At 65.0% G+C, this 57,238-nt stretch carries 50 protein-coding genes, 3 pseudogenes and 1 other annotated feature (1 of these 54 cut by a window edge); of the genes and pseudogenes, 11 read left to right on the top strand and 42 right to left on the bottom strand.

The annotated features are described in order from the left end of the window. Window positions 1–117 precede the first annotated feature (117 nt). Window positions 118–486, bottom strand: a complete 369-nt coding sequence (locus tag QX051_RS16195) for a hypothetical protein (RefSeq protein WP_315739234.1) — start codon at window positions 484–486, stop codon at window positions 118–120. A gap of 235 nt (window positions 487–721) precedes the next feature. Between QX051_RS16195 and QX051_RS16200 the strand changes: the two are divergent. Next, a pseudogene (locus QX051_RS16200) lies at window positions 722–1,016 on the top strand (IS3 family transposase); the annotation flags it as partial. Then, window positions 805–920: a sequence feature (AL1L pseudoknot), on the top strand. (Overlaps the previous pseudogene by 116 nt.) Before the next feature lie 249 nt (window positions 1,017–1,265). On the opposite strand, the pseudogene QX051_RS16205 reads toward QX051_RS16200, so the two are convergent. After that, window positions 1,266–1,440 (bottom strand): annotated as a pseudogene (locus tag QX051_RS16205) (GMP synthase (glutamine-hydrolyzing)); the annotation flags it as partial. Window positions 1,441–1,532: 92 nt separating this feature from the next. Between QX051_RS16205 and QX051_RS16210 the strand changes: the two are divergent. After that, on the top strand, window positions 1,533–1,913 hold the full coding sequence (locus QX051_RS16210; RefSeq protein WP_315776796.1) for an avidin/streptavidin family protein: 381 nt from the start codon (window positions 1,533–1,535) through the stop codon (window positions 1,911–1,913). A gap of 733 nt (window positions 1,914–2,646) precedes the next feature. Here the strand turns inward: QX051_RS16210 and QX051_RS16215 are convergent. The 9 genes from QX051_RS16215 to QX051_RS16255 all read right to left on the bottom strand — a co-directional run bounded on the left by QX051_RS16215 (window position 2,647) and on the right by QX051_RS16255 (window position 14,594). Next, window positions 2,647–4,341 (bottom strand): FAD-dependent oxidoreductase, encoded by a 1,695-nt coding sequence (locus QX051_RS16215; protein WP_315777024.1) that lies wholly within the window; start codon window positions 4,339–4,341, stop codon window positions 2,647–2,649. A gap of 2 nt (window positions 4,342–4,343) precedes the next feature. Beyond that, complete coding sequence (locus tag QX051_RS16220; RefSeq protein WP_315776797.1) at window positions 4,344–5,057, bottom strand: SDR family oxidoreductase; 714 nt, start codon at window positions 5,055–5,057, stop codon at window positions 4,344–4,346. Next, window positions 5,054–6,043, bottom strand: coding sequence for an NAD(P)-dependent oxidoreductase (locus QX051_RS16225; protein WP_315776798.1), 990 nt, complete (start codon window positions 6,041–6,043; stop codon window positions 5,054–5,056). The genes QX051_RS16220 and QX051_RS16225 overlap by 4 nt, the downstream gene beginning before the upstream one ends. A gap of 10 nt (window positions 6,044–6,053) precedes the next feature. Next, window positions 6,054–6,476, bottom strand: coding sequence for a cupin domain-containing protein (locus QX051_RS16230; protein ID WP_315739229.1), 423 nt, complete (start codon window positions 6,474–6,476; stop codon window positions 6,054–6,056). A gap of 70 nt (window positions 6,477–6,546) precedes the next feature. Next, window positions 6,547–9,126: a branched-chain amino acid ABC transporter ATP-binding protein/permease gene (locus QX051_RS16235; protein WP_315739228.1), complete on the bottom strand. Its 2,580-nt coding sequence runs from the start codon at window positions 9,124–9,126 to the stop codon at window positions 6,547–6,549. Continuing rightward, window positions 9,123–9,992: a branched-chain amino acid ABC transporter permease gene (locus tag QX051_RS16240; protein WP_315739227.1), complete on the bottom strand. Its 870-nt coding sequence runs from the start codon at window positions 9,990–9,992 to the stop codon at window positions 9,123–9,125. Before QX051_RS16240 ends, QX051_RS16235 begins: the two co-directional genes overlap by 4 nt. 45 nt (window positions 9,993–10,037) lie before the next feature. Next, the gene (locus tag QX051_RS16245) at window positions 10,038–11,276 is read right to left on the bottom strand and encodes an ABC transporter substrate-binding protein (protein ID WP_315776799.1); all 1,239 of its coding nucleotides are present in this window, start codon (window positions 11,274–11,276) and stop codon (window positions 10,038–10,040) included. A 42-nt stretch (window positions 11,277–11,318) separates the two neighbouring features. Continuing rightward, window positions 11,319–13,109 carry a thiamine pyrophosphate-binding protein gene (locus tag QX051_RS16250; protein WP_315776800.1) on the bottom strand — a complete coding sequence of 597 codons (1,791 nt, stop codon included), beginning with the start codon at window positions 13,107–13,109 and terminating at the stop codon, window positions 11,319–11,321. Window positions 13,110–13,139: 30 nt separating this feature from the next. Further along, on the bottom strand, window positions 13,140–14,594 hold the full coding sequence (locus QX051_RS16255; RefSeq protein ID WP_315776801.1) for an aldehyde dehydrogenase family protein: 1,455 nt from the start codon (window positions 14,592–14,594) through the stop codon (window positions 13,140–13,142). 156 nt (window positions 14,595–14,750) lie between these two features. Between QX051_RS16255 and QX051_RS16260 the strand changes: the two genes are divergently transcribed. Further along, on the top strand, window positions 14,751–15,722 hold the full coding sequence (locus tag QX051_RS16260; protein ID WP_315776802.1) for a LysR substrate-binding domain-containing protein: 972 nt from the start codon (window positions 14,751–14,753) through the stop codon (window positions 15,720–15,722). Window positions 15,723–15,789: 67 nt separating this feature from the next. Here the strand turns inward: QX051_RS16260 and QX051_RS16265 are convergent, their stop codons facing one another. The 9 genes from QX051_RS16265 to QX051_RS16305 form a co-directional block, all read right to left on the bottom strand. After that, window positions 15,790–16,464 carry a GlcG/HbpS family heme-binding protein gene (locus QX051_RS16265; RefSeq protein WP_315776803.1) on the bottom strand — a complete coding sequence of 225 codons (675 nt, stop codon included), beginning with the start codon at window positions 16,462–16,464 and terminating at the stop codon, window positions 15,790–15,792. Continuing rightward, window positions 16,461–17,759: an MFS transporter gene (locus QX051_RS16270; protein ID WP_315776804.1), complete on the bottom strand. Its 1,299-nt coding sequence runs from the start codon at window positions 17,757–17,759 to the stop codon at window positions 16,461–16,463. The genes QX051_RS16265 and QX051_RS16270 overlap by 4 nt, the downstream gene beginning before the upstream one ends. Before the next feature lie 265 nt (window positions 17,760–18,024). Next, entirely contained in the window at window positions 18,025–18,834 is an 810-nt protein-coding gene (locus tag QX051_RS16275) for a transporter substrate-binding domain-containing protein (RefSeq protein ID WP_315776805.1), read from the bottom strand. Window positions 18,835–18,890: 56 nt separating this feature from the next. After that, window positions 18,891–19,889, bottom strand: coding sequence for an MBL fold metallo-hydrolase (locus QX051_RS16280; RefSeq protein WP_315776806.1), 999 nt, complete (start codon window positions 19,887–19,889; stop codon window positions 18,891–18,893). 159 nt (window positions 19,890–20,048) lie between these two features. Then, entirely contained in the window at window positions 20,049–20,210 is a 162-nt protein-coding gene (locus QX051_RS16285; RefSeq protein WP_315776807.1) for a hypothetical protein, read from the bottom strand. A gap of 9 nt (window positions 20,211–20,219) precedes the next feature. Next, window positions 20,220–21,656 (bottom strand): MmgE/PrpD family protein, encoded by a 1,437-nt coding sequence (locus QX051_RS16290; protein ID WP_409998106.1) that lies wholly within the window; start codon window positions 21,654–21,656, stop codon window positions 20,220–20,222. Between the two features lie 17 nt (window positions 21,657–21,673). Further along, complete coding sequence (locus tag QX051_RS16295; RefSeq protein ID WP_315776809.1) at window positions 21,674–23,131, bottom strand: MmgE/PrpD family protein; 1,458 nt, start codon at window positions 23,129–23,131, stop codon at window positions 21,674–21,676. Further along, window positions 23,121–24,152 (bottom strand): PdxA family protein, encoded by a 1,032-nt coding sequence (locus tag QX051_RS16300; protein ID WP_315777025.1) that lies wholly within the window; start codon window positions 24,150–24,152, stop codon window positions 23,121–23,123. The genes QX051_RS16295 and QX051_RS16300 overlap by 11 nt, the downstream gene beginning before the upstream one ends. Window positions 24,153–24,157: 5 nt before the next feature. Next, a complete protein-coding gene (locus tag QX051_RS16305) occupies window positions 24,158–25,468 on the bottom strand; it encodes a cation:dicarboxylate symporter family transporter (protein WP_315776810.1) in 1,311 nt (436 codons plus the stop codon). A gap of 136 nt (window positions 25,469–25,604) precedes the next feature. Here QX051_RS16305 and QX051_RS16310 point away from each other — a divergent pair, with 136 nt between their 5' ends. Both QX051_RS16310 and QX051_RS16315 read left to right on the top strand, forming a co-directional pair. After that, window positions 25,605–26,540, top strand: a complete 936-nt coding sequence (locus QX051_RS16310; RefSeq protein WP_315776811.1) for a LysR family transcriptional regulator — start codon at window positions 25,605–25,607, stop codon at window positions 26,538–26,540. 223 nt (window positions 26,541–26,763) lie between these two features. After that, window positions 26,764–27,398, top strand: a pseudogene (locus tag QX051_RS16315) (NAD(P)/FAD-dependent oxidoreductase); the annotation flags it as partial. A 54-nt stretch (window positions 27,399–27,452) separates the two neighbouring features. On the opposite strand, the gene QX051_RS16320 reads toward QX051_RS16315, so the two are convergent. From QX051_RS16320 to QX051_RS16365, 10 genes are all read right to left on the bottom strand, one after another. After that, the gene (locus QX051_RS16320) at window positions 27,453–28,082 is read right to left on the bottom strand and encodes an urea amidolyase associated protein UAAP2 (protein ID WP_315776813.1); all 630 of its coding nucleotides are present in this window, start codon (window positions 28,080–28,082) and stop codon (window positions 27,453–27,455) included. A gap of 11 nt (window positions 28,083–28,093) precedes the next feature. Beyond that, entirely contained in the window at window positions 28,094–28,903 is an 810-nt protein-coding gene (locus tag QX051_RS16325; RefSeq protein WP_315776814.1) for an urea amidolyase associated protein UAAP1, read from the bottom strand. Next, complete coding sequence (locus tag QX051_RS16330; protein ID WP_315776815.1) at window positions 28,900–29,502, bottom strand: urea carboxylase-associated family protein; 603 nt, start codon at window positions 29,500–29,502, stop codon at window positions 28,900–28,902. The genes QX051_RS16325 and QX051_RS16330 overlap by 4 nt, the downstream gene beginning before the upstream one ends. A gap of 11 nt (window positions 29,503–29,513) precedes the next feature. After that, on the bottom strand, window positions 29,514–29,906 hold the full coding sequence (locus QX051_RS16335) for a RidA family protein (protein ID WP_315776816.1): 393 nt from the start codon (window positions 29,904–29,906) through the stop codon (window positions 29,514–29,516). Between the two features lie 27 nt (window positions 29,907–29,933). Further along, window positions 29,934–30,701 (bottom strand): amino acid ABC transporter ATP-binding protein, encoded by a 768-nt coding sequence (locus tag QX051_RS16340; protein WP_315739207.1) that lies wholly within the window; start codon window positions 30,699–30,701, stop codon window positions 29,934–29,936. A gap of 13 nt (window positions 30,702–30,714) precedes the next feature. Continuing rightward, window positions 30,715–31,371: an amino acid ABC transporter permease gene (locus tag QX051_RS16345; protein WP_315705368.1), complete on the bottom strand. Its 657-nt coding sequence runs from the start codon at window positions 31,369–31,371 to the stop codon at window positions 30,715–30,717. Continuing rightward, complete coding sequence (locus tag QX051_RS16350; RefSeq protein ID WP_315776817.1) at window positions 31,368–32,012, bottom strand: amino acid ABC transporter permease; 645 nt, start codon at window positions 32,010–32,012, stop codon at window positions 31,368–31,370. The genes QX051_RS16345 and QX051_RS16350 overlap by 4 nt, the downstream gene beginning before the upstream one ends. Window positions 32,013–32,150: 138 nt before the next feature. Continuing rightward, complete coding sequence (locus QX051_RS16355; RefSeq protein ID WP_315776818.1) at window positions 32,151–33,005, bottom strand: transporter substrate-binding domain-containing protein; 855 nt, start codon at window positions 33,003–33,005, stop codon at window positions 32,151–32,153. A gap of 24 nt (window positions 33,006–33,029) precedes the next feature. Next, window positions 33,030–33,863 (bottom strand): nitroreductase family protein, encoded by an 834-nt coding sequence (locus QX051_RS16360; RefSeq protein WP_315776819.1) that lies wholly within the window; start codon window positions 33,861–33,863, stop codon window positions 33,030–33,032. 424 nt (window positions 33,864–34,287) lie between these two features. Beyond that, window positions 34,288–34,773 (bottom strand): MarR family winged helix-turn-helix transcriptional regulator, encoded by a 486-nt coding sequence (locus QX051_RS16365; protein ID WP_315776820.1) that lies wholly within the window; start codon window positions 34,771–34,773, stop codon window positions 34,288–34,290. Between the two features lie 174 nt (window positions 34,774–34,947). Between QX051_RS16365 and QX051_RS16370 the strand changes: the two genes are divergently transcribed. Genes QX051_RS16370 through QX051_RS16385 form a run of 4 tightly spaced genes read left to right on the top strand, consistent with a single transcriptional unit; the run spans window position 34,948 to window position 40,628 of the window. Further along, window positions 34,948–36,225 carry an amidohydrolase/deacetylase family metallohydrolase gene (locus QX051_RS16370; protein ID WP_315776821.1) on the top strand — a complete coding sequence of 426 codons (1,278 nt, stop codon included), beginning with the start codon at window positions 34,948–34,950 and terminating at the stop codon, window positions 36,223–36,225. A gap of 1 nt (window position 36,226) precedes the next feature. Beyond that, window positions 36,227–38,605 (top strand): xanthine dehydrogenase family protein molybdopterin-binding subunit, encoded by a 2,379-nt coding sequence (locus QX051_RS16375; protein ID WP_315776822.1) that lies wholly within the window; start codon window positions 36,227–36,229, stop codon window positions 38,603–38,605. Further along, complete coding sequence (locus QX051_RS16380) at window positions 38,602–39,432, top strand: FAD binding domain-containing protein (protein WP_315776823.1); 831 nt, start codon at window positions 38,602–38,604, stop codon at window positions 39,430–39,432. The genes QX051_RS16375 and QX051_RS16380 overlap by 4 nt, the downstream gene beginning before the upstream one ends. Next, window positions 39,429–40,628 carry a 2Fe-2S iron-sulfur cluster-binding protein gene (locus QX051_RS16385; RefSeq protein WP_409998107.1) on the top strand — a complete coding sequence of 400 codons (1,200 nt, stop codon included), beginning with the start codon at window positions 39,429–39,431 and terminating at the stop codon, window positions 40,626–40,628. Before QX051_RS16380 ends, QX051_RS16385 begins: the two co-directional genes overlap by 4 nt. Before the next feature lie 1,359 nt (window positions 40,629–41,987). On the opposite strand, the gene QX051_RS16390 is transcribed toward QX051_RS16385, so the two are convergent. The 4 genes from QX051_RS16390 to QX051_RS16405 form a co-directional block, all read right to left on the bottom strand. Beyond that, the gene (locus tag QX051_RS16390; RefSeq protein ID WP_315776825.1) at window positions 41,988–42,626 is read right to left on the bottom strand and encodes a DsbA family protein; all 639 of its coding nucleotides are present in this window, start codon (window positions 42,624–42,626) and stop codon (window positions 41,988–41,990) included. A gap of 85 nt (window positions 42,627–42,711) precedes the next feature. Then, complete coding sequence (locus QX051_RS16395) at window positions 42,712–43,638, bottom strand: oxidoreductase (protein WP_315776826.1); 927 nt, start codon at window positions 43,636–43,638, stop codon at window positions 42,712–42,714. Between the two features lie 152 nt (window positions 43,639–43,790). Then, complete coding sequence (locus tag QX051_RS16400; RefSeq protein WP_315776828.1) at window positions 43,791–44,435, bottom strand: SDR family oxidoreductase; 645 nt, start codon at window positions 44,433–44,435, stop codon at window positions 43,791–43,793. An 83-nt stretch (window positions 44,436–44,518) separates the two neighbouring features. Then, a complete protein-coding gene (locus QX051_RS16405; protein WP_315776829.1) occupies window positions 44,519–45,139 on the bottom strand; it encodes an FMN-dependent NADH-azoreductase in 621 nt (206 codons plus the stop codon). Window positions 45,140–45,224: 85 nt separating this feature from the next. On the opposite strand from QX051_RS16405, the gene QX051_RS16410 reads away from it, so the two are divergent. After that, on the top strand, window positions 45,225–45,602 hold the full coding sequence (locus tag QX051_RS16410) for a winged helix-turn-helix transcriptional regulator (protein WP_008524933.1): 378 nt from the start codon (window positions 45,225–45,227) through the stop codon (window positions 45,600–45,602). Between the two features lie 315 nt (window positions 45,603–45,917). Here the strand turns inward: QX051_RS16410 and QX051_RS16415 are convergent, their stop codons facing one another. The 7 genes from QX051_RS16415 to QX051_RS16445 form a co-directional block, all read right to left on the bottom strand. Beyond that, window positions 45,918–47,288, bottom strand: a complete 1,371-nt coding sequence (locus QX051_RS16415; RefSeq protein WP_315776830.1) for an FRG domain-containing protein — start codon at window positions 47,286–47,288, stop codon at window positions 45,918–45,920. A 62-nt stretch (window positions 47,289–47,350) separates the two neighbouring features. Beyond that, window positions 47,351–48,955 carry a glutamine-hydrolyzing GMP synthase gene (gene guaA / locus QX051_RS16420; RefSeq protein WP_315776831.1) on the bottom strand — a complete coding sequence of 535 codons (1,605 nt, stop codon included), beginning with the start codon at window positions 48,953–48,955 and terminating at the stop codon, window positions 47,351–47,353. A gap of 473 nt (window positions 48,956–49,428) precedes the next feature. After that, a complete protein-coding gene (locus tag QX051_RS16425; RefSeq protein WP_315776832.1) occupies window positions 49,429–50,730 on the bottom strand; it encodes an RsmB/NOP family class I SAM-dependent RNA methyltransferase in 1,302 nt (433 codons plus the stop codon). Between the two features lie 13 nt (window positions 50,731–50,743). Next, window positions 50,744–51,085, bottom strand: a complete 342-nt coding sequence (locus tag QX051_RS16430) for an MAPEG family protein (protein ID WP_315739188.1) — start codon at window positions 51,083–51,085, stop codon at window positions 50,744–50,746. Between the two features lie 139 nt (window positions 51,086–51,224). Continuing rightward, window positions 51,225–52,247, bottom strand: a complete 1,023-nt coding sequence (locus QX051_RS16435) for an NADP-dependent oxidoreductase (RefSeq protein ID WP_315776833.1) — start codon at window positions 52,245–52,247, stop codon at window positions 51,225–51,227. 208 nt (window positions 52,248–52,455) lie between these two features. Continuing rightward, window positions 52,456–53,943, bottom strand: a complete 1,488-nt coding sequence (gene guaB / locus QX051_RS16440; RefSeq protein WP_315770932.1) for an IMP dehydrogenase — start codon at window positions 53,941–53,943, stop codon at window positions 52,456–52,458. Between the two features lie 279 nt (window positions 53,944–54,222). Next, complete coding sequence (locus QX051_RS16445) at window positions 54,223–54,471, bottom strand: hypothetical protein (RefSeq protein WP_315776834.1); 249 nt, start codon at window positions 54,469–54,471, stop codon at window positions 54,223–54,225. 135 nt (window positions 54,472–54,606) lie between these two features. Between QX051_RS16445 and QX051_RS16450 the strand changes: the two genes are divergently transcribed. Then, complete coding sequence (locus tag QX051_RS16450) at window positions 54,607–56,094, top strand: MDR family MFS transporter (protein ID WP_315770930.1); 1,488 nt, start codon at window positions 54,607–54,609, stop codon at window positions 56,092–56,094. Window positions 56,095–56,108: 14 nt separating this feature from the next. Here QX051_RS16450 and QX051_RS16455 read toward each other — a convergent pair whose 3' ends face one another. Then, on the bottom strand, window positions 56,109–57,238 hold the 3' portion of the coding sequence (locus tag QX051_RS16455) for a sialate O-acetylesterase (RefSeq protein WP_315776835.1). 85 nt of this gene lie beyond the right edge of the window; only the last 1,130 of its 1,215 coding nucleotides appear in the window; its start codon lies off the right edge, out of view; the stop codon is at window positions 56,109–56,111.

Consider the following 57,238-nt stretch of genomic DNA (forward strand, 5'->3'; position numbering starts at 1 on the left):
GGTCATCCTCGAAATGCCTGTCACAGAAATTATCGTGTCTCACTTAAGGGGGGCAGTCCAGCACTGTCACCGTAATCAACCCGGGTTGATCAAGCCCAGATCGCTCGGCTGATCTCGCTAATTCTTGAAGACATCCCCTGTGACGAGGACCAGATCACATCGGAACTCGTCAGAGGTCTTGCCGCCTGCATCTTCAATCCGGTGGTAGCAGGTGTTGTTGCCGAACGGCCTGTTCTCAAATTTACCATTCTTGTCCTGCACGATCTCGGCTCGGATCTTCCCGCCCAGCATGTTGAACAGGACGTGTGCCTTATCGCCTTTGCAGGCAAGAATGATGGCGTCACCGCCGTCTTCCAGGCCCCCGGCGCTCACGGCTTCTTTCAGGCAGTCGTTGATGCTTGCGACGATCAGATCCTTCGATCCGACTTCAGCGGCGGCGGACACACTCGGCAGAGCGAGACAGATGAACATTATGAACTTCTTCATGACGACGGCTCTCCGGGCCGGATTGAACGATTGATCGCCTCACCCTAACCACTTGGGACGATGAGGAATGCCTGCTTTGACAGCCGAGAAACTGGGCGCAAGTCAGGCAGACAACGCAAGAGCTCGTCCAAATCTCGGCGTGCGACATCGGCCGAAGTCCCGTGCCCATTTTTTGGCGCGGCATTGGCAATTTCATTGAGAACCTGCACCCTGATCGCGCCACTGAACCGTTCCGACCGACATGGCCGAGAGGCTGAAGGCCCTGGAACGGGAGAACCGTGAGCTTCGGCAGGCCAATGAGATCCTGCGCAAGGCAAGCGCCTATTTGCGACGGCGGAGCTCGACCGCCGGTCCAAGCCATGATCGCCTTCATCGACGATCACCGTGGGACATATGGGGTCGAGCCGATCTGCAAGGTCTTGCCGATCGCCCCTTCGACCTACCACGCCCATGAGGCCAAGCGGCGCGATCCGACCAAGCTGTCGGCGCGCGCTAAGCAGGACGCCGGGCTGAAGATTGATCTGGTACGAAATCATCGACGGAGACGACACCAATCGTCTGATTGCGGCCTATCCGCGTTATTTTAGGCTGAAGTGGAGCCTATGCTGACGATACGTCTGGTCGTTCTGCTGTCTTTAGCGCGGAGCTACCCCCTTTTTGTTTGAGTGCAGGTCTAGATTGGCGCCAGCTTTGATCAGGCCGCAGCCAACTTCAGTGAGGGCGCGAAATACTTGCGCTTCTCGAGACCCATGATCTCAAGGCTGCCTACGCCCTCACTCCTACCCGATCGTTCCCGGTGGCTTGCTCGTCACGTCATAAACCACCGGGTTCATGCCCTTCACCTCATTGATGATGCGCGTCGCGACGCTACCCAGAAACGTCATGTCGAACGGATAGAAGTCCACGGTCGTGCTATCGGCCGGGGGTCGCTGCGCGTAGGCCAACGCAGTGGTCACACGTTCGGCTGCTGCTCAGCGCTCGATCGGTCTTCCCAAGTGACCCAAGACGTGCCAAGTTAGCATAAAACAACCAGGAGGACACACTCTATGCGCCTTGAGCCAGCACTCTCGCGTTCAATGCCCGCAACAGAACCGCTGAACATCGGCGGCGACTGGAAAAATGAGCTCCGGTCAGAGATGCACCTAGATCAGAATGGGGCAACTCTCACGGGGCACTACAAGAGTTACAAGAACGACGCCGGCCAGATTGCGGCGGAAGGTCCCTTGGTCGGCTGGGTGAGCGGCAAGCTTGTGGCCTTCTCCGTGAATTGGAACGGACTAGACTCGATCACGTCGTGGGTCGGGCAGCATATTGAAGACCAGGACGGGCCGCGGCTCGTGACACTATGGCAGATGACGAAAGCTGTTTCCGACGGCAGCGAATGGGAATCCATCAACGCCGGAGCCGACACATTCTGGCGGGTCTAACGACCCGCTGCCGCCCCCTACTCCCACTCGATTGTCTCTCGTGCTAGATTAAGGCATTGATCTTGAAGGCTTTTGCGCAGGTATCGTTTCAGGACGCTGATCGCGAGACCGACGGTTTGGTTTGATCTTGATTCCACAGGAATATCTTGTGCGCTCATGCCGAGCGCCCGTTCGGCGACTATCGGCTGCTATTGCCTACACGGCAATGAGCAACTTCTAACCTTGGTGCCAGCAGCTCATGAATGAGAGCTGAGCGGGAACGACAATTCAACTCCGAAAGCAGCGCGTCGGCCAGGCGATATCAGGAAAAGGCCGCAGAGGCGCATGATGCTCAAGGCGCCTCGTTACGTGGACGTGCAACCATATCATCTCGAGTTGCCCAAATACGAGCACTGTCCGCTACGCGAGCAGCCCCGACTCGTTCGTCAATTGCAAACTTCCCAAGTTGATCCCGTGTCGCACGCGATATAGCAGCGAGCCGGCGGGGATCCGAAGCGGCGCGACTCCACTAGCGAGCCAGTTACGTGCGTTGGCCGGGCGGCGGGTGGGGAAGGCCACCCCACCCTGGACAACGACAACAGTCCTCCTAACCACTGCCGCGTCCCCACTTCAGGCAACAACCCGTGGCCGACTTTCACAAGCCGCGAAGTGTGACCAAGTCGTTCTCATGCCTCCAGGCTTCGAGAGGTCACATCGAGCCATGCCTGGAGCGAGCTCAAGAGCATGAGAGCCCTCAAACATTCCCGCCGGCGACATTCCTGCCCACGAGCCAGCCGAAGACCAGCGCCGGACCCAACGTGATTCCGGGCCCGGGATAGGCCCCTTCCATGATCGAGGCCATGTCGTTGCCACAGGCGAACAGGCCAGGAATGGATGAGCCATCCGCGCGCAACACCCGCCCGCGCGCATCGGTGACGAGGCCCGCAGACATGCCGAGATCGGCCGGATAAACCGCGACGGCATGGAAAGGCGGCTCCAGGATCGGCGCGACGCAGGGATTGGGATGCTGATCGGCGTCGCCGAGCGCACGCTGATAGATGTTGCCGCCGCGGCCGAAGGCGGGATCCTCGCCGCGCACCGCACCGGCGTTGAACTCCGCGACGGTTGCAGTCAATGCCTGTGCCGGGACGCCGATCGTCTCCGCGAGCGCGTTCAGACTGTCGGCACGCTTGAGATAGCCCGCGGCGACGTCACGCGCGACACTGCGCGTGAACGGCTTGATCTTGCCGAGGCCGTATCTCCACAGGAAGCGGCGATCGCAGATCAGCCAGGCGGGAATGGCCGCAGCGTGATCGAGCTGCGCGCGCACGAACTCGTGGTAGGACACCGCCTCGTTGACGAAGCGGCGGCCGGTGCCATCGACCGCGATCAGGCCGGGCTTGGCGCGGTCGGTGACCGTGTGCGGGAAGACGCCACGGCTGCCGTCGGCCCGTGTGAAGGTCGACGCCGGCACCCAGAACGCGCCCGCTTTCGTCGGCGCCGACAGGCACGCGCCCAGGGCCATGGCCAGCCGCGCACCGCGTGGTGCGGCGCCGGGGTCGACGGTGGCCGACAGCAGGCCGGCGGCCTCAGGCACATAGCAGCGGCGCAGCTCGGCATCATGCGACAGCCCGCCGGTCGCGAGCACCACGCCGCGCCTTGCGGTGATCCAGGAGCGGCCGGAGCGATCGATAATTTCGAGCCTCGAGACCCTGCCCTGCGCGTCGGCCTCAAGCTGCTGGACGGAGGTGCCGGTGCGTATCACGACGCCACGATCGAGCGCCGAGCGCAGCAGCCGCGCCGCCAGCGCGTTGCCGAGATAAAGCGTCGTGCCGCGCCGCGCCGTGAGCCGCTGAAGGCCATAGCGCACGATCAACCTGGCCGCATGCAGGGCCGAGCGCAACGATCGGCTGGCACGGCGCAGATGCGGGATATCCTGGCGGCTGATCATCATGCCGCCGAACAGCATGAACTCCGGCAAGGGATCGCGCAGCAGCGCAAAGGCGTCGCCGAGGCCGCGCGCATCGAATGGCAGCGGCTCCAGCACCCTGCCTCCCGCGGTGGCACCGGGCAGGTCGGGATAATAATCCGGATAGGTCGGCACCGGCTGCAGCCGCAGCGCAGTGCGGACCTCGAGATCGCGCAAGGCTTCGTCGCCGAATGCAAGGAATGTCTCGAGCCGCGTGCGGTCCTGCCCCGGCACGGTCCCCAAATACGTGCGCGCCGCCTCCAGCGTATCCGCCCGCCCCTCCGCGGCCGCCTTGTGATTGGCAGGAATCCAGACCATGCCGCCGGAGATGGCGGTGGTGCCGCCGACGAATTCGGCCTGCTCCAGCAGCAGCACCGAGCAGCCGTCAGCCGCGGCGATGGTTGCCGCCGTCATGCCGCCCGCGCCGGCTCCGACGACGACGACATCGAACGTCTCGCCGGCGTGCAGCGCCGCCGTCATGCTCACACCATGCCGCCATTGGGCTGCACGATCTGGCCCTGGATCCAGGAGGCCTCGCCGGAGGCCAGGAAGCGCACCACCTCCGCAATCTCGCCCGGCTTGCCGATGCGATTGAACGGGCTCAACGCCGCCATGCGCTGCTTGGCCTCCTCGGTCTTGCCGGCATTGAAAAGATCGGTGTCGACGGGACCGGGCGCCACCGCATTGACGCGAACCCCGCGCGCCGAGAGCTCCTTCGCCATCGACCGCACCAGGCTCTCGACCGCTGCCTTGGTCGCCGCATAGGGCCCGGTGCCCGGCACCGCGTGGCGGACCAGCGATGTCGTGATCGCGACGATGGCGCCGCCGTCGCGCACGCGCCGCGCTGCCTCCGCCAGCACGTTGAAGGCACCCAGGACGTTGACCTCCATCAGCAGCCGAAAGTCCTCCGGCCTGAAGCTCGCGAGCGGGCCTGCCGGCACGTTGATGCCGGCGTTGGCAATGACGGCCTGCGGCGCAGCACCGAGGTCGGCGGCAACTTGAGCGAAGACCTGCGCGACCGACGCGGCATCGCGAATGTCGACCTTGTATTGTCTGCCGGGCCCTCCGTCCGACGGGTGGTGGGTGGCGTAGGTCGAGGCCACCTGCCAGCCGGCGACGGCAAAAGCCCGCGCGCAGGCGGCGCCGATGCCGCGGGAGCCGCCGAAGATGAGAACGATCGGAGAAGAAGTGGTCATTTTCGATTCCTTGATGGAGATGGTGTCTTCGCCATCGCGGCCCGCGTCGCTTCGATCGTCGCCTCGATGCCTTTTTGCAGATCGTAGCGCGGCTGGTAGCCGAGCTCCGCTTTGGCGCGGCCGATATCGAGCGCGCCCTTGACGGCGCTCAGCACGCGGCCGCCATGATGATAGGGACCGGTGTCGCCGACCGTGATTCTCGCACCGGGAATGGCGCGATTGACGGCGTCGGCCGTGTCGCGCAGCGTCGGTGCCACACCGGTCGCAACATTATAGGCGTCGAAGCTGTGATGCGGCTTGTCGAGCGCGAGCAGCAAGCCAGCCACGGTATCGTCGATATAAACCTGATCAACCGCGAGATTGCCGCCGTCCTCCTGATGGAATGGCTCGCCGCGCAATGCGGCTTCGATGAAGGTGCGGGGCATGCGCAGGCGCGGCAGATGCGGTCCGTAGACCCAGCAGGTCCGCACATTGATGCATTCGAGACCGTGATCGCGCGAATAGACGCGACCATAGTGCTCGGCTGCGAGCTTGGTCACGCCGTAGACGCTGGCCGGCTTCTGCGGGTGCTCCTCGTCGATCACGGCGGATTGGAAGTCGCCATAGGTCTCCTCGGTCGAGATCTGCACGACGCGCCTGACGCCGGAGAGCCGCATCGCCTCGAACAGGTTGATCGCGCCCTCGACATTGACCCGCAGCGCCTTCAACGGAATGTCAGCGGCCTGAACCACACCGACCACCGCAGCGGCATGAATGACTGCATCGGGACGGAATGTCTGGAACGCTCGCAGCACTTCATGCCATTCGCCGAGATCGATCGCAGCGTTGACGAGTAGCTGTTGTTGCGAGGCGAGTGCGGCCATGGCCGGCGAGACCACCAGGTCGATGGCGACGACGCGATCGCCGCGCGCGAGCAGCGCCTGCGCGATGGCCGCGCCGAGCCAGCCGCAGGCGCCGGTGACCAGAATGGTCTTGCTCGTGGTCATGCCCGGCCCCTCACCGCGGCGCCGGCTCCTCGTCGGTCGGCGGGCTGGTGATCACGAGGAACAGCAGCGGGTCGTTGCCGGTGCAGTGGAATTCGTGCACCACGCCCGGCGGAATGTAGGTGACGTCGTTGGCACGGACCAGCCGGCGCTCGCCATCGAGGATCAGGATGCCCTCGCCCGACAGCACGTGATAGATCTGCTCCTGCACCTTGTGGGAATGGCTCTCGACATGCGCGCCGGGTTCGTAGGAGGAGATGCGATAGTCGAAGAAGCGGCTGCCTGTGGTATCCGGTGTCACGATCGCCTTGGACAGCGCCTGATTGTAGTGGCCTGGATACTGGGTCCAGAAGATCTCAGCGAGATTGCGCGTCACCGCCTTCTTCTCTGTCGCCGCATTCGCGTAGGCGTTCGGTCCGGGAACGACGATGGTCATGTCTCATCTCCTCAGGAAGGTTCAGATTGGGCCGGCCAGCAGATGCCGATGGTCACGAACTCGCAGCTGCTCATGACCCGTTTGCCGCGCGTTGCACTGCATCAGCGGTCTGAGTGATGCCAAGCAAACGCCCTTGCAGCTCGTGATCGGCCGCTAGCGCGGCAGCATCGCCGACATGGGCCACGCGCCCATTCACCAGCACATAGGCGCGGTCCGCCATCGCCAGCACGCTCTCGGCATGATGCTCCACGATGACGAGGCTCGCGCGCGACCTCAATTTGGACACGGCGTCGCGGACCTCCTGCACCACGGCGGGCGCCAAGCCCTCGAACGGCTCGTCGAGCAGAATCAACCGGCTCGGCACCATCAACGCGCGCGCGATCGCCACCATCTGCCGCTCGCCGCCGGAGAGATTTTCGGCACGCGCCTTGTGCAGGATGCGCAGCTTCGGGAACAGATCGAACACGTCGTCGAGCGACGCGCCGCCGGCGCGGCTCGCGAGCTTGAGATTCTCCTGCACGGTCAGGTTCGGAAACAGCCGGCGTCCTTCCGGCACCAGCGAGATGCCAAGCCGGTTGATCTCGTCCGGCCGTAGCCGGTTGAGCTGCCTGCCGTCGAACGTGATGCGACCGCCGCTCGCCGGCACCGTGCCTGTGATGGCCCGCAGCGCGGTGGTCTTGCCGACGCCGTTGCGCCCTAGCAGCGCCACCACTTCGCCAGGCCGCACGGCCAGGTCGAGCCCGTCGAGCACGGTGCCACCGCCGTAGCCGGCGCGCACGCCCTCGAGCCTGAGCAGCGGCTCGGCGGCGGCGCTGCCGGGAAGCGGCGTCACATTGGTCGCCCGCGACGGAGCCGCCGCGACTTGGCCATGGGCTGTGCCGAGATAGGCCGTGACAACTTCGGGATGGGCCGCCACCTCCGCCGGCTCGCCGTCGGCGATCAGCCGCCCCTGATGCAACACCGTGATGCGGTCGGACATGGCCAGCACGCGGTCGATGTCATGCTCGATCAGCAGCACGGCGTGGGACTTCGCCAGCCGCATGATCAACTCGCCTACGATCTTGCGGTCCGACTCCGCCAGACCAGCCAGCGGCTCGTCGAGCAGAAGGAGCTTGGCATCGATCGCGAGCGACACCGCGATCTCCAAGAGCCGCTTCTCACCATGCGCCAGCGCGGAGCAAAGCTCGGCGGCTCGATCGGCGAGGCCTACGGCATCGAGCAGCGACCACACCTTCGCGTTTGCAGCCGCATCGTCATAGGCATCGCGCCAAAGACCCGTCCATTGCCGGTTGGCAGCCTGCACCGCGATACGCACGTTCTCGAACGCGGTGAGGTTGGGAAAGACGCTCAGGATCTGGAACGAGCGGGCGATGCCGAGCCGCGCGCGCTTGTACGGCGACAGCTGATCGATGGGCATGCCCTCGAACAGGATGGTGCCGGCGTTGGCCCGGAGCACACCGGTCAGCAGATTGAACAACGTGGTCTTGCCGGCGCCGTTGGGGCCGATCAGGCTGTGCAGTCCGGTCCGGCTCATCTCGAAGGACACGTCGTTCTGGGTCACGATCGAGCCGAAATGCTTGGACAGGTTGCGGATCGCAAGAATTGGCACCTCTGAGGCCGTCGCCGCAGCCTGGCGTGCACGATCCGGCGCGTAAGGAACGATGTCGCGCGGCCGCGATGGAATGACATTGCGCGTCAGGGTCCAGCGGCTGCGGCCGGCGATGCGCTGGAAGATGCCGTGAATGCCCTCATCTGACAGCAGCGCGAAGGCGATGATGATGGGGGCGAAGACCAGCCACCAATTCTCCGTGATGGCGCTGAGCCGGTCCTCCAAAACGATGAAGACGATGGCGCCCCACAACGGCCCCAGGAAATGATGTACGCCGCCCAGCGCCGCCATCAGCACCGGATCGCCGGCATGCTCCCAGTTCAGATTGTTGGCGTAGACGCCCTGCAGCAGCAGCGCCATCAAACCTCCGGCGACGCCGATGCCGCCGCCGGCAATGACGAGCGCAATCAGCTTGGTGCGGTAGGTGTCGAAACCCAGGCTTGCGACCCGCTGCTCATTGTCGCGCAACGCCTGCATCAGTCGGCCGAACGGCGCATGCGCCAGCCGCCACATCATCCACAACGACCCGATCACCACGACGAGCGTGAACCCGTGGAAGGCAAGCGCGGAGCGAAACAGCGGACGCGCGACGTTCTGCAGGCCGTTCTCGCCTCCGGTCACCGAGGTCCATTTGAACGCAATCTCGAACGCGATCTGGGAGCACGCCAGCGTCAGCAGCGAAAAGTAGAGTCCGCGCCGGCGAAGGATGATGGCGCCGACGATCAGCGCCAGCAGCAGCGAAAATGCCACCGCGATCGCCAGGCCGGTGATTTCATTGGCGGCCGGCATGAAGCCCAGGCCGATTGCCAGCGCATAGCTCGCGCAGCCGAAGAAAAACGAGGCGCCGAACGGCACCAGGCCGAGATAGCCGATCAGGAAGTTTACCTCCGCGCCGTAGAGCGTGTAGATCGCGATCTGGGTCACGCGATGGATCGGCATGCCCACAGCGAGCGCGATGCCGGAGGCGAGCGCCAGTATCGCGACCGCCACGAGCACCGGGTGACTTGCGAGCCGCTGCAGCACGGGCTTGGCCGTCGTCATTCGAAACGCTCCCAGCGCTCGCCGAATAGTCCGCGCGGCCGCAGCAGCATGATCGCGAACATCAAGGCATACATCGATGCGGCGGCCGCCTCTGGCCAGAACTGAATGGTCAGCGAGGTGACGATTCCAACCGCGAGTCCGGCGACCACTGCGCCCCGAAAGGAGCCGAGCCCTCCGATGGCCACGATCACGAACGCTGGCATCACCGCATTGGCAGCCATTGACGGCGACACCGTCCACAGCGGCGCGGCCAGCACCCCAGCGATCGCCGCCAGCATGCAGCCGAGCCCGAACACCGCGGTGAGCACCCGCGGCAGATTGATGCCGAGCAACTCCACCATCTCCGGGTCCCGGCTGCCGGCACGCAGGATCCGGCCATAGGGTGTGAACGCCAGGAAGCCCCATAGGCCGAGCAAGGTCGCGGTTGTCGCGCCGAGCACGGCCACGCGATATTTGGTGATCAGGAGAGGACCAACTTCAACGATCCCTGCAAAGGCCGGCGGCGGATTGAACGGCTTGCCGTCGGCGCCCCATGCATAGCGGATCACCGCTTCGATCAGCAGCGCCAGCGCAAAGGTCACGATCAGGCTGAGCAACGGCTCCTTGCCGTAGAGGCGGCGGATGATCGTCACCTCCACAGCCATGCCGATCAGCCCGACCACCGGCGGCGCCAGGATCACGGCGCTCCAGCCAAATAGCTGGAACAGCTGCCAGGCCACGTAGGCCCCCAGCGCGAAGAAGGCGCCATGCGCGAAATTGATGACGCCGAGCAGGCCGAAGGTGATCGACAGACCTACGGCGATCAGCACGTAGATGAAGCCGAGCACGAGTCCATTGGCCGCCTGGGAGACGAGAGTGTCGAGCATCGTTCGAGCCTGTCGGTGCGCTGCAGGAACCGGGGTCGCCCCGCCTCACAGCGACGGCAGGCTGCAGCCGATATCCTCCTTGGTACCGAACGCCTTCGCCGTCTCCTCGGCGGTCGCCGAGGTGTTCTTCAGCACGTCGAAATAGTCGAACTTGTCGGTGATCTGCTTCTTGATCTGGACGATGACGGCCGGGCGCACCAGCTGGTGATCCCAGTCGCGGAAGAAGAAAGGAAACTCGCCTTCGGTGTTCTTCCACTGCTCGAGATGCGCCACGAGCTGAGCGGCCTCGGTCGATTTCGCCGCCTCGATCGATTCCAACAGCGCCCGCATGCCGATCCAGCCCGACCAGGTCTTGTCCGATGGCGGCTGATTGTACTTCTTCTTGAAATCCTCGATCAGCTTCTGCTCGGCGGCGGTATTCTTCGGATTGTTGTAGTACCACGGCTTGATGTAGATGCCGGTCGAGGCCTGCGGCCCGACGTCCCAGAAGTCGGTGTCCGTGACGGCGACCGCCGCATAGGGGATCTTGTCCTTCATCCCCATCTCGTTCCACTGCTTCAGGAAGTTGGAGAAGTCGCCGCCCACCAGGCCGCCGACGATCACGTCCGGCTTGGCCTGGCGGATCTTGAGGATGTAGGAGCTGTAGTCCGCGGTGTTGATCGGCACCTCGTCGACCCCGACCTCGGTGGCGCCGACCTGCTTCAGCATCGCGCGCGAGGCGCGCAGGATGTCCTGGCCGAAGGCATATGACGCCGTGATGAAATAGACCTTCTTGCCGATGCTGGAAACGTAGGGCATCAGGCCGGCCATCTGAACCGGCACGGTCGCCTGGGTGCGGAACGTGTACTTGCTGCAGCTCTTGCCGGTGATCTCGCTGGCCGCGGCGCCGGTCAGGATCAGCGGCACCTTCTCGCGATTGGCAACGCTCATCATGGCGAGCGCCGAGGACGAGTAGTTTCCGCCGACCACGGCGACCACCTTGCTCTCGTCGACAAGCCGCTGCATGTTCTGCTGCGACACCTGGGGATTGGGCTCGTCGAGCCAGACCAGCTCGATCGGGCGGCCCAGCACCTTGCCGCCGGCCTGCTCGACCGCAAGCGCGCTGCCGCGTTGCAGGTACTCACCGATCGAGGCGCCCGGCCCCTGCTTGGCATAGATCATGCCGATGCGGACGGGCCCATCGGACTGGGCTCGCGCGGGACCGCCGACGCCGAGCACGGATGCGGCAACCACGCCGGCCGACGCGCGCATGAAAGATCGCCGGTTCAGATCACGCTTCAACATGGTGCTCCTCCCTCTCGATGTTGTTATCTTTGTTTTGTATCGTCAGTCGCGTTTGTAAGGCTTGCCGAACACCGGCTCCTTGAATGGGATCGGCGGCAGCTCCCAGGTGCCCGTCGATGGCGGGCGCACCTCGGCGTCGACATGCAGATCGATCACGCAGGGGCGGCGGTTCTTGATCGCGGTCTCGACTGCACCGCGCAGGTCGGCGCTGCGGGTCACCGTCACGCCGTCAGCGCCGCAGGCGCGCGCCCAGGCGGCAAAGTCGGGGTTGTAGCGATCCCCACCGGGCCCCTGATTGCCGCGATAGAACGCGGTGCCGAGCTCGCGGCCCTCGAACAGGCCATACTGCAGATCGCGGATCGCGCTCCAGGCGAAGTTGTTCCAGACGATCCAGACGCACGGCAGGTCATATTCGACGGCAGTGGCGACGACATATGGCGCCATCATGAAGCCGCCGTCGCCGACCACCGCGACGCATGGACGGTCGGGCGCGGCCAGCTGCGCGCCGAGCACGCCGCAGACGCCGAACCCCATCGACGAAAAACCCCAGCTGTTCATCATGCTCTGCGGCCGCTTCGGCTGCCAGAACTGCATGAACCAGTTGTGATGCACGCCGGAGTCGAGCGACAGGATGACGTCGTCCGGCAGCACGTCCTGCAGGGCGCCGACGACATATTCCGGCCGGATCGGCGTAGTGTCGGCGCTGAAGTGCGGCCGCACGAACGCCTCCCACTCCGCCTTCCAGGTCCCGATCTGGTCGCGCCACGCCGCGAAATTTTCGCGGCGGATCGCGGGGCGACGCTCCAGCGCCGCGAGCAGTTGCCCGGCGAAGGTCTTGGCGTCGGCGATGATGCCGAGCGTCGGCGGATAGTTGCGGCCGAGCTCCGCCGGATCGATGTCGACCTGCAGCAGCCTGGTCGACGGGAAATTCCAGGAATAGCCCTGGTGCCAGCTCGACGACGAGCGATCGTCGAAACGCGTTCCGATGCAGAGCACGAGATCGGCATGACGGCCGGCCTGGTTGGCGGGATAAGCGCCGTTGCGGCCGATGAAGCCGAGCGTCAGTGGATCATCCGCCGGCACACAGCCCATGCCATTGGGCGAGGTGATGACTGGAATGCCGTAGCGGCTCTGCAGCGCGCTGATCTCGGGACCGGCCTCCGAGAGCGTCGTGCCCTGCCCGATGAAGAACACCGGCCGCCTGGCGGCTTCGATCAGATCGAGCGCCTTGGTGACGTCGGCCTCGCTCGCGCTCGGCCGATGACTGCCGTGAACATGCGACAGCGGCGGCAGCTCGACGTCGGCCTCCTCCTGGAAAACATTGTACGGGATATCGAGATTGACCGGGCCGGGACGTCCCGTGACCATGGTGTCGAAGGCTTGGCGCAGCGCCAGCGGCAGCATGTCGACGCGGCTTGGCTGGAACGAACGCTTCACCACCGGGCGCAGCACCTGGGCAAAATCAGCCTGGTTGTGCGCGTACAATTCCTGGAACGGTGCGCGATTGGCCTGCGACGTCGGAACGTTGGCGGTGATCGCGAGGAAGCTCGAGGAGTCCGACAACGCAGTCGCGAGCGACATCACCATGTTGGCCGAGCCCGGCCCGGTCGACGTCAGGGTCGCGACCGGACTGTGTTTGACGCGGAAATAGGTGTCGGCCATGTGACCGGCGCATTGCTCGTGGCGGGGCGACACCAGCTTGACGCGATCACGGACCTGGTAGAGCGCGTCAAGGATGCCGACGTTGCCGTGGCCGCAGATGCCGATCACGAAAGGCACCTTCTGCTTGACGAGATATTCGGCGATGACTTCGCCGCCCTTCATCTTGGTCATGGTCAGATCCCTGTCAGGTAGCGGTCCGCGTCATGCGAGGATCGTCACGATGCGCTCTTCGCTCATTTCGCGGATGGCGTAATGCGGCCCTTCGCGGCCGAACCCGGAGTCCTTGGATCCGCCATACGGCATGAGGTCCACGCGGGAGCTCGGCGTCTCGTTGATGTGAACGCCACCGACTTGCAATTGCCGCGCGGCCTGCAGAGCCTCGTCCAAGCGCTTTGTGAAAATGCCCGTGGCAAGCCCATAGGGTGTGTCGTTGACGCGCGCGATTGCCTCGTCCAGCACATCGAAGGGCGCGATGCACATCACGGGTCCGAACACTTCTTGGCAGCCGAGCGGCGTCGCCTTGTCGACATTCGTGAGCAGCGTTGGAGGAACCACGGCGCCCACCCGCGCGCCACCGACCAGACGCCGCGCGCCGTTCTGCTCAGCCAGCGCGATCCAGGCCTCGATGCGCTGAGCCGCGGCCTCGCTGACGACGGGACCCACCACGGTGTCGTCCTCGCCGGGGTCTCCGTAGGGCAGCCCGGCAACGAGCTCTGAAAGTCTCTGCTCGACCTGCCCTATCAGCGAACGCTGCACCAGCAGCACCTGGATCGATGTGCAGACTTGGCCGGCCTTGCGGAAGCCGGCGTTGACGACCTTCGGCAGTGCAATATCGAGGTCGGCGTCCTCGCAGATCAGGCAGTGCGAGATCGAGCCGAGCTCCATCTGGGTTCGGCGTAGTCCCGCCTTGCTTTGGATGATGCGGCCAATTTCTGTGCTGCCGGTGAAAGCGAAGAACTTCACGGCAGCTTCGCTCATCAGCCAATCGGCAACCTCGCTATCGCCATGGACTACCGACATCAGGCCCGATGGCAGACCGGCTGCGATCAGGCACTCGGCCATGATGCAGGACGTCATCGGCGTATGCAGCGACGGTTTCAGCACCACGGCGTTACCAGCCGCCAGTGCAGGCGCAACCTTGTGCGCCACCGTATTGAGCGGAGCATTGAACGGCGTAATCGCGGCCACGACGCCGAGCGGCACACGGATGGTGAAACCGATACGGCCTTTCTGGCCTGCGGCCCCTTCCATCGGCACCATCTCGCCGGCCAGCCGCCGCGCCTCTTCGGCGGAGAGCCGAAACGTCGTCGCACAACGCTGGACTTCGCCCATTGCATCGCGGCGTGGAAAGCCCGCCTCCTGGCGCAGCACCTCCACCAGCTCCGACGCACGCTTCTCTAGCTCGACCGCAGCGCGATCGAGGATGAGGCCGCGATCATAGGGCGTCAGCACATTGGCTTGGAACGCCCGCTCCGCGGCGATCATGCAGGTGCGGACCTGCTCGCGCGACGGCAGATGCGCGGACATGGCGGGCTGCAGGCGATATTTGTCGAGCACGGCGACGGTGTGCGTACCCTTCACCCATTCCCCGGCGATCAAGAGGCGGCACGATGGCAGTTCGGCCGACGCCTGTCTCTGAACCGCAGCGTCCGCCATCGTCTGGTTCCTCCCAAAGGGGTCTTACGCCTGTTACCCTCGTCCTTAGAGAGAAATTGACATTAGCAAAAATACTGTTTTGGATTAGTTGCTATAAGCTGAGCATATAGCTCGGCGGAAACGTCTCGTTCTTCCCCGGCAGTGCGGTGCCCGCCCATGGATTTGCGTCAGTTGCGCTATTTCGCCCAGATCGTCGAGAGCGGCAGTTTGTCGAAGGCGTCGCGCTGCCTGTTCGTTGCGCAGCCCGCCTTGAGCCAGCAGATCGCAAAGCTCGAGGAGGAAGTGGGCAGGCCCTTGCTGCAGCGCTCCTCGCGCGGCGTGATCCCGACCGAGAACGGCCTTGCGCTCTACCATCACGCCCGTTTCATGCTGCGGCAGCTCGACCATGCGCTGTCGATTGCCCGCCAGGATTCGGCAGAGGTGAGCGGCATGGTGTCGGTCGGCTTACCCGCAACGACCGTGCTCGCGATCGGGCTGCCACTCACCAAGTGCATCCGCGCCAAATATCCCGGTATCCTGCTCAATGTCGTCGAGGGAATGAGCGGCCACATCGCTCACATGATGCGGCTTGGCCAGCTCGACCTGGCCATCCTGTTCAACAACGACGTGTCGTCCAAGCTCGACGCGATTCCGCTGCTCGACGAGGAACTGTTCGTGCTTCTCCCTGCCGACAGCCCGCTGGTGCCGCGCCACCGTTGCAGCATCACAGTTGCAGAAGTTGCAAAGCTGCCCCTGATCCTGCCGACGGGAACTCATGGCCTGCGCCGGCGTGTAGCTGCAGAGTTCGAGCGGCGCAACATCACGCCGAATGTGGTCGCCGAGATCGATTCGCTCTCGCTGGTGATGAGCTGCGTCGGTGAGGGCATCGGAGTCACCATCAAGCCGATGTCGGCGCTGCAGGCAGGAGGACGAAGCAGCGAGGACTGGCGCGCCCTGCCGATCTCGGACGCCCGGATCACGCGACGCAACTATGTCTACTCGATCAAGCCGGACCTGTTGGCGCCTGCAGCCCTTGCCGTCGCCAAGGAGCTCCAGGATATGGCGCGAACGCTCGTCACATCCGGACAATGGCGCGGCGTCAGCCTGGTCGACGACTCCATGTCTTCCGCGATCCCGCCGGCGGCCTAGCGCACGCGCCGACCGTCTGACCGGCGGATCGCGACTGCATCGCGATCCGCCCCCGGCCCGGTCTCGTCTACTTCAGCGCCGCCTGCCCGGCCAGAGATACGACGTTGTCCTGGGCGCCCGACCCACCACTCACACCGACGGCACCGATGATCTTGCCGTCCACCATCAGCAGATTGCCGCCCCGCGATGCGATCACGTCATCGAGCGTGGCGAGATAGGCGAAATACGCGCCTTTGCCGAGCAACGTCTCGAACACCAGCGTGGGGCGTCGATAACGTGCCGCCGTGCGCGCCTTGTGCTGAGACAAGCCGATCGACGCATATTGGCAATTGTCCTGCTTTTCGAAATAGACCAGATCGCCGCTCGGATTGACCACGGCGATGCAGAATGCGTTCCAGTTGCGCTTCGTCGTCTCGGCAACGGCCGCAGCAGCCACCTTCTTGGCCATCTCCAGGCTGATCGGGTCGCCATAAGGAGGCGGATTCAGTGCATCCGCGACCGCGTCGTTGGGGTTGTCGGTGTTCGATGTCTGGGCGAGGCTGCTCGATAAGTGCAAAGCTGCGACGCATGCGATGATGCTCAAAATGGTCCGATAGTACATGTCTTCCTCCCGACCCTGTTGCTTTCTCCGTGCTCGTCGGCCAGCCTGGACGCCTTGTTTCGCTCGACGAGGCGTGTCGTTCTCTGCCTCCGTTGGCGCGCGCTCCGCGCCGGCGGCACCCGGCGCGTCTCTACGCTTCATTCCGACCGCCGCGCTTCCAAGCTGCCGATATCTTCGGGGTGCCCTGTTTGCATCTCCAACGGTGTCATACGCTGCAGGTCAGCGCCGCTCGTCTCGGGCAAAGCCATCGCGGCGATGAAAGCAAGTCCATAGGCGGCGAGCGCGCAAAGGCCCATCGACAAGCCAAGAGGATGCGACGCAGCAAGCACGCCCACGGTCGCAGGCACGACCGAGCCAAACCCACGCCCGCCACCGAGGCAGAAACCCTGCCCGCTCGCACGAATCTCGGTCGGAAACAATTCGGCAAAGGTCGGCAACATTCCTGATGCCAACCCACCCTGGAACGCGCCCAGAAAGAAGCTGAGCAGGATTGTCGTGTTGGCGCCGATCGGAGCAAGCAGGTAGATGCTCGCGTTCACGGCCTGGCATAGCAGGAAGATCATGAACGCGGGACGCCGGCCCGTGCGATCCGAAAGCCAGCCATAGAGCAACGGTCCGACCAACGAACCCAGGATGTTCATGGCAAGATAGCCTGCACTGCTCCCCACGGTCAGGTTGAGGACGGTGCGCAGATAGGTCGGCAGCCACGTGATCATCACATAGGCACCGCCGAAAATGCCGGTGGCCATCGTGACCGCCGCCACGGTACGCCGCACATGGGCCCTGGTGAAGATCGTCCAGGCCGGCAGTCCGGCTATCTTGTCCGCGCGGCTTTGACGATAAAGCCCGGACTCCGGCACAAGGCGGCGAATGAAGAACACGAGAAAGGCCGGCGCGATGCCGACGGCAAAGAACACGCGCCAGCCGAGCTCTTCAGGAAACAGCGATGTAATGACGGGGAGCAGCGCGACGGAAATGGCATAACCCACCGCGTAGCTGCTCTGCACCGACGCGGCCACCCGGCCGCGCAGCGCGGGCCTCACGACCTCGCTGATCAGGACGCCACCCACGGCCGCCTCACCGCCGTAGCCAAGGCCCTGGAGAAAACGCACGATCAGCAAGAAGTTGAAGCCGGTCGCGAAAGCCGATGCGAGCGTGAACAGGGCAACCCAGAGGATCGTCAGTTGCAGGACTTTGATGCGGCCGATGCGATCGGCAAGGATCCCTCCGCCCCAGCCACCGACAGCTGCACCGACGAGGGCTGCGGTCGCGAGATAGCCGGCTTCAGGGCGCGTCAGTCCGATTGTTGCAATCAGCGCCGGGATGACCAGCGCATAGATCGTCGAATCCAACGAATCGAGACCAAAGCCCGCGAAGCAGGCCCAATACGTCCGGCGTTCGACCTCGTCGAGTTCGGAATACCAGCCCAGTTTCATGATCGTTCACTTTCAGGCCAGGACGCGAACCAGATGCGCTTCTTCGTTGGCCGGGAGAACAAGCGCGAGTGCAGTACAATCGGGTGGCCGCATGGACCATGCAGGCGCACTTTCTGCGCGGGCCTGCCGGTCGTGCCCATCATGATTGCCGACAGCTTCATCGCCCGCCAATTGGAGATAGACGGAATTCCAGGACAGCCAAAATACGATTTGGCGTTGGCGCTCATAAGCCAAAGATATGGCTTGGCCGGAGTTCACCGCGGCATCACGGGGCGATCTTGGCGGTGACAAATCCACCTTGATCGAGCGCTCGGCGTACCGTGCCATTCGCCTTGGCATCTGCAAGAAACCGGGCCGCCCACTCCCGCGCCGTCACTTTGCCCTTCGGGACGACCACGACGACGCCCGTTGATTGGATGACCTCGTTCAAGACCCGGCTGCCCGGCAGGCGCCGCGATAGCTCCTCCAATGCTTCCATGCCCATGGCGAGGGCGTCGAGCTGACCCCGGCCGATCAATTCAGCGGCCTCTTCAGGCTTGACGAATTTCGTCACGCTAGCACTTTTCATGCTCGCCTCGACCGTTCTGGACGTCGAGGTGCCTTCGATGCAGCCAACCCGGATTCCCGGACGGTCGATCTCGGCAACGGAGGTGATGTCTGAGCCGGCGCGAATGAGATACCCGCTCATATAGGCGACATAAGCGGGTCCCTGATCGACGAACTGCTCTCGCTTCCGATCCGCAGGCATGAAGGACAGATCCCACGCGCCTTTGCTGCCGGCGGCCGCGATTTCGTCCGAGCTCTGATACTCTACGAGCTCGAGCGGCACATTGAGCTTGCCTGCGGCCGCCTTGGCCAGTTCGACTGTCACGCCGACAGGCCTGCCTGTCGCCGGATCGCGTGTCGTCCAGAACGCCGAGGCGGCCGGCCCGACCGCAACAGCGACGCGCAACACGCCGGTCGGAGCGATCTCGCGCGCATCCTGCGCAGCTGCTCCCGCCATCATGGCCGAGAAGCCCAAGCAAAGACTTGCGATGGCACAACAAAGCGATGCAAGCGGACCGGTCGATTTCATGCGTGGTCTGGCGCGATCCGACATGGGTACCGCCGTGCTGACAATGTGCCGGTCTTTCATAGTGTCGGATTCCACGATGATGGGATCAGCCGATAGCCGGCGCCGTCCTTCTCGACGTGTCCGACCGACGGGAACGCGAAGTGGAATCCGATCACGATCGCCTTCTCCGCCGCCGCCATGTCGTAGAACTTGTGGCGGGTCTGCTGCGCAAGATCGGGGTCGGTGTCGAAGACGACGTGCCAATCCGGATGTCGCAGGAAGAATTCCGGGATGTTGGTGACATCGGATTGGATCAGAACCTTCGCGTTGCCCGACGCGACCGCGAACGAGGTGTGACCTGGCGTGTGGCCGGGGGTCGCGATCGACGTGATCCCCGGAGCGACCTCCTTGTCCCAGTCATATTTCGTCACCTTCGACTCGATCCCGGCGAAGGTTTTCCTCACATTGGCGAAGTAGTTCTTCATCATCTCGCTGGACTGCGCCTTGGCCGCGTTGTCCTCGCTGGTCCAGAAGTCCCAGTCCTTCGCAGGCACCATGATCTCGGCATTCGGGAACGCCATCGATCCGTCGGCTGCGCGGATGCCGTTGGTATGGTCGGGGTGCAGATGCGACAGCAGCACGACATCGATGGCCTTCAGATCGACGCCTGCCGCAGCAAGGTTCTGCAGGGTTCGGCCGACCGCGCCCTTGCTGGGCTCGAGATTGGCCACACCGTTCCCGGTGTCGATCAGCACGAGCTTGCTGCCGGTATTGATGATTTGGGGGTTGAAGGGGATGGTCACCATCCCTTTCGGCATGTAGGCGGCGTCGGCGGCGGCGACCGCCTCCTCCCTGGACGCGTTGGTGACGAACTTGTCCGGAACCGGAAACGTGCGCGCACCGTCATTGATAGACATGCACTCGAACGATCCCACCTTGTAGCGGTAGAAGCCGGCTGCCTGCGCGCCGGCCGGATTCATAGCCGCTCCGGCGGGCGCCGTGCCGAAGCGAGTAGCGGCCGCAGTCCCTGCCAAGGCTGCGCCGGCCAACAACTGACGACGGTTGAGATTGATCACGTGCCCCTCCTTCTGGTCGATCCAACGACGATGAAATTGAACGCGGCGCGGGACCTCAGACGATCCTGATCGACATGTCAGTTCGCGTCGTGATGTCGTCTTCATGTCTCTCAGTCCCAGAACGGGACGACCCGTGAAGGCTCCCCGTGGCGTTTTGCTTCAGTGGGCCAGCGGATCAGGCCTCATCTGCACCTTGTAGACCTTCGGCGACGCCTCCTTGCCGCCCTCGCCGTGGAAGCTCGCGCGCGTGCCGGTCGTGGTCCACAGACCTCGTCCCTTCCAGCCAGTGTCGGGATCGTCGATATCGCTTCTCATCGCCATGACAGCCGATCACGCCGCGAATAGTGCGCGCAACCGGCCGATGTCGTCGATTTCTTCGAGCCGCCCGACCATGTCGATCAGCTTCTCCGTCTTCTCACGCCCCAGAACGGGCGTCATCAGATCCCTGGTCTTGGCGTTGACGGCCTCCGTGCTCAGCGGATTCTCCCTGGTGCCCGGCGGATGCCTAGTGAAATGATCGACCTTGCGGCCATCGACCAGAGTCACCTCGACGATCGCACCGCGTGGCGCGGCCGGATCCATCAGGCCCTTGTCGCCCGCGAGCGTCACCTTCGCGCGCTGCTCCAGGATCGTCGGGTCGCGCATCAGCGCGACATCATGGCTGTCGGCGAATGAGACGGCGCCCCTGACCAGTGCGAGTGCGACAAGATGCTGACAGTTCACGTCGGGCATGGCGCTGTCGCCAACGATGCCCATCGCGTCGGTCGGAAGCTTGACCAGGATGCTGCGGACCTTGTCAGGGGTCAGCGCGTGCTGCCGGCGCAACGTCAGCAGCGCATCCAACGGCGACTGGATCGGATAGCCGACCGAAAAGGTCTTGATGGCGGTCTCCGTGACGTAGAAGCGGCTGCCGAGATCCTTGACCATCTCCTCCGGCTTCGGATCGCTCGACAGCGCGATGAACAGGTTGTGGGTGCCATCGAGCACGTCATCGACGCCGGTGAGCCCGGCCATCACCATGTCGACCGCCATGACACCGTTGCGCGCGCCCATTCCGGCGAAATCGAATGCCTTCTCGATGTGGTCCTTGTCCTTGACCCAGCTCCACAGCCCTGAGACCTGCTGCGCCGAATAGGAAATGGCGTGACGCATGTCCCTCTCATCGAGCCGCGCCAGCGAGGCCGCCGCGCCGAGCGCGCCGAATGTCGACGACGTGCCCTCGGCACTGCGGTGCGAGCCGCGCACGAGGTCCGGTCCGAGCGCCATCAGAAGGCGGCAGGTCAGGTCATAGCCGAGCACAACGGCGCGGATCACGTCGCGCCCATTGCGATGCTCCCGTTCAGCCATAGCGAGCGCGGCAGGGATGACCGCGCACCCCGGATGCGCCTTGGTGACCGGTTCGAAATCGTCGGTCTCGTCGGCGTGGGCGCACATGGCGTTGGTCATCGCCGCATTGACGGCCGTCGTCCGGACGTCGGAGCCGACGACGGACGCCTGCGGCTCGCCGCCGAGGCTGCGCACGTATCTCAGCGCCATCTCGCCGGGATGCATACGCGCACCGGAGACGATCGCACCGAGCGTATCGAGAATGCGGTGCTTGCATGCGAGCATCACCTGCTCCGGCAGCTCCTGGTCACGCGCCGCGACCATGTAGCGCGCCAGGCGCTCGGTCACGCCCGGGCCGGCGGCCCGGGAGAAACGGATCGGCATCGCCGAGATCGCAGCAAACGCCCCCGCCGATTGCAGCAGACGGCGGCGCGACGACATGGCCCTCCTCGCCATCGTCAGGCCGACGCCGACATCTTCGCGATGTCGGCTGCGCTCGACAGGCCCTCGACATTCCAGCAGGCGTCCATGATCCGCCGGATCGACGCCGCCGGAACGATGCCGTCGGCGAGATCGGAGAACTTCGCCTCGAGCTGCTGGTCGGTCATCGGCACTTCAACGCTGCCGACGGCGTGCTCGATGCGGCGGCTGAGCTTCCGCCCATCCTTCAGCACGATCGTCATCTCGACCTGCTCCGGCTTGATCTCGGGCGTGATGACCGGAATGACCTTGCTACGCAGCGACAGCACCGTCGGATCGGTTACCGCGCGATCGCTGAACTGCTTCTCTCCGCCCGCGCCTTCCACGATCGCCACGGCCACCGCGTGATAGATGCTGAACTTGCCCTCGAGCCCCTGCTGCGGCGTCTTCTTGCCCGTCAGCTCGAGCACGAGCGGGTTGACCTTGAGATCGACATGGTCGATCTGGTCGGCCGTCAGCCTGTTCTCGTTGCGCAGCTGGACCGCGGCGTCGATTGCCGGATGCAGCACGATGCCGCAGGCGAACGGCTTGTAGGTGTTGAGCGCGGCTTCGTAACGCTTGCCGAGATCGCCGACGATCTCGCCATAGTCCTGCTTGGTGCTGATCGTATTGGCCCAGCCGCGCTTCGCCTCGATCATCCCGTCCGACGACGTGAAATTCTTCGACGCCAGAAGGGCGGCAAATATGCCGTTTGACGCCGCACGGCCGGGGTTGAAGCTCTTGTTCATGGACCCGAACGATTCGCGCAGGCCGACCGGCTGCGACGCGGCGAGGCCCAGCGCCCAGGTCATTTGCTGCTCGTTGAGCTTCAACAGCTTGCCGGCAGCTGCCGCCGAGCCGAACACCCCTGCGGTCCCGGTGATGTGCCAGCCGACATCGTAGTGGTTCGGATAGACGGCGTTCCCGATCCTGCACTCGGTCTCGACACCGAGGACGAGCGCATTCAAGAACTCCTTTCCGGAGACCGGCTGCATTTCCGAGAGCGCAATGATCGCCGAAACCACCGGGCCGGCCGGATGGATGATCGTCTTCAGATGGGTGTCGTCGAAATCGAAGATGTGGCTGGACACGCCGTTGATGAAGGCGGCGTTCATGATGTCGAACCGCTCGCGCCGGCCGAACAGCGACGCCTGCTGCGGGCCTGAGAACGGTGCCAGCGCGGCAACCGCAATATCAACCGTTTCATGTCGCGACCCGCCGATCGCGACGCCGACCCAGTTCAGCAGCGTCCTCACGCCTTCCTTGCGGACCTTGACCGGCAGATCATCGTATCCCGCCGAGACGATGTACCGCGCAAGCGTACGCGTGACCTCCTTGGGCGGCGCCGCGGCGGGCGCCGCCGGTGCCTCAGCCTGTGCAAAAGCCGCATTCGCGCCGACCGCGGACAAGGGAAGAGCGGCGGCGGCCTGAAGCAGGGTCCTGCGATCAGTGTGCATGTAACGTCTCCCGGGCTTTGAACGAGGCCAATTGCGCGGCGAGCCGGACCGCGCTTTCGAGCGCGCCGGTGTTTGCGACGCCCTTGCCGACGATGTCGAACGCCGTGCCGTGCGAGGGCGTGGTGAAGACGGTCTCGAGGCCGGCCGTGACGGTCACTCCGCGATTGAAGCCGCGCAGCTTCGTCGCGATCTGCCCCTGGTCATGATACATCGCGACGACGCTGTCGAACTCGCCGGCAAAGGCGCGAATGTAAACCGTATCCGCCGGATACGGACCGCTGCAGACAATGCCCTTTTTCGCAATCGCCTCGACCGTCGGCTTGATCATCTCGATCTCGTCGCGACCGAACAAGCCGCCCTCGCCGGCATGCGGATTCAGTGCGGCCACGGCGATCCGCGGCGCGGCGACTCCGGATCTCCGCATCATCCTGTCGACGAGGACCACCGCATCGGTGATCCGCGGCGGGCTGATGTCGTTCAGCGCCTCGCGCAGGGACTGGTGCCCGGTGACGCGCGACATCCATTGACCATCCAGCACGTTCATTTCAGAAAAATAGGTACGGTGCCCGAGCAGGTCCGCGAACATCTTGTGCTCGTCCGGGTACCTCCAGCCGCCGTCGAACATCGCCCGCTTGTTCAAGGGCGCGAAGGTGATGGCATTGATCGCGCCGTCCTTGGCAAGATCGATCGCCCGCGACAGCGTCTCTCCGGTGAGTCGCCCGGACTCGGCGCTGGCCTTTCCGATCGGGTGCCTCGACGGGTCTGTGTTGCCGAGATCGATTAGCTGTATCTTGCCAGAAGCCCAGGAAGCCTCGCTGGGGGAGCCGATCCGCTCGATATCGAAGCTCACGCCGGCATGCGCCATTCCCATCTCCAGCACGCGGGCATCGCCCACCACGACGAGGCGCGCCGCATCGGCCAGCCGGTGATCGGAGAGGATTCGCGCCGTCTGCTCAGGACCGATACCGGTGCAATCACCGGGAACCAGCGCCACGATTGGCAAGTCTTCACAGAGAACCATGGATCCTACTTTGCTGCTTTCATCTGGACGACCCGCCCCCAATCGTCGCGGTCGAATTCACCATCCCATTTCGCCACCACGATCGCGGCCACTGCGTTGCCGATCGTGTTGGTGATGGCGCGCGCCAGCGACATGAAGCGGTCTACTCCGAGCAATAGCGCGAGGCCTTCGACAGGCAGCCCGGCCGCAACGACGGTCGCCGCCAACGCGGCGAACGCCCCGCCCGTGACACCGGCTGCGCCCTTGCTGGTGAACAGCATCACGACAAACAGGCTCAACTGCTGCGCCGTGCTCAGCTCGATGCCGTAGACCTGCGCCACGAAGATCGTGCTCAGCGGCAATGTCAGCGCCACGCCGTCGAGATTGAAGGAGTAGCCGGACGGAATGACGAGACCGGTCACGGCGCGTCCCACCCCCGCCCTTGGCAGCTTCTCCATCATTCCGGGAATCGCGGTCTCCGACGACGACGTTCCGAGCACGACGAGAAGCTCGGGGCGCAACAGCCGGAGCAGGTCCATCAGCCGGATGCCGACCAGACGGCAGATCATTCCCAGGACGACGAAGATGAAGAACGCCATCATCGCCCAGGCCGTCCCGACCAGGAGCGCGAGGGCGTACAATGTGGCGGCGCCGAACTTGCCGACCGTGAAAGCCATGGCGCCGAAGGCCCCGATCGGTGCCAGCATGACGACGACATGGACCACGCTGAACACGAGCGCGGTCAACCGCTCCATGCCCGAGCGCAGCGACAGCGCCTTTTCGCCGAGCATCAAGAGGCCGATGCCGCACAGCAGCGCGAGCACGAGAACCTGAAGCACGTCGCCGCTGGCAAACGCGCCGAAGAAGCTTTCGGGGATCATGTGCTGGATATACGCCGACAACGAGCCGACATGGGTCTGCGCATAGCGGGCCACCGCTTCGGCCTGTTGCGGGGTGGCGTGCGCCACACCCGCGCCGGGCTGGACCCATCGCACCACGACGAAGCTGAACAGCAGGCAGAGCGTCGTGACGATTTCGAAATACAGGAACGCCTTGAGTCCGATGCGCCCGACCGCCTTCATGTCGCCGACCTGCGCGATGCCGGTCACCACGACCAGGAACACCAGCGGCGCGATCGTGACCTTGATGAGCGAGATGAAGCCGTCGGCGAGCGGTTTGAATTCGAGTGCCGCAGCCGGAAACAGCGCGCCGACGAGTGCGCCGAGCACGGCGCCCGCCACGATCAGGACATAAGGCTCCAGCCAAAGCGAGCCGGCACGAGGCGCAGCAGCCTGCGTCGGGAGCGCCTCGGACAAAGGAGTCGTTGTGATCGTCAATTCCGTGTCCTCCCGCCTCGTGCTCTTCGGCGCTGCAAACAGCGTCTCCGCGGCCCTTATCTTTGGCCTGACATTGGACCAGCCGGTGCCGCGGTGCTAATGCCAGATTGGAATAATTCAATAACGAATTGGCATCATGGACCTGAGCTGGATCGAGGATTTCCTCGCTATTGCGGAGGACGGCGGCTTCTCCCGCGCAGCGCTGCGCCGGCACGTGACGCAGCCGGCCTTGAGCCGGCGGATCAAGTCGCTGGAAGCGTGGCTTGGAGCGCCTCTGTTCGAGCGCAGCACCCATGTCGTGAAGCTGACGCCGGCAGGGGAGAGTTTTCGTCCGGTGGCGGAGGACGTCATTCGCAGGCTGTCAAACGGCCGCGAGGAGGCCCTGGAAGCGGCTCGCCTCAAGGCCGAGACCGTTCAATTCGTCGCCACCCACGCACTGTCGCAGACGTTCTTTCCGGACTGGATCCGCCGGGTCGATCGTGCGCGATCCGGTTCCGCTGTTCAACTCGTGGCGTCGAACTTCGCCGGGTGTGAGAAGCTCCTGCTTGAGGCCCATGCGCATTTCATGCTGGCGCATTACCACCCATCGCTCGCCAGCCGCCTGGACAACGATCGCTTTCAGCGCATCGATCTCGCCGACGACGTCCTGGTCCCGATCAGCGCGACCGGTTACAGGGCCGTCACGCGCAGCGGTCACCGGCGGCAATCGATGCCGCGGTTTGCGCTGCCTGGCTCTGCGGACAAGCCGCTGCCCTATCTCGCCTATCATCCGGGTTCAGGCGTGGGCCGCATCGTGACCGCCTTCCTCGCGACGAAGCAGCCAAGCGCCATGCTGCTCCCCAGCTTCTCAGCACCGGTGATGCTGCTCATCAACATGGCCCGGGAAGGCCGCGGGATCACCTGGGCTCCACGCAGCCTGGTCGAGCTCGATCTCCAGAGCGGCCGATTGGTGAGAGCCGGCCCGAAGGACTGGGACATCAAGATCAACATATGCCTCATCCGCGCACGGGCGCGGATGATCCATGCCGCTGAGAGTCTTTGGAGCACCGCAAGGAAGCTGGTAGCCACTTAGCCAATTGGCGGGAATTGGTTGCACAGCCAGCGTTGAGGTCAGCCCAGGCAGGGCTTCGGCCTCGCGCTCCATTTCCGCATTTCCTGCGCCTCTTCGACCCGCTACGGCTCGATTCATGTCTCTGGGCAGGCATAACGAGATGTCTGCCGGCAATCGCCTCTGCCTCGACCTCACTTGTCCCAAGATCGCATAGCTTGATCACAAATATCGGGTCTACAGTCCCCCCGGCGGCAATGTGACCGCGAACGGCGTCGGCATCGCCACCGGCGCCTATACCTCGCTGGGCTGACGCCGGAATTGTCCGGCCGCTGCATGCCGATCCTGTCGAACTCGCTGGTGACGCGCCCGCTCACTGCGGCCGAGCTCGCGGCGACCGGCTTCAAGACCCGGCAGGTGATCTCCGACACGCGCACTTTGCGCTTCTACTACCGGCTGCTGCCGGACGACCGCGTCCAGATCGGCAGCCGGAGCGCCATCACCGGCGCCGACGCTACGCATGACCGGCACCTCCAGCTCCTGATCGACGGCCTGCATCGCAAGTTTCCCGCGCTCACAGGCATCGAGATCGATTATTCGTGGTGGGGCTGGGTCGATGTCAGCCACGACATGATGCCGCGCATCGTGCGTCCCGATGCCCAGGCGAAGCTGGTCTATGCGCTCGGCTATGGCGGCAACGGCGTCTCCTATTCGGCGCAGGCCGGCCGCCGGATGGCGCAGATGCTCGCGGGCCAAGCCTTCAAGGGGCAGGATCTGCCGATCTTCACCTCGGCGCTGCCGACGCATCCCTTCGGGCCGTTCCGCCGCATCGGCCAGCGCCTGCTCTATCGCTGGTATCACCTGCGCGACGAGGCGAGTTGAGGCGCCTCTCGCCGCATGTCGGTCCGACGAGCGTGCGCCTGCAGCAGCAAGGGTTCATGCCGTCGCTTCCCTGATCTCCAAACGGATCGGAGTCGGATCGAAACCGTTGCATGGATTGTTCACCTGCGGACAGTTCGAGATCACGAACAGCACGTCCATCTCCGCGGTCACGTCGACGTAGTTGCCCGGCGCGGACGGGCCGTCGAGCACGGTGAAATTGCCGGAGGGCTCGATCGGCACGTTCATGAAGAAGTTCAGGTTGGAGACGATGTCGCACTTGGTCAGGCCGTAGCGCGACAGCTCCAGGATGAAATTCTCCCGGCAGGCATGCAGGTAGCGCGTCGCCTCGCCGAAACGGACCGCATTGCTCTCGCAGGAGCAGCAGCCCGCAGAGGTGTCGTGGCGGCCGCAGGTGTCGGCGGTGATCCGCGCCATCACCCGTCCGCGGTTGGAGATCAGCCGCGTGCCGAGCTCGAGATAGGCCGAGCCCTGGACGCGCAAGGTGTCCTGCGCGCTGTAGCGCTCGGCGGTGTCCTCCGCGACATAGATCAGCGCGTCCACCGCCTGCTCGCCCTCGCTGTCGATGATGCGGAGCGTCTGGCCCCTCTTCAGCACCCGCGACCAGGGCTGCTCGGCGGGAATGTCGAAGGCATAGACGATGCGGCCCAGATCAATCGATGACATGACCACGCTCCTCAGGCGAACAGCCGATCGGTGAATGCGTAGGCACGCAACGCTTCCGGCGACGCCGTGCGGCAGACGTCGTCGGCCGCGGGCGGCGGCAGCCGGTGCCGGATCAGCGTGATCGGCGCGGTCGCTGCGGGTCGCGCCGGATCGAGCGGATGGGCGCAGTTGGAGACGGCGACGATCAGGTTCATCTCGGCGCGCAGAGCGACGAAATCGCCGGAGAGTTTGCGCTCCGCGTGCCAGACGAAGCGGCCGTTTGCGTCCGTCGTCACCGGCGCAAAAAAGGTCACGCAAGGCGGGATGTCGCGCAGGCCCAGTCCGATCTTGGCAGCGGCCAAGATGAAATTCGCCTGCGTGTTGCGCGTCACTTCGCCATAGGCCGACAACGTCGAGTCAGGGGTCGAGCCGCCGACCAGAAGGTCATGCGCGCCGGACGTATCCTCGATCACCGAGAGCAGCACCCGTCCCATGTCCGACAGGATCATCCGGCCCTTCGACAGCGCCGCACTCCATTGCACCTTCACGGTGTCGGCGCAGTTGATCCGCTCGCACGGATCCTCGCTGCGCCACGCCAGCAGCGAGACGCTGGAGCGGCCAAGATCATCGCTGATGCGCAGCGCCTCGCCGCGCGACAGCCGCATCGTCGCGTGCCAGCCGGGCGGCACCTGCTCGGTCTGGATGATCGCGTTCGCTGTGATCGGCGCACCGTCGCGCGCGGTCGGCGGCGGCAGCTGCTTCAGCTCCTGCCCCGCCGCGCGCAGCTCCTCGTAGCGGCGGCGGTTGGCGGCGGCCCGCTCCGCCTTGGTCTCTCCGCTCATGCTGATGTCACCGTGAAATGCGCCTCGACCGGCCGTCCGGCCTTGCCGTTGATCGGCAGGATATCCTGCGGACAGGCGGAGAACGCGATCACCAGATCCATCTCCGCGCGCAAGCGCACTTGGCCGCCGGGAACGGGGCGCGGCGGCGCGGCAAAGCCGAGCGTGCCGTCGGCCTCCCAGGGAATGTTCATGAACAGATTGAGCGGGCTCGGCACCTCCGGCGGCGTCAGGCCGAGCTCGGCCATGCCGGCGAACAGATTGTCGGTGCAATTGTCGTGGTGGCCCTCGTGCCCGAGAAACGCGTAGCGATAGCGGTCGCAGGCGGCGATCAGAGTGTCGTGAATGCCGCCCGAAGTATCCTCGATCAAGGTCAGGATCGGCCGGCGCTTGTTGGTCCGCAGCACGTCTCCCGGCCGCGGCACCAGATGCAGCGAATGCGCCCGCGTGTGCTCGTTCGACATGAACTCCGACAAGTCGGCGCGATTGAACGCCCAGGTGTCGACCACCTGCTCACCATGGGTATTGATCACGGTGACCACCTGGCCGGCCGTGACGAGCGCCGCCTTGCCGCGCCGCGCCGGAATCTCGATCGGATCCATCGCTCTCTCCTTCAGGGCTTGTAGGCGACCATGTCGATCTCGACGATGCCGCCGCGCGCCAGATCGCAGACGCCGATCGTGGTCCGGCCAGGCCGCTGCGCATCGTCGAAATGGCTGGAGAAGATCGCGTTCATCGCGGCGTAGTCGCGCTTGAATTCGATCAGGTAGATGCGGGCGAACACGACGTTCGCGAAGCTCATGCCGCAGCCCTTCAGCACACGCGCGAGGTTATCCATGACCTTGCGGGTCTGCGCGTCGATACCGTCCGGGAGCGGCAGCGCGTCGTCATCGGGATCGGTCGCGAGCTGGCCGGTGACGAACAGGAACGGACCGGCCTGCACCGCATGGCTATAGGGAGTGACCGGCTTCGGCGCATCCGGGAGCAGATGATAGATCGGATCCATGGCGTATCTCCTCGCGTTGTTTCTGGCTCATCCGGCGGCGTAGCGCTGGATGAACTGGCGCGCGCGTTCGGTTTCCGGGTTGACGAAGAAGCGCTCCGGAGGCCCGGTCTCGACCACGCGGCCGCGATCGAGAAACAGAATGCGGGTGGCGGCTTCGCGAGCAAAGCCCATCTCGTGGGTCACGATCACCATCGTGCGGCCCTCGCGTGCAAGCTCGCGCATCACCACCAGCACCTCGCCGACCAGCTCCGGATCGAGCGCGCTGGTCGGCTCGTCGAACAAGAGGACGTCCGGCTTCATCGCCAGCGCACGCGCAATGCCGACGCGCTGCTTCTGCCCACCGGACAGCCGCGCCGGGAACACATCGCATTTGTCGGAGAGCCCGACCTTGGCGAGCAGCGCCATCGCCTCCTCGCGCACCTCGGCCACGGGACGCTTCTGCACTTGCACCGGCGCCTCCATGAGATTCTGAAGGACCGTCAGATGTGGCCACAGCGCGAAATGCTGGAACACCATGCCGATCCGCGTGCGGACCCGCGACAGCTCACGGTCGGACATAACGACGCCACCATTGTTGATGCCGATGCGGTCTCCGTTGAGATAGATCTGGCCGGCATCCGGCCGCTCCAGCCAGTTGATGCAGCGAAGGAGGGTCGACTTGCCGGAGCCGGACGGGCCGAGCACGCAGACCGTCTCGCCGCGCGTCACCGTGAAGCTGATATCGGAGAGCACCTCGAGCTCGCCGAACCGCTTGGAAATGCCGGCGACGTCGAGCACGGCCATGTCGTCGGTCATCCCGGGCTCCTTCTCAGCGCCGCGCCGCGGCCAGCCGGTCGATGCCGCTGACACCCGCCTCGATCACGAGGCAGAGCCCCCAATACAGGATCACGGCGGTGATGAAGGCGGCGAACGGCACGTAGTGGCGCGACTGGATCGAGCTCGCGGCATGCGTCAGCTCGGGCAGTGCGATGATAGTTAGAAAAGCGCTGTCCTTGACGATCTGGATCATCTGGTTGCCGATGACAGGACCTGCGGCGAGCAGCAGCGGCGGCAGGATGATGCGGCGGAACAATCGCGCCCCGGAGAAGCCGAAGGCGACGCCGGCTTCGATCGGCTCGCGCGGCTGCGCCGCCCAGGCGCCGCGCAGGATCTCGGCGAGATAGGCGGCGTGATAGACGGTCAGCGCCACCAGCCCCGAGCTCCAATTGTCGAGCCTAATGCCAAACGAGGGCAAACCGTAGTAGACGATGTAGGCGAACAGCAGGAACGGCACGCAGCGCATGCCGTCGACGAACACGCGCACGGTGAGCGCCAGCCAGCGCCGCTTCGACATCAGGGCCGGCGTCAGCACGAAGGCGATCACGAGCCCGGCGATCGCCGACAGCACCGAGAGGATCGTGGTGTTGCCGAGACCGCTCAGCAGCAGACCCCGCTCGCTCCAGACGATGGCGAAATCCCGGATCATGCGGCCTCGGCTGCGAGCTGGCGCCGCTCGATGAAGCGCTGCAGCGAGACCAGCGCGAACACGATCGGCGCATACATCGCGATGGCGACCAGGAACGGCGGCAGCGGCTCATAGGTCTCGGCGCCGATGCGCACCGCCGCGCGGGTGATGTCGACGACGCCGACGACCGCCAGCACCGGCGTGACCTTGATCAGCAGCGACATCTCGTTGACGAGCCCGGGCAGACTGACCCGCACGATCTGCGGCAGGACGATGCGGCGTAAGCGCAGGCTCGCATGCATGCCGACCGACTGCGCGGCCTCGTACTGCTCCTTCGGGAAGTTCATCAGAGCGGCGCGCCAGACCTCGCAGTTGAACGCCGAGGTGTTCATCACCAGCGCCAGGATCGCCGCCGACACCGGCCCGATTGCGATCCCGACATTGGGCAGCGCGAAGAACAGCAGCAGCAGCAACGTCACGAGCGGGGTCGCGCGCAGCACCGAGACATAGACGGCGACCATGCGGGCGACGACGGGAACATCGGCCCAGCGCAGCAGCGCAAGGCCAAGGCCGATCGGCAGCCCGATCAGGATGCCGACCAAGGACAGCGTCACCGTGACCACGGCGCCCTGCAGGATGGCGAGCACGTCGGCCGCGCTCATCGCCGGCCATCCGTGGCGAGGCCGGACGGCCGGCGCCCTGCATCGGCCAACCTCGTCCGATGCAGGGGCACCTGGCCGTCGAGCGGACCGGCGCGCAGCGTTCGCCACCCGCACATCAGCTGCACCTCATCCGCGGCGTCAGAATTCCGGCTCGAACGTGACCGGCAGATCCGGAAAGGCCTCGCCGAACCACTTCGTCTGCAACTCGGCGAACCGGCCGGTTTCCTTCTCCTTGGCGATGAAGCCGTTCAGGAATTCGACCAGCTCCGTGTTGCCCTTGGCGACCGCCCAGGCCGGATAGGATTTGCCGGAGACGGGCTGACCGACCGCGAACACGTTCGGCTTCTCGGCGACCAGCGCCTTGATGTTGATGACGGTGTTGACGACGTAGTCGACACGGCCGAGCGCGAGATCCTGATAGGCTTCGGGATAAGAGGTGTATTCGACCACCTTGCCGAGCTTGCCGCCCTCCTTTTCCAGCATCGCCTGGAGCTCGGGCAGCCGCCCCAGCAGCGCGCTGCCGGCCTGCACGCCGACGGTCTTGCCGCTGAGATCCTTGATCGCGGAGATGCTCTTGTCGTCCTTGCGCTTCACGTAATAGTGCGTCGCGTCGGCGATCGGGCTGGTGAAGTCGAGCGACTTCTTGCGCTCCTTGGTGATGATCGCCGCGGTGATGGCGACATCGTACTTGCCGGTGGAGACGCCGGCCAGGATGCCTGTCCACGGCAGGATCTGCTGCTTGATCTCGAACGGCGCGTATTTGCGCAGATCCTCGATCAGTTCGTTGTCGAAGCCGGTCGGCTTGCCGTCCTTGACGAACTCGAAGGGACGGAAATCGTCCTCGGTCGCGACGATGAGACCGCGCTTCTTGATCTCGTCGAGACTGCCGGCGTTGGCGCTGAACGCGGCCGGCAAGGTCAGCGCGGCGGCCAGCAGCGCAAGCGCTGCTCGCCGCGACGGTAGCGACAGGCGGGGAAACGAAAGCTTGGTCATCTCGGATCTCCTTACATGAACTGATCAGTCGAAGCTGAAGCCGTGCGCGCGCAGATAGGGTGGGAAGGCAGCCCCTTCGGCCTTGGCGGCCTGCCGCGCCTTGTCCTCCGACCAGCCGTAGAAATCGGCCTCGCCGAACTCGGCATTGCCGCGCTGCTGCTCCTTCGGAATCGCGTGCCGCGCATGGCGCCGCCGGTCGTAATCGTCGAGCGCCGCGGGCAGCGCATCGTCGCCGTAGCGGTCGACATGGGTGGTGATGCTGCGCGGCAGCCGCAGGCTGACATGGCCTTCTGCCGCGGGATAGCCGAGACACAGCCCAGCGACGGGAAACACCATGTCGGGCAGTTCCAGCACATTGGCGACCGTGTCGATCTCGTTGCGGATCACGCTGATCGGACAGGTGCCGAGGCCAGCGGACTCCGCGCACAGGATCATGGTCTGCAGCGCCAGCGCCGCATCGACCGAGGCGTTGAAAAAGCCTTCCAGGGTGCCGTTCCTGACCGGCTTGCCGCGCAGCTCGCCGATGCGCTGCAGCCGCCGCGCATCACCGAGGAAAACGAAGAACACCGGCGACGCACCGATCCAGGGCATGCTCGGAAACAGCCGGCCGATCGCCGCCCGCTTGTCGGCATTGCGCACGCGCATGACCGAAGCCTGCTGGAAATCCGACTTGGCCGAAGCGCTCAGCGCGCAGGCGACGAGCAGGTCGAGCAGCCCCTCCTCCGGCATCCGGTCGCTATAGCGGCGCACCGTCTTGCGCGACAGCACGCCGCGCAGGAACGCATTGGCCTCGACATCGCCGCCATCGGGTCCGCCGTCTCCGAAGCGTGTGGCGAGGGCATCGGCATGCTCGGACATCACAGCGCCCCTATTGCATCACGCGCGACGCGCCAGGTCGAACGAACGCCATTGGCCTGAGCCATGATCGGCGGATCCCGCAGCGGCAGACGTCGCATTGCTCACCCCACGCGCTGCGACATCGGTGTCGCCGCCCCGGATCGATTTCGCCGCGGCTTCCGCAGCTATTATTCGAGATGTGAGCAAGGGACATGCCAGATGTCGCGGGGCCTGGCGCAGCGCGACCGCTCCTGCAACGATCTTCACCGAAAATGAGCAGCCAAATGCGCCGGTTGCGGACAAAACGCCGCAGCACCTGAATGCGGAGCATGCTTCGTATTTACGGCGACGGCGCCCCGACCGGATACTGCACTCCGGCGACGCGCTGCTTTTCGGGCAGCACCATGCCCATTATCTAATCGGAACTCATCGCGGTCGGGCGCGCTCAGTCTGGCGATCGTGTCGCATCGAGCCGTTCGCCCTGCGCCTTGACGATCGCCTGCATCATGGCAATGAAGCGTTTCTGATCGGCCTTGGTGAGATCCGCGACCGTCGCGAGATGCGCCGCCCGTGCCGGCCGCTCGATCTTGCGCAGCAAGGCCGCGCCGGAACGGGTCAGGCGGCAGGTCCGCGACCGCCGGTCGTGCGGTCCGACGCTGCGATCGACGAAGCCGCGCGCCTGCAGCCGCTTCAATGCGCCGGTCGTCGTGGTCCGGTCGAGCGCGATGTCCTGGGCCAGCGCCGTCTGATCCGCCGTCCCCCGTTTCGCCAGCGCCGTCAACAGGCTGTACTGCAACGGCGTGATCTCATAAGCGGCACATTTCTCCTGGAACAGCGCGACGTGGATCTGATGCAGCCGCCTGATCAGATAGCCCGGACGCTCCTCGAGCGGCCACGACGGATCTGCTTTCGGCTTAGTCTTTCCGGCCATCGAACGGCTCCCGCATAAGCGCTGATCACGCTGCATCAATTTGAAGCTGTCTATGGCACGGATCTTGATGTAATGCGAAGTATGCTTCGTAAATTGGTCGGCGTATCGTCCGCGCCGGCTCGTCGAGGAAGGCTTTGACCGGGACAAACACACCGCCCGGAAAGGAGACCTTGCATGTCCGTGAGCGCCTCGTTCGACCTGCTGCTGCGCGGCGGTCGTGTCATTGACCCCGCCTCCGGCATCGATGGACTGAAGGATGTCGCCATCCGCAATGGCCGCATCGCCGCTGTCCAGTCCGATATCCTGCCGACCAGCGCCAGGGATGTCGTCGACGTCACCGGCCAGCTCGTGCTTCCCGGACTGATCGACACCCACGCCCATGTCTTTCAGTACGTCACCGGCCGCTTCGGCATGAATGCGGACATGGTCGGCGTGCAGTCGGGCGTCACCAGCCTGATCGACCAGGGCGGTCCGTCCTGCATGACCCTGCCCGGCTTCCGGCACTTCGTCGCCCAGCAGGCGCAGTCGCGCGTCTATGCGTTCCTGTCGGCCTATCTGGTCGGCGGCCTCGAGGGCCATTACTACCCCGATCTCTATCGGCCCGACTGCGTCGACATCGACGCGACGGTGAAGTCAGCTGTGGCCAACCGCGACCTCGTCCGCGGCATCAAGGCGCATGCCGAGATCGGCGGCTTCGCGCGCTGGGGCATCCGGGTCATCGAGATGGCCGCGGAGATCGGCCGCCGCGCCGAACTCCCGGTCTATGTCCATTTCGGCCAGCTGTGGGGCCTGCCGGCGAGCGGCACCAACGGCGAGGATGTCGACACCATCCTGGAGCGCGTGATCCCGCTGCTGCGTCCGGGCGACGTGCTGGCGCACCCGTTCACGCGGCATCCCGGCGGCTTCGTCAACACCAGGGGCGAGGTGCATCCGGTGATCCAGGCCGCGCTGGACCGCGGGCTCAAGGTCGACGTCGGCCACGGCAGCCATTTCTCCTATCGCCTGGCGCGCAAGGCGATCGACGCCGGCATCGTGCCGCATACGCTCGGCGCCGACATCCACGGCTACAACACGCATGTGCCGGCGCCCGCCGGCACGCCGGACGAACATGCCGACGACGAGAACCATCCGTTCGCGGGCCAGGCCAAGTTCAGCCTCGTGCAGGCGATGAGCTCGCTGGTCGCACTCGGGCTGACGCTGGAGCAGGTCGTGCCGATGGTGACGTCGAATCCCGCTGCCATGCTCGGCCTGTCCGATCGGATCGGCGCACTGCGTCCGGGCATGGCGGCCGATGTCAGCGTGCTCCAGGAGAAGCAAGGGCGCTTCGTGCTGCGCGACAACGAGAAGACCGAGGTGATTGCCGATCGGCTTCTGCAGCCGGTGTTCTGCCTGCGCGCCGGTGTCAGGCACGACGCAACGGCGCCGATCCTACCTGCAGCGGTCGCGGCCTGACGTGGCCGGCGCGGCGCCGACCGTCTCGGACAAGCGCGCGCCGCATGGCGTCGGCGCGCGGCTGCTGCGCAAGGAGGACGACCGATTCCTGCGCGGCCGCGGTCAATATGTCGCCGACATCAGGCTGCCGGGGATGAAGGACGTCGCCTTCGTGCGCAGCCCGATGGCGCACGCCAGAATCAAGGCGATCCATATTCCCACGGTGTACCGCGACGTCGTCTTCACGGCCGACGACCTCGCCGGCATCAAGCCGATCCGCGCCGTCTCCGGCCTGCCCGGCTTCAAGATCTCCGAGCAGCCGGTGCTGGCGACGGGCAAGGTGCGCCATGTCGGCGAACTCGTGGCGATGTGCGTCGCGCGCAGCCGCGCCGAGGCCGAGGACATCGCCGCTTCCGTCGAGCTCGACCTGGAGCCGCTGCCGGCGGTGCACGACATGCGGCTGGCGCGCGCGGCCGGCGGCGCGCTCGTGCACGAGCATTGGGGCGACAACGTCTTCCTGGAAACGAATTTCGAGGTCGACATCACTGCGGCGCTTGACGCGCCGATCAAGGTGACGCGCGAGATCTCGACGGCGCGCCAGTGCATGGCGCCGCTGGAGGGCCGCGGCGTCGTCGCGACCTTCGATCACCGGCTCGATCAGCTCACGCTGCACACCGGCTCGCAGATGCCGCACATCGTGCGCAACGGCCTGTCCGACTGCCTCGGCATGGACCAGGGCCGCATCCGCATCATCGCACCCGACATCGGCGGCGGCTTCGGCCACAAGGGCATCCTGCTGCCCGAGGAAGTGTGCCTGAGCTGGCTCGCCATGGAAAAGGGCTGGACGGTGCGCTGGCTCGAGGACCGGCGCGAGCATTTGAGTGCGAGCGCGAATTGCCGCGAGCACGCCTATCACATCACGGTCTATGCCGATCGCGACGGCCGCCTGCGCGGTATCGATTGCGAGGCGATCGTCGATTCCGGCGCCTACTCGTCCTATCCGTTCTCGGCCTGCCTCGAAGCGGCGCAGATCGCGAGCATCCTGCCGGGGCCGTATCGGATGCCGGCCTATCGCTGCCGCACCTACTCGGTCGCAACCAACAAATGCCCGATCCTGCCCTATCGCGGCGTGGCGCGCACCGGCGTCTGCTTCGCGCTCGAGCTGCTGCTCGATGCTGTCGCGGCCGAAGCCGGGCTAGAGCCCGGCGAGGTCCGGCTGCGCAATCTGGTGCAACCGCAGGACATGCCGTTCGACAACATCACCAACAAGCATTTCGATAGCGGCGACTATCCCGGCGCGTTGCAGCGGGCGCTGGCGTCGATCGACGTCCCCGCGATCCGCGCCCGGCAACAGCGCGGCGAGGCGGACGGCCGGCTGATCGGGACCGGCGTCTCGATCTATTGCGAGCAGGCCGCGCATGGCACCTCGGTCTATGCCGGCTGGGGCATCCCGATGGTACCCGGCCATGAGCAGGCCACCGCGCGCCTGACGCCCGACGGCGGGCTCGAGCTGCGCGTCGGCGTTCATTCGCACGGCCAGGGACTCGAGACCACGCTGGCTCAGGTCGCGTCCGAAGTGCTCGGCGTCGATCCCGGCAAGATCCGCGTCGTGCTCGGCGACACCGCGATGACGCCCTATTCCACCGGCACCTGGGGCTCGCGCTCGATGGTGATGGCCGGCGGCGCCGTAGGCACCGCCTGCGCGCAGCTCGTCGCGCGCGCCACGCGCATCGGCGCCAAGCTGCTGCAGCTCGCGCCGGAGGCGATCGTGTGGCGCGAGGGCCGCGCCTGCGGACCGAACGGCAGCGTCAGCCTCGCCGAGATCGCCCACACCTGGTACCGCCGGCCGCAGGATCTCCCCAACGACGTCGACCCGGCCGGCCTCGAGGTCACCAGCGGCTACAAGCCGGTGCGCGACAGCGGCACCTTCTCCTACGCGGCCCATGCCGTCACGCTCGCGGTCGATCCGGATCTCGGCGAGGTCGAGCTGCTCGACTACGTCATCGTCGAGGATGGCGGTGTCCTCGTCAATCCGATGATCGTCGACGGCCAGATTCTCGGTGGCCTGGCGCAGGGCATCGGCACCGCGTTGTACGAGGAGATGCCGTTCGACGACGCCGCGCAGCCGCTGGCGACGACGCTGGCCGATTACCTGCTGCCGGGTCCGACCGAAGTCCCCGAGCCGCGCCTGTTTCACATGGAGACGCCGTCGCCCTACACGATGTTCGGCGTCAAGGGCATCGGCGAAGGCGGTGCGATCGCGCCACCGGCGGCGATCGCCAATGCCGTCAACGACGCGCTGCGGCCGCTTGGTGCGGAGCTGATGCAGTCACCGCTGTCGCCACGCCGCATCGTCGCGGCAGTGCTGGCAGCGAAACAGGCGCAAGCGAGCTCGCCGTGAAGGCTGCATCCTTCGCCTATGAGCGTCCCAACAGCGTCGGCGCCGCGCTCGCCCTGCTCGCGGACGCCAACGGCGGCGCAAGGATCATGGCCGGTGGCCAGTCGCTCGGGCCGATGCTCAATCTGCGCTTGGTGCAGCCGCCGCTGATCGTCGACATCGCGGGGCTCGCCGAGCTTCGTACGGCGGAGCGCGACGGCGATGCTCTCCTGATCGGCGCCTGCGTCACCCATGCCGACATCGAGGACGGCCGGCTTCCTGACGTGACTCATGGCGTGCTGCGGCGGATCGCGCGCGGCATTGCCTACCGCGCCGTACGCAACCGCGGCACCATCGGAGGCTCGCTCAGTCACGCCGACCCGGCCGCCGACTGGGTAACGACGCTCACGGCCCTCGGCGCCGGCGTGCGGCTGACGAGCTCCACCGGCCAACGTGACATCGCCGTGGCAGAGTTCATCCAGGGCGCACTGCAGACCGCGCTGCGTCCCGGCGAGTTCGTCGCCGCGATCCGCCTTCCCTCCCTGTCGCCCACGACGCGCTTCGGCTACGCCAAGGCCTGCCGCAAGCCCGGCGAATTCGCGCATGCGATGGCCGCCGTCCTGATCGAGCCGGACAAGGCCTGCAGCCGAGTTGTGATCGGCGCCATCGACAGGACGCCGATCGTCGTCGACGATTCATCGCTGTTTGGCGGAGCGAACACCAATCTCGGGCAGCAGTTCGATCGCGACCTCGCCGACCGCCTGCTGATGCAGGCCGGCGTGACCGATCCGGCCGCCCGGCACATCCACGTGAGCGTGCTCGCGCGGGCGATCGCGGAGGCCGCGGCGTGATGAAGCTCCAGCTCACCGTCAACGGCAGCGCGACCGAGGCCACGGTCGAACCGCGTACCCATCTCGCCGACGTCCTGCGTGATCGGCTCGACCTGACCGGGACGCATCTCGGCTGCGAGCATGGCGTCTGTGGCGCCTGCACACTGCTGCTCGACGGCGCTCCGGCCCGCTCCTGCATCACGCTCGCAGTGGCCTGCAATGGTGCCGCGGTCACGACCATCGAAGGCCTGGATGAGGATGAGATCGCAGCCGAGCTGCGCACGGCCTTTGCGCGCGAGCATGCGCTGCAATGCGGCTACTGCACACCCGGCATGATCATGTCGGCGCGCGACCTCGTGCTGCGCCTCGATCACGCGGACGAGCAGGCCATCCGTGTCGGGTTGAGCGGCAATCTCTGCCGCTGCACCGGCTATATCGGGATCGTCCGCGCTGTCCGCGCCGTGATCGAGGCGCGGCGGCAACGTGGCATCGCGGCCGTGATCGGCGCCGGACGCACGACGCTCGGACCCGTGGGATCGCAGTCGGGCGCGGTCGCGACCGCTGCGTCGTCAGCGCGGCCAGCAATGGCGGAGATGGCGGTTGACCGGGGCGCTGCCATCAGCACACGCGATATTCCCGAGGCCGTGCCCGCCAAGAGCTTCGACGCATCCTTCACTGTGAACGCCGCGCCTGCGCAGGTTTTCGCGCTGTTCGGAAACCTCACGACCCTGGCCGCATGCTTTCCCGGCGCGATGATCACGGCCATGCCGGCCCCCGATCGCATCGAAGGCGAGATCAGGATCGCGCTTGGCCCGCTTGCGGCCGTGTTCCGCGGCGCCGCGCGGATCGAGCGCGACGACGCAAGTCTGTCCGGCCGGCTGATCGGCACCGGACGTGACCAGCAGAGCCGCAGCTCGACCTCCGGGCAGATCAGCTGGCGCATGCTTCCGATCGACGAAGGACGGGCAACCCGCGTCGAGCTCGCCATACGCTACAGCCTCTCCGGTCCACTAGCGCAGATCGCGCGCGACGGGTTGGTGCGCGATCTGGCGGCGCGCCTCACGACGACGTTCGCGCAAAACTGCGAGCGGCATCTCAACGGCACGTTGAATCCGGCGGAGACTGCCGAGCCGCAGCGCCTCAACGCACTTGCCCTCCTGATGGACATCGCACGGACACGGCTTACGGCCTTCGCGCAGCGCATGCGCGGGCAATGAAGCCGCCTCTCACCGGCGGACTGGTTCTCGTCCACGGTCAGCTTTGAATGAGCGCGCCGAACACCAGCGCGGAACATCGTCCCGGCACCTGTCTCCACGTTTCAAACAGCAGGCGTGACGACGCGATCTCGCGGCCGCCTGAGCCCGAGTTGTTGTCTTCATTCAACCGCCTCTCAACGAAGAGGCGCAGGGAAGACCGGGTATCGACTGATACCCGCGGTCCGCGTGCAGCAAAAAAGCACGCGGCAGAACCACAGGTTCAGCCCAATATCCGGCCTTCCCTGCGCGACGGTTTGACGGGTTATAGGCGCTCTCCCCGGGGATCGGCTGTCTTGCCCCCGTCGCCCGCGGATCATCATCACCGCCGGCTTGGCATCAGCACCGCGATGCCAGGACCACACCACTTCGCCGTCGCATCGCTCCGTTCGTCGGCGCGGGCTTTAACACCCGGCTGCAGAGCAACGCGCCCGTCGCATCTCCGGCTCGACGCTCGTGACGATCGCGAAACGTCCCTCTTCAGCGAGCCGGGATGCGCGAGAATGTGGATGTGATTTGCCCGACGGCGCAAGCGATGAGTTTGCGACAAACTGGCACGACGGGCAGTTGGCGCATACTGGGCATGCGCGGATTGCCCGTCGGGCAGATGGTCAGTCAGCCGATCGGCGACACCACCGGACATCGACGCAGCGCTGCTTGGCGTTCGCTCTCTCCGTGAACACGCTGCTCACGGCCAATGTGCCGCGCGGATTTCGGCGCTGGACCCTCTCCATGAACACGCAGCTCATGGCCGATGTGCAGTGCCGTCCTCGGCTTTTGACCCTCATGGTGAGGAGCGCCGGGCTCCGCAGCCCGTCCCGCGACGACTGCCCAAGGCGGCGCGTCTCGAACCATGAGGCCGCAGCTGGGGCCTCGCCCTTCGAGACGCCCGCCTTCAGCGGGCTCCTCAGGGTGAGGGCTTGAAGTAGTCGCCCGGCGACCGGGAACGCATCAAATGATCCGCCATCTCCCACGAAGGGCGCAGCCATGGTCTTGCGCGAGTACTCTCCTGCCTGTGTCCGAAAATGCAGGTCGAGCGGCCCTACGCTGCATTCGAACCCGGATCGATCATGATACGCGGCAAGCGCTTCGAAGTGGAGTGGTTTGAGATCGGTCACACCTCAAACGCCCCTGCGCTCGCGATAGCGGCGAACGGGTGTCGCGGCCCCGGTCTTCGACCGGCGGGTTGCGACGGCAGAGTTAAGTGCACTGTCAACGTAACCCCAAATTATTCTTATTGCGCCGAGGGGTCGCAAGTGCTCTCCGTCAAGGAACTTGATACATTAATTTACATGTTTCGCTGCGATGGCGGCCAGATCGCCGTTAGGCGGGAGCGACAGCAGCAGCCTCACGGATGGCTGATGCAATCTCGTCTTCGCTGCGTCCTCCGTTGATAGCGATGCGCCCGCCGAAGACGAAGTGAGGAACTGACCTGACCCCGGCTGCCATCGATCGGGCCGCCTCCTGCTCGACACGTCTATGTTGCTCGGGGTCAAGCGCTATCGCACGAGCTTCTTCCCGTTCGAATCCATGGGCCACGGCGATATCCGCAAGGACATCGGCGTCTGAGATGTTCCTTGCTTCCAGAAAATGCGCATCAGTGATCGCGACGGCGAGCGGATGCTGCGTCCCTCGTGCGCGCGCCGCAAGGATTAATCCGTGCGCCGCCTGTGTTCTGCAAGTCCAGAGTTGGCGGCTCAGGTCGAGGTCAAGGCCAGACGCGCGTGCCTCCGCCTCGGGCCGGGCGAAGGAGGCCTTCGGATCCGTCACGCCGTAACGCGACAAGAGAAGATCGGGAATGTAGAGGCCCTCCTCCGGCGCATCGGGAAGCAGAAGGACCGGGTGCTGGCGTATATCGGCATCCAGCTCAGGGAAACGTTCCGCCAGGACCTTGTCGAGACGGTGATGCCCGATGATGCACCATGGGCAGGTGATCTCGGTGTAAAGATCGATTTGCAGCATTATCTCATCCTTCTGGTCATTGAACCGACAGTCTAGGATTAATCTGAGCCGTTTCGCGTCGACCGCGGCGCCTTCCATCCCTAAGTCAGGACGCGCCATCGACGGAGGGCAAGCCAGGGTCGATACCGGTCATCTTGACGGACACATCCCACAGTCGCTTGGCGAGCTGCGGATTCCTCGCCTCCTCGGAGGGAAGACCTTCACCGGAAGGACCGCGCAGTTCGGAGAACCCCGTCGGCCCATAGTAGCCGCTGGGCTTTATCCGCCCGGTCGCTGCGTGCAGCTCGCCCCAGGCGCCCATGGCGGGCGTGGCGAATAGCAAGCCGATCAGCGACATCACTATCTTGCCCCACCAGCTGCCGCGGGCGAGGTTTGTTCCGACAAGACCCGGGTGGCAGGCCACCGCTGTTACCGGCGCTCCCGCCGCCCTCAGCCGCCGATCCAGCTCGAAGACGAAGAGCAGGTTCGCGAGCTTGCTGGCGCCATAGCGTGGAAGCCACCTGTAGCTCTTCTGAGCGTTAAGGTCGTCCCATTCGATCTTCGCTCCCTTATGCTGCCCGCTGCTCGTGACGACGATGCGCGATCCGGGCGTTTCCATGAGCTTCGGCAGCATGAGCGCGCTGAACGCGAAGCAGCCAAGATGATTGACGCCGAACGTCTGCTCGAAGCCCTGCGCTGTGTGCTTCAGCGTCGGCCCCTGCACGCCGGCATTGTTGATCAGCACGTCGACACGCGGCTCCTTGGCGGCGAGTTCAGCCGCCCGTCGCACGCTCGCCAAATCCGCCAGGTCAAGTGGCAGGAGCGCGAGCTCAGCTCCCGGAGTCTTTTGACGAATCCGGCTCATCGCGGCTCTCGCCTTCGCTTCGTCGCGGCACGCGAGCAACACCCGCGCGTGCCGAGCCGCCAGCGCGCTCGCCACTTCGAAGCCTATTCCCGTATTGGCCCCAGTGACGATGAAGCACTTGCCTGACTGATCGGGCACATCGGCCGCCGCAAATCCCTCGGATGGCACGGATTTCTCCTCTCCCTCGACGCGCGCTTGGTCTGTCGCCCCTGAACGCCGCACCGAACCGCACTCGAAGTTACGAGCCACCATGACGGATCGAGTGGTGCACCAGCGGCAGTCGCAGCGCGCATGCCCGCAAGTTGCTCAGCCAATTGCTCTTAAACGTGATCTGCTATTCCCGGCGCCGCGTGTACGAACTCCCTGGCAGTGACCTGATCGACCAGGAATTTCGCGAGGTTTCCGCGCGACAGCTTCGTGCCGAGCTTCGTCTTGCCATACCAGCCTGCGTCCACCTGGCCTGTTGCGGGCCCATCCTTGAGGTTGGGAATCCGAACCAGTGTCCAATCGAGATGTGAGTTGCTCACTAGTCCAGCGGTCGCCTTGATGTCGTCATAGGCGTTGTGGACGATTATCCTGAACAGCATGACGAATGCTTGAGACTTGAGGTCGAAACCATCCTTCGGATCACGATAGATGGCCGTCGATATCTGAATGAACCGTCGAACGTTCAGCTCTTCCATGACAGAGATGATCGTGCCGACGCCGCGCATGATTGGCCGCTTCTCGCGCGCTTTCAAACTGTTGGGCCCCAGGGCGCTGATCACCGCGTCAGAGCCCGCGACACACGCTTTGATCGCTTCGCGATTGTTTAAGTCACCGACGATGACCTCAATCTTGCTACCAAAGGCCGAAAGTTTTCCGGCGTCGCGCGTGTAGACGGACAGCTCATATCCTTGCCGAAGCGCCTCTTCGATAATGTGTCTTCCGGTTGGTCCGGTCCCTCCAAAGAGAGCAATCTTCATCTCATCTTCCTTCCTGCCTTTTGGCTTGGAAGCAACTGCTCTGGCTGCTGACATAATCGCCTGAGCAGCCGGCCGCTCCGCTTTCAGGCGGCCTTTTCCAAGACCGAGCGAACCTGGGCTTCGGTGGCGGCGATGGCGGCCTTGGCCGCCTCAGGCCCGAAGACGGTGCCTTCCACACGGACGATTTCAACGTCGGCCAGGCCGATGAAGCCCAAGAGGTGACGCAGATAGGCGGTCTGGAAATCAAAGGGAGCCCAGTCACCCTCGGAGAAGACGCCGCCTGCGGCAGTGACCAGATAAACCTTCTTGCCGGTCAGCAATCCCTGCGGCCTGCCGGCTTCGTTATAACCAAAGGTCACGCGCGGCCAAGTGATGTGATCGAACCAGGCCTTCAACTGCGACGATAGACCGAAATTGATCATGCCTGAACCCAAGACGATCACGTCAGCAGCCTTCACCTCATCGACGAGCTCCTGGGCAAGGCCGACCGCCTTGAGCTGCTCGGGTGTGCGCGCCTCGGGGGACGCGACGCGGCCTTGAATGTACGCTTGGCCGATATGCGGGAGCGGGTTAGCCGCCAGATCGCGCGTCAAAACGGTGCCGCCCAAGCGAACCTTGAAGCCTTCGGCGATCTCGGTCGCGAAACGGGTGGACAGGCTCTCGGCGCCACGAGGGCTCGAGGTAACGAGGAGGATGTTGGTCATGGTTGCTCCGACGTGAACAGCGTAGTAACTCTTGTTACTAACACTATTAAGGTGACTGCCATGTCCCTCGCAAGAAGGCACCCCAATGACACTTAGTGACATTGATTTTCCTACCCCGAGCAAAGGTGACGACTGTCGGATGGTTCGGGAAATCCTTGATCTCGTCGGCGACAAATGGAGCTTGTACATCATCGCAACGCTCAAAGATGGACCAGTTCGGTTCAATGAGCTGAGACGTCAGATCGACGGCATCTCGCAGCGGATGCTGACGATCACCTTGCGCGGACTGGAACGCGACGGGTTGGTGAAGCGGACATTGTTCCCCACTATTCCGCCACGCGTGGATTATGAGTTGACGGATGTTGGACGGACGCTTCTTGCGCCAGTAATGGCTCTCGTTACGTGGGCGAACACCAATCAGGAGAACATCCAAAACGCTCGCGTCCGATACGATGCAAGCTAGTTGGCAGCGGACATCACTTATCCGATTTGCACGCTATGGCACGCCGTTGCCGCACAGCCAGAGCTGGGGTCTTCCAACGCGCATGATCTATCGTCTTCGATCTCTCAGTCAGAATTGACGAAGAGAGAAAAGATGAGCCAAACACCTCAGGCGGCCCGCAGAACTATCCGCCGGCGTGGCGGGCGGTATGTGAGAATAAAGTGTGCTGTCACCGTACCCCTGGTACCCCTGGAGGTACTTGGCTGAAGCGGGGGAGTGAGATCCCCAAGGCGCGGACAACGACCCGATATATTACGTCTTACCGAGGCGCCATCATCAGATCGAACTTGGAAGAAGGGGGCGACGGTATCGCTCTTTCAAGCGCGCAGTTGTTTGATCAATGCTCGGATACACGGTGGTTGCATTGACATTAATCTTGTTTAGCTGATCAAGTATACGCAGTTTTTCCTTTATAGTTATTCTTGAGATGACAATATCGTCTGTACCCGCCTCAGACAACGAGGCCTCGTGACCGAATAGCAAGAAGGCACCGGACTGCGACTTGATTCGCATGTTTGTCTGCTTCGCTTTTACACACACTATCGACCGAAGATGTTCAGGCTCAATTCGCCCCTCGAAGTAGCCTTTCTCGGATTTGACATGATGCAGCAATCGTCGGGCCACCGCGGTTTCGTTGAAGGCATCACGATCCAGACTCAAATTGAGTTCGTTTTTCTGAGAAAACGTCAGGTTTGAAAGGTTCGAAAGGCAACTAACTGTGTCGGAGTCAAAATACTTTATCTTCTCTGACTGCACCTGAAAGATGATCACCTCTCCATCCGCATCCAGAGGCGTCGGAGTCGAGTAGCAGGCAAAGAATAGAGCCACGAGAGGATTGCCAGAAATGTCGAGAAGCCGGGTCGGCAAGCCGTAATGCTGCATGCGAACGAGCTGGTCGAAGCAATATTGATCACCTAGAAATTCGTCATGATGGGCAATGAGCAGCTCCTTGCATAGTCGATCCTCGTTAGGCAGGTACTGCCACACTCCATTCGACCATTTCCGCAATAGAGAAGGGGTCAGCTCGAATGACGAGTCTTCATGTCCGCGGAAAAAGACCTCCGTCGTCCCTGTCGCGGACAATTCGTAAAGTCGGGCAAGAAAGGACTCGACGTTATCGGCAACACCGATAGTCCTACGCTCCGGCGCCGGTGGCTTTTCTTTCGAGACCGGCAAGCCTGTACGCAGCTCCTTGATCTTGGCAGATCGGTCCGGCTTGAGCTCCGCTAACTTTTCCAAGATGTCCAGGGCGTCTCCACTGCGGACCGCCCAATGCGTGCGATAAAGTTCGAATCGATCTGCTCCAAAAATATCTAACGCCTGGTGCAGCCCTGAAAACGTCACCTCACCGAAATCAATTACAGCACGAAACACGGTGACGACGGCTTTGGAGCCAACAATCGTTTTGTCGATCCACCCATATTTGATGACCATCGAAGCGCTCGAACGCGACGCGTCGATCTCGCTACACAGAAATGTAGGCAACTTTTCCAAGAATGCGATCGAGCTATCATTCAGTTCTTTGAGCCTCTCCGCGATATCAGCGGGCGTGTACTCAAAAATACGGCCCCGCCCCATTTCAATTTCGCTAGCCTGCTCGACATATTCTCGATCGCTAAAAGCAATGTAGTTGAAATATTCTGACACGGTGCCAAGCCCTCCGCTGCCAGAACGCTCTAGCTAGCGATTCTATGAAACTCTTCCGCCCCCTACTCCCACTCAATCGTCCCCGGCGGCTTGCTGGTCACATCATACACCACCCTGTTCACGCCCTTCACCTCGTTGATGATGCGCGTCGCCGTATTGCCGAGGAACTTCATGTCGAACGGATAGAAATCCGCGGTCATGCCGTCCGTCGAGGTGACGGCGCGCAGGCCGACGACGTAGTCGTAGGTGCGGCCGTCGCCCATGACGCCGACGGTCTTGACGGGGAGCAGCACCGCGAAGGCTTGCCAGATGGTGTCGTAGAGGCCGGCTTTGCGGATCTCGTCGATGTAGATGGCGTCGGCCTTGCGCAGGATGTCGAGCTTGTCTGTCGTGATCTCGCCGGGGCAGCGGATGGCGAGGCCGGGGCCCGGGAACGGGTGGCGGCCGACGAAGACGTCGGGCAGGCCGAGCTCGCGGCCGAGCACGCGGACCTCGTCCTTGAACAGTTCGCGCAGCGGCTCGACCAGCTTCATGTTCATGCGATCAGGCAGGCCGCCGACATTGTGGTGCGACTTGATCGTCACCGAGGGGCCGCCGGTGAAGGAGACGCTCTCGATCACGTCGGGATAGAGCGTGCCCTGCGCCAGGAAATCGGCGCCGCCGATCTTCTTTGCTTCCGCCTCGAACACGTCGATGAAGAGTCGTCCGATGGTCTTGCGCTTCGCTTCGGGGTCGGTGACGCCGGCGAGCTCGCCGAGGAACAGCTTCGAGGCGTCCACATGCACCAGCGGGATGTTGTAGTGGTGCCGGAACAGATCGACGACGGTCTCGGCCTCGTTGAGCCTGAGCAGGCCGTGGTCGACGAACACGCAGGTGAGCTGGTCGCCGATCGCCTCGTGGATCAGCACCGCGGCAACGGCGGAATCGACACCGCCGGACAGGCCGCAGATCACCTTGCCCTTGCCGACCTGGGCGCGGATCTTCTTGATCTCCTCCGCGCGGAAGGCGTGCATGGTCCAGTCGCCGCCGAGGCCGGCGATGTTGCGGACGAAGTTTCGGATCAGTTTTGCACCATCCGGCGTGTGCACCACCTCGGGGTGGAACATCAGGCCGTAGTACTTGCGCGCCTCGTCCTGGATCACGGCGAACGGCGCGTTCGGCGAGACGCCGGCGACCGAGAAGCCCGGCGGCATCTGCGTGATGCGGTCGCCATGGCTCATCCACACCTGGTGCTGCTCGCCGGTCTGCCAGACGCCGTCGAACAGGCGGCTGTTGGTCTTGACCTCGACATCGGCGCGGCCGAACTCGCGGTGGTGACCGCCTTCGACGGTGCCGCCGAGCTGGGCGGCCATCGTCATCTGGCCGTAGCAGATGCCCATCACGGGCACGCCGCTATCGAAGATCAGTTGCGGGGCGCGCGGGGAGCCTTCCTCATGGACCGATTCCGGACCACCGGAGAGGATCACGGCCTTGGGCTGCATCTCGCGGAAGGCGGCCTCCGCCTTCTGGAACGGCACGATCTCGCAATACACGCCGTCCTCGCGCACCCGGCGCGCGATCAGCTGCGTGACCTGGCTGCCGAAATCGACGATCAGGATCTTGTCGTGGAGCGCGGCCACGGAGGTGTCGGCGGCGGCGCTGGCGGGGGTGTTGGGCTGGGCTGTCATGGCAAGGAATTACGCCGCGGCGGGGAGTCTCGCAACCCTTGCCAGCAAGCGATTCACCGGTGCGTACCCCACCCACCGCTGTCGTCCCGGCCAAGCGGACTGGGGCAATGCGCAGCATTGCGCCAGTTCGCGCCGAGCCGGGATCCATAGCCACAGGACGCGGGGCTCGGGCACGCTGTGGCCACAGCTCGCGCCAGACGACGGCCGCGGAGTATGGGTCCCGGGTCGGCGCCCCACGCGCTACGCGCGCGGGGCTTGCCCGGGACGACAGCGGGGAATGTTCGCGGCGGGGGGGCCGTAGGGTGGGCAAAGGCGCGTGGCAGGCCTTCCGTTTGGTCCACGCTGATGCGCGCCGTGCCCGCCGTCGGGCGGCGTTCACAGCGGCGACACGGTGGGCACGGCGCCATTGCCATTGTCGTGCGCGGACATGGCGCGGCAGCGCCTTTGCCCACCCTACGGCGGTGTGGGTGCGGCTACGCCTGCTTCTTCAGCACCGACACGAAGAACCCGTCCGTCCCCGTCCGGCGCGGGGTCATCAGCCAGCCCTCCGGCGTCTTCAGCGCGGCCTCGGCGAAGGCCTCGGCCTTGTCCCAGAGGACGGTGGCGGTTTGCTCCGGGGGCTGAACCGCGAACTCCGGATGCCGCTCCACGAACGCTCTCACTTGGTCGCCATTTTCGGGCTGCAGCACCGAGCAGGTGATGTAGGCGATGCGGCCGCCGGGCTTGACCAGGCCCGCAGCGCGATCAAGCACTTCGGCCTGGTCCTTGAGACGGATCTCGAGCGCGCCGGGGCGCATGCGCCATTTGGCGTCGGGGTTGCGGCGCCAGGTGCCGGTGCCCGTGCAGGGGGCGTCGATGACGACGAGGTCGGCCGAGGCCTTGATGTCGGCGAGCGGGTCGGCGTCGCCCTTCGGGCTGCGGACATCGGCATTGTGGACCCCGGCGCGCGACAGCCGCTCGTGGATCGGCGCGAGCTGGCGCTTGTCGTGGTCGGTGGCGATCAGCCGGCCCTTGCCGCCCATCATCGCGGCCAGCGCCAGCGTCTTGCCGCCGGCGCCGGCGCAGAGGTCGATCACCTGCTCGCCGGGCTTGGCCGCGGTGAACAAGGCCGCGAGCTGCGAGCCCTCGTCCTGGACCTCGATGGCGCCCTTGATGAAATCCTCCTCGGCATGGATTCCGGGATTGCGGGCGTCGGCACCGAGCGTGATGCGCAGGCCGATCGGCGACCATGGCGTCGGCACGGCGCCGAGATGCTTCAGCGAGGCCTGCACCTTGTCGCGCTTCGCCTTGAGCGTGTTGACGCGCAAATCGAGCGGGGCGCGGCTGGCCATCGCCATGGCTTCCGCCACGCGGTCGTCGCCGAACACGGCGGCGAGATACGGGTCGAGCCAGTCCGGATAGTCGCCGGCGACCGGCGGCGGCGCGCCGTCGGTGGTGCGCGAGGCCAGCGCCTTCTCCTCTTGCGCGTTGAGCGGCGGCGGGGCGAAGCGGCTGCCGTCGCACATCGCACCGATGGTCGCGACATCGAGGCCGCGCTCGAGCTTGAGCATGCCGAGCACGCGGGCGCGCGCCGTGTCGTCCTCCATCAGGTAGGCGCTGGAAGCGCGGCGGCGCAGCACGTCCCAGACCAGGCCGGCGATGGCGGCGCGGTCACCGGAGCCGGCGAAGCGGTGGCCGGTGCCCCAGTCCTTCAGGGCCTTGGCCGCCGGCGCCCTGTCGGCCTCGATGGTTTCGATGATGTCGATGGCGGCGGACAGCCGGGCGGCGGGGGTCATTCAGGGTCCAGTTCTAGATCAGGAGAAGTATCTTGAGGGCGAAATACAGCCACATCGCCAGCAGTACCAGCGCCGAGGCGGTCCAGGCGAGGCCGCGCTGGCGGCTGTCCTTGGCGCCGCTGACAAGGCCGGCATTGACGAAGCGGGTCACCACGAACACCCAGGACAGCAGCACGATCACCAGATCGGCGTGGCGCAGCGGCAGCGCAATGGCGATCAGGGCGTAGAACAGGGTCGGCAGGCCGAATTCGTCGGCGGCGTCAGTGGCTTGCGCCCGCGTCCTGTTCCAGAACAGCAGCGCGAAGGTGAGCCCGACCTCGACGAAGACGGGCAGCAGCACCATGGTCAGCGACATCGAAAATCCCCCTGGGAATGTCGAAGGCCCGGCATGATGCCGGGCCCTCGTGGATGAACCGGTTCCCTCAGGACTCCCGAAAAGCCTCCATGGTTCCCATGTTTTTGCGGAGAGGCTGAAGAATCACATCAAGTGTGGCTCAGGCCTTGTCCGGCCCGACCCGCACCAGCTGCTTGCCGAAATTGGCACCTTTCAGCAGGCCCATGAACGCTGACGGCGCATTCTCCAGGCCCTCGGTGACGAACTCCTTGTACTTGACCTTGCCGTCGCGGACCCAGGCCGACATGTCCTTGAGGAAGTCGCCATGGCGGGAGGCGAAGTCGGAAACGATGAAGCCGCGGATGGTGAGCCGCTTGGTCAGCACGTTGCGCATCAGGGCGCCGGCCCATTTCGGCGCCACCGACTGGGTGTCGTTGTAATGGGCGATCAGGCCGCAGACGGGCATGCGGGCGAAGGCGTTGAACAGCGGGAACACCGCCTCGAACACCGGGCCGCCGACATTCTCGAAATAGACGTCGATGCCTTTCGGGCAGGCTTCCTTGAGCTTGGCGGCGAGATCGGGATCGCGATGATCGAGGCAGTCGTCGAAGCCAAACTCGGATCGAACGTAGTCGCATTTGTCCTTGCCGCCGGCGATGCCGATGGCCCGGGCGCCCTTGATCCGGGCGATCTGGCCCACGGCCGAGCCGACCGCGCCGGACGCCGCGGCGACCACCACCGTCTCGCCCGGCTTGGGCTGGCCGATGTCGAGCAGGCCGGTATAGGCGGTCATGCCGGGCATGCCGAGCACGCCGACCGCGGTCGAGATCGGCGCCAGCTTGGGGTCGACCTTGGCGAGGCCCTTGCCGTCGGAGATCGCATGCGTCTGCCAGCCGGCGCGCGCCAGCACGATGTCGCCGGCCTTGAAGCCGGGATTGTTGGAGGCCACCACCTCGCACACGGTCCCCGCCTCCATCACGCCGCCGACCGGCACCGGCTGGGCATAGGACGGCCCGTCGCTCATGCGCCCGCGCATGTACGGATCGAGCGACAGCCAGATCGTGCGCAGCAGCACCTCGCCGGCGCCGGGCGTCGGGACGGCGTAGTCCTCGAGGCGGAAGTCGGACGGCTTGGGCTCGCCGACGGGACGGGCGGCGAGAACGATGCGCTTGGCTTGGGACATGGTGTTTCCTCCTGATGTTCTTATCGTTGCCGAGGGAATGATGATCTCTCCTCCGTCATTCCGGGGCGCGCGTCAGCGCGAACCCGGAATCCAGAGGTGATGCGCAAAGGTGATTGCGCAAGACAATATCGAGATTCCGGGTTCAGCACGCCGCGCAAAACGCGCGTCATGCTGCCCCGGAATGACGGACGCGTGGCGGCCTTCTCGCTTACACCCCGCCCGGATAGTTCGGGCTTTCGCGCGTGATCGTGACGTCATGCACGTGGCTTTCGCGCAGGCCCGCGCCGGTGATGCGGACGAACTCGGACTTGGAGTGAAACTCGCCGAGATCCTTGGCGCCGACATAGCCCATGGCGGCACGGAGGCCGCCGGCGAGCTGGTGCATGACGTTGCCGACCGGGCCCTTGTACGGCACCTGGCCCTCGATGCCTTCCGGCACGAGCTTCAGGGTGTCCTTGATGTCCTGCTGGAAGTAGCGGTCGGCCGAGCCGCGCGCCATCGCGCCGACCGAGCCCATGCCGCGATAGGCCTTGTAGGACCGGCCCTGCCACAGGAACACTTCGCCAGGGGTCTCGTCGGTGCCGGCCAGCAGCGAGCCGACCATGGCGACATCGGCGCCGGCGGCGAGCGCCTTGGCGAGGTCGCCGGAGAACTTGATGCCGCCGTCGGCGATGACCGGCACGTCGGCCTTCTTGGCCGCCTCGACCGCATCCATGATCGCGGTGAGCTGCGGCACGCCGACGCCGGCGACGATGCGCGTGGTGCAGATCGAGCCCGGGCCGATGCCGACCTTGACGGCGTCAGCGCCGGCATCGATCAGCGCCTGCGCGCCGTCGCGGGTGGCGATGTTGCCGGCGATGACCTGCACGGCGTTGGAGATGCGCTTGATGCGGTTGACCGCCTCGAGCACGCGCGAGGAATGACCATGCGCGGTGTCGACCACGATGAGGTCGACGCCGGCCTCGATCAGCCGCTCGGTGCGCTCGAAGCCGCCCTCGCCGACCGTCGTCGCCGCGGCCACGCGCAGCCGGCCCTGGCCGTCCTTGCAGGCGAGCGGATGCGCGACCGCCTTCTCCATGTCCTTGACGGTGATCAGGCCGACGCAGCGGTACTGATCGTCGACGACCAGCAGCTTCTCGATGCGGTGCTTGTGCAGGATCTTCTTGGCCTCGTCCTGGCCGACGCCCTCGCGCACAGTGACGAGGTTCTCGTGCGTCATCAGCTCGGAGATCTTCTGGCGCGGATCGGTGGCGAAGCGCACGTCACGATTGGTGAGGATGCCGACCAGCTTGCCGGGGATGCCCTTGCCGCCGCCGGTGACCACCGGGATGCCGGAGAAGCCGTAATCCTTCATCAGCGCCAGCGCGTCGGCGAGCGTTGCCTCGGGCGAGATGGTTAGCGGGTTGACCACCATGCCGGATTCGAACTTCTTGACCTGGCGCACCTGGGCGGCCTGGCCCTCGGGATCGAAATTGCGGTGGATGACCCCGACACCGCCGGCCTGCGCCATGGCGATCGCCATGCGCGCTTCGGTGACGGTATCCATGGCGGAGGCCATGATCGGAATGTTGAGCGGGATCTCGCGCGTCACGCGCGAGCGGATGTCGACCTCGGAGGGAAGCACATCGGAGAGGCCCGGCTTCAGGAGCACGTCGTCGAAGGTGAAGGCTTCGCGAAGTGTCTGGACGGTCGCCATCGTCAACTCCTTGTCTGCGGCCAAAACGGCCGCGATGCGGGTACGGATGAGCGACGCCGCCGTCGAGACCATGCCTCGCCGTCGAATCGGTGCCCATCGGTGGGGTTGACGCGGGTCGATAGCATGGGCCTGTGACGAATCAAAGGGCCGATCCACCGTCCTCCCGCGATTGCGAGGAACGGCTGATAACGGCCCTCATTCGCGTTCCGCGCGCAATAAAAGATCGTGAATACCCTGAATCCGGAGCAGAAATTCCGCTCGCCTCCAGACCCGCCGGCCTCAGCGCCAAGCGCCCGGCGGCGGGCCGTAGCGGCGGATGGCCTCGACCACCTCGCGGTGCCGCCGGTCCTCCCGCCGCATGTGCACGGCGATCAGCGCGTGAGCCGAGGGCACCAGCAGCAGCACGTGGAAGAACAGGCCGAGGACCAGGCACACCACGCAGAGCAGCAGGCTGAACACCGCCGCGAACGGCTGCCCGTTGAGCAGCAGGCCCAGCGGCGGCACCAGAGCGGCGAGCAGGTAGATCATCGGCACATCTCCAACAACGGGACGCGACAGCGTCGCGCTGCATTTAGGGGGCCATGCCAGCAGCGCAATGGCCTCGTTCGTCGCAGGGTGTTAAAGCCGCACCGCCCGCCTGCCCTCCCCCGCCGCCGACATCCGATGAACAAGCAACGCGTCATTCCGCTGATCGTCGCCACCGCCCTGTTCATGGAGAACATGGACTCCACGGTGATCGCGACCTCGCTGCCGGCGATCGCCAGGGACATCGGCACCAGCCCGCTGACCTTGAAGCTCGCCATCACCTCCTATCTGCTGTCGCTGGCGGTGTTCATCCCGGCCAGCGGCTGGACCGCCGACCGCTTCGGCGCGCGACGCGTGTTCTCCAGCGCGGTCGCCGTGTTCATGATCGGCTCGATCGGCTGCGCCTTTGCCAACTCGGTCGAGAACTTCGTGTTCGCCCGCATCCTGCAGGGTATGGGCGGCGCGATGATGACGCCGGTCGGGCGTCTCGTTCTCTTGCGTTCCGTCGACAAGAGCGCGCTGGTCGGCGCGATGGCCTGGGTCACCATTCCCGCGCTGATCGGCCCGGTGATCGGGCCGCCGGTCGGCGGCTTCATCACCACCTATTTCTCCTGGCACTGGATCTTTCTGATCAACATCCCGATCGGCATCGTCGGCATCATCATGGCGCTGCGCTTCATCGATCCGATCAAGAGCGAGAACCCCGAGCCGTTCGATCTCACCGGCATGGTGCTGGCGGGCATCGGCCTCGCCGGTCTCGCCTTCGGCCTCTCCGTCGCCGGCCTCAATTTGCTGCCATGGTCCGTGGTCGGCAGTCTCGTCGCGATCGGCGCGATCTCGATGACGCTCTATGTCCGCCACTCCTGGCGGACCAACTCGCCGGTGCTCGACTTCTCGCTGCTGCGACTGCCGACCCTGCGCGCCTCGATCGTCGGCGGCTTCATGTTCCGGCTCGGCATCGGCGCACTGCCTTTCCTGCTGCCGCTCTTGATGCAGCTCGGCTTCGGCCTGTCGCCGTTCCAGTCCGGCCTCGTCACCTTCGGCTCCTCGGCCGGCGCGATGGGCATGAAGGCGCTGGCCGCGCGCCTCATCCGCGCCTTCGGCTTCCGCCATCTGATGACCGTCAACGCCGTCGTCAGCTCGGTCTTCCTCGCCGCCTGCGCGCTGTTCACGCCGGCGACGCCGCTGCTGCTGATCCTGATCATTCTCGTGGTCGGCGGCTTCTTCCGCTCGTTGCAGTTCACCGCGATCAACACCGTGGCCTATGCCGAGGTCGAGACTGCGCAGATGAGCCGCGCCACGACGCTCACCAGCGTCAACCAGCAGCTCGCGATCTCCGCCGGCGTCGCGGTCGGCGCGTTCTCGGTGGAGACCACGATGTGGATGCACGGCGCGAGCCAGCTCACCGCGTCGTCCTTCGCGCCCGCCTTCATTGTCGTCGCCATCACCTCGGCGCTGTCGTCGATCCTGTTCTGGCAGATGCCGGATGACGCCGGCAGCGAGATCTCAGGCCGTAAGGTGGCTGCGATCGCGAGCCGCAAGGGCGCTGAGAAGGGCGCGGAGAAGGCCGCCAGGAAATCGGCGAGCGAGACCACGCAGGACGTGCGGGATCAGCGGCTGGGGTAGCGACCGTTCTCCGGTCAAGGTCTCCTCGCGCCGGACTTCCAGAACTCGGCGAGGCGATCCGCCCACATCCGCGCGTGCAGCTCCGTGCCGGCACGGCTCATATGGCAGCCGTCATGGCGCAGCGTAAGCCCGATCTGATCCGTATCCGGGCCAGGATGGACGCCGAGCGCCGGGTTCGGCACCGCAGCCTGCGCCGAGCGTATGATCTCGTCGGGAACGCTGCCGCAAAGCGTCGCCGTGGCCACGAAGATCGGCGCCGTCACGTCGGCCGCCCGCAGGCCGGCGACGATCTCCAGATAGTTCCGCAAGTACGACAGCCGGCCCGCTTCCTTCATCTTCGGGGTGACTTGCAGATGCGTGCCGTCCTCCGCCCCGTTCGTCGAGAAGGCGAAGGCGTTGGACTCGCCCTGATGCCAGAGCACCGCGCTCGGCTCGAGACCGGCGTCGCGCAGGCCGGCGATGGTTGCGAGCAGCACCTCGAAATACTTGCCGCCGCGGGCGCGCCACTCCTCGAGATAAGTCCCGCCGATCGCAACGGGTGCGATCACGACCGTCTTCGCCAGCCCGCGATCGATCAATTCGTCGCCCAGCCGGGTGGCGACGTTCTCGCCCCCGCCCGGCGTTCCCAGCAACGGATTGCGCGCCACGTAGCAGCGGCCGTCGAAGCGGTCGAAATTGTAGAACCGGTTGTGAGGCTGATAGAGCCGGCCACTCTGATCGGGCGCGCCGGTGTTGGAGATGTTCGACTGGCCCGCGGTCAGAAGCACCACCAGCCCCTCGCGCGGAATGGCGTCGCAGGCAATTGGCGTCGCCCTGGCACGCGCAGCCTCGTTGTCCCCCATGAGACAGCGCGAGGCGTTGCCGCCCGCGATGAAATCCGCGTCAGAACCGTACAGCGCAAGAGCGAGGTTGCGTCCCTGCAGCAGGCTCTGCACCTCCGGGTCGCTGCTCGCGCCGTCGATACGACGGTCGATGTCGGCAAAGGCGGCGCGCCGCGTTCGCATCTGCTCCAGCAGCGCCAGGAAGCCTGGGCGGGTCGAGATCGGTCCGACGGCGCAGGGAACGCAATTGCCGTCGCGTGTCCTGGCCGCGGTGGTCGGCTGGCAGACGTCGCGGGCCGGCAGCACCTCCGCGGCGCCGGCCG

Origin of the sequence: Bradyrhizobium sp. SZCCHNR1053 (genome assembly GCF_032381235.1) — a bacterium.
Classification (GTDB): domain Bacteria; phylum Pseudomonadota; class Alphaproteobacteria; order Rhizobiales; family Xanthobacteraceae; genus Bradyrhizobium.

What these genes read in the sequence shown, in the direction of transcription:
- guaA (WP_315776831.1), bottom strand. Translation starts at nt 48,955, where the DNA reads ATGACAGCCCAGCCCAACACCCCCGCCAGCGCCGCCGCCGACACCTCC.
- QX051_RS16265 (WP_315776803.1), bottom strand. Translation starts at nt 16,464, where the DNA reads ATGAAGCGTAGAGACGCGCCGGGTGCCGCCGGCGCGGAGCGCGCGCCA.
- QX051_RS16310 (WP_315776811.1), top strand. Translation starts at nt 25,605, where the DNA reads ATGGACCTGAGCTGGATCGAGGATTTCCTCGCTATTGCGGAGGACGGC.
- QX051_RS16210 (WP_315776796.1), top strand. Translation starts at nt 1,533, where the DNA reads ATGCGCCTTGAGCCAGCACTCTCGCGTTCAATGCCCGCAACAGAACCG.
- QX051_RS16410 (WP_008524933.1), top strand. Translation starts at nt 45,225, where the DNA reads ATGACACTTAGTGACATTGATTTTCCTACCCCGAGCAAAGGTGACGAC.
- QX051_RS16325 (WP_315776814.1), bottom strand. Translation starts at nt 28,903, where the DNA reads ATGAGCGGAGAGACCAAGGCGGAGCGGGCCGCCGCCAACCGCCGCCGC.
- QX051_RS16295 (WP_315776809.1), bottom strand. Translation starts at nt 23,131, where the DNA reads ATGCACACTGATCGCAGGACCCTGCTTCAGGCCGCCGCCGCTCTTCCC.
- QX051_RS16275 (WP_315776805.1), bottom strand. Translation starts at nt 18,834, where the DNA reads ATGAAATCGACCGGTCCGCTTGCATCGCTTTGTTGTGCCATCGCAAGT.
- QX051_RS16350 (WP_315776817.1), bottom strand. Translation starts at nt 32,012, where the DNA reads ATGAGCGCGGCCGACGTGCTCGCCATCCTGCAGGGCGCCGTGGTCACG.
- QX051_RS16195 (WP_315739234.1), bottom strand. Translation starts at nt 486, where the DNA reads ATGAAGAAGTTCATAATGTTCATCTGTCTCGCTCTGCCGAGTGTGTCC.
- QX051_RS16405 (WP_315776829.1), bottom strand. Translation starts at nt 45,139, where the DNA reads ATGACCAACATCCTCCTCGTTACCTCGAGCCCTCGTGGCGCCGAGAGC.
- QX051_RS16330 (WP_315776815.1), bottom strand. Translation starts at nt 29,502, where the DNA reads ATGGATCCGATCGAGATTCCGGCGCGGCGCGGCAAGGCGGCGCTCGTC.
- QX051_RS16425 (WP_315776832.1), bottom strand. Translation starts at nt 50,730, where the DNA reads ATGACCCCCGCCGCCCGGCTGTCCGCCGCCATCGACATCATCGAAACC.
- QX051_RS16355 (WP_315776818.1), bottom strand. Translation starts at nt 33,005, where the DNA reads ATGACCAAGCTTTCGTTTCCCCGCCTGTCGCTACCGTCGCGGCGAGCA.
- QX051_RS16220 (WP_315776797.1), bottom strand. Translation starts at nt 5,057, where the DNA reads ATGACCACTTCTTCTCCGATCGTTCTCATCTTCGGCGGCTCCCGCGGC.
- QX051_RS16225 (WP_315776798.1), bottom strand. Translation starts at nt 6,043, where the DNA reads ATGACCACGAGCAAGACCATTCTGGTCACCGGCGCCTGCGGCTGGCTC.
- QX051_RS16370 (WP_315776821.1), top strand. Translation starts at nt 34,948, where the DNA reads ATGTCCGTGAGCGCCTCGTTCGACCTGCTGCTGCGCGGCGGTCGTGTC.
- QX051_RS16285 (WP_315776807.1), bottom strand. Translation starts at nt 20,210, where the DNA reads ATGGCGATGAGAAGCGATATCGACGATCCCGACACTGGCTGGAAGGGA.
- QX051_RS16235 (WP_315739228.1), bottom strand. Translation starts at nt 9,126, where the DNA reads ATGACGACGGCCAAGCCCGTGCTGCAGCGGCTCGCAAGTCACCCGGTG.
- QX051_RS16230 (WP_315739229.1), bottom strand. Translation starts at nt 6,476, where the DNA reads ATGACCATCGTCGTTCCCGGACCGAACGCCTACGCGAATGCGGCGACA.
- QX051_RS16450 (WP_315770930.1), top strand. Translation starts at nt 54,607, where the DNA reads ATGAACAAGCAACGCGTCATTCCGCTGATCGTCGCCACCGCCCTGTTC.
- QX051_RS16270 (WP_315776804.1), bottom strand. Translation starts at nt 17,759, where the DNA reads ATGAAACTGGGCTGGTATTCCGAACTCGACGAGGTCGAACGCCGGACG.
- QX051_RS16320 (WP_315776813.1), bottom strand. Translation starts at nt 28,082, where the DNA reads ATGTCATCGATTGATCTGGGCCGCATCGTCTATGCCTTCGACATTCCC.
- QX051_RS16245 (WP_315776799.1), bottom strand. Translation starts at nt 11,276, where the DNA reads ATGTTGAAGCGTGATCTGAACCGGCGATCTTTCATGCGCGCGTCGGCC.
- QX051_RS16445 (WP_315776834.1), bottom strand. Translation starts at nt 54,471, where the DNA reads ATGATCTACCTGCTCGCCGCTCTGGTGCCGCCGCTGGGCCTGCTGCTC.
- guaB (WP_315770932.1), bottom strand. Translation starts at nt 53,943, where the DNA reads ATGGCGACCGTCCAGACACTTCGCGAAGCCTTCACCTTCGACGACGTG.
- QX051_RS16290 (WP_409998106.1), bottom strand. Translation starts at nt 21,656, where the DNA reads ATGTCGTCGCGCCGCCGTCTGCTGCAATCGGCGGGGGCGTTTGCTGCG.
- QX051_RS16260 (WP_315776802.1), top strand. Translation starts at nt 14,751, where the DNA reads ATGGATTTGCGTCAGTTGCGCTATTTCGCCCAGATCGTCGAGAGCGGC.
- QX051_RS16390 (WP_315776825.1), bottom strand. Translation starts at nt 42,626, where the DNA reads ATGCTGCAAATCGATCTTTACACCGAGATCACCTGCCCATGGTGCATC.
- QX051_RS16345 (WP_315705368.1), bottom strand. Translation starts at nt 31,371, where the DNA reads ATGATCCGGGATTTCGCCATCGTCTGGAGCGAGCGGGGTCTGCTGCTG.
- QX051_RS16250 (WP_315776800.1), bottom strand. Translation starts at nt 13,109, where the DNA reads ATGACCAAGATGAAGGGCGGCGAAGTCATCGCCGAATATCTCGTCAAG.
- QX051_RS16365 (WP_315776820.1), bottom strand. Translation starts at nt 34,773, where the DNA reads ATGGCCGGAAAGACTAAGCCGAAAGCAGATCCGTCGTGGCCGCTCGAG.
- QX051_RS16430 (WP_315739188.1), bottom strand. Translation starts at nt 51,085, where the DNA reads ATGTCGCTGACCATGGTGCTGCTGCCCGTCTTCGTCGAGGTCGGGCTC.
- QX051_RS16215 (WP_315777024.1), bottom strand. Translation starts at nt 4,341, where the DNA reads ATGACGGCGGCGCTGCACGCCGGCGAGACGTTCGATGTCGTCGTCGTC.
- QX051_RS16335 (WP_315776816.1), bottom strand. Translation starts at nt 29,906, where the DNA reads ATGGATCCGATCTATCATCTGCTCCCGGATGCGCCGAAGCCGGTCACT.
- QX051_RS16400 (WP_315776828.1), bottom strand. Translation starts at nt 44,435, where the DNA reads ATGAAGATTGCTCTCTTTGGAGGGACCGGACCAACCGGAAGACACATT.
- QX051_RS16340 (WP_315739207.1), bottom strand. Translation starts at nt 30,701, where the DNA reads ATGACCGACGACATGGCCGTGCTCGACGTCGCCGGCATTTCCAAGCGG.
- QX051_RS16255 (WP_315776801.1), bottom strand. Translation starts at nt 14,594, where the DNA reads ATGGCGGACGCTGCGGTTCAGAGACAGGCGTCGGCCGAACTGCCATCG.
- QX051_RS16435 (WP_315776833.1), bottom strand. Translation starts at nt 52,247, where the DNA reads ATGTCCCAAGCCAAGCGCATCGTTCTCGCCGCCCGTCCCGTCGGCGAG.
- QX051_RS16360 (WP_315776819.1), bottom strand. Translation starts at nt 33,863, where the DNA reads ATGTCCGAGCATGCCGATGCCCTCGCCACACGCTTCGGAGACGGCGGA.
- QX051_RS16240 (WP_315739227.1), bottom strand. Translation starts at nt 9,992, where the DNA reads ATGCTCGACACTCTCGTCTCCCAGGCGGCCAATGGACTCGTGCTCGGC.
- QX051_RS16300 (WP_315777025.1), bottom strand. Translation starts at nt 24,152, where the DNA reads ATGGTTCTCTGTGAAGACTTGCCAATCGTGGCGCTGGTTCCCGGTGAT.